Source organism: Dactylosporangium aurantiacum, assembly GCF_000716715.1.
Lineage (GTDB): Bacteria > Actinomycetota > Actinomycetes > Mycobacteriales > Micromonosporaceae > Dactylosporangium > Dactylosporangium aurantiacum.
The window spans coordinates 1-42,629 of sequence record NZ_JNYJ01000062.1 but is presented as its reverse complement, the minus strand read 5'-3'; the positions used below and the strand labels follow the sequence as shown (position 1 = coordinate 42,629).

Annotated in this window: 39 protein-coding genes; 20 read left to right on the top strand and 19 right to left on the bottom strand. The window is 74.9% G+C overall.

Annotated elements, in window-relative coordinates:
* Positions 1 to 145: 145 nt before the first annotated feature.
* From OP18_RS45095 to OP18_RS54020, 5 genes are read right to left on the bottom strand one after another with little or no spacing between them, the layout of a single operon-like run.
* Entirely contained in the window at positions 146 to 1,276 is a 1,131-nt protein-coding gene (locus OP18_RS45095) for an FAD-dependent oxidoreductase (protein WP_033365688.1), read from the bottom strand.
* Positions 1,273 to 2,124, bottom strand: a complete 852-nt coding sequence (locus tag OP18_RS45090; RefSeq protein ID WP_033365686.1) for an isocitrate lyase/PEP mutase family protein — start codon at positions 2,122 to 2,124, stop codon at positions 1,273 to 1,275. The genes OP18_RS45095 and OP18_RS45090 overlap by 4 nt, the downstream gene beginning before the upstream one ends.
* Positions 2,121 to 3,542, bottom strand: coding sequence for an aldehyde dehydrogenase family protein (locus OP18_RS45085; RefSeq protein ID WP_033365685.1), 1,422 nt, complete (start codon positions 3,540 to 3,542; stop codon positions 2,121 to 2,123). Before OP18_RS45085 ends, OP18_RS45090 begins: the two co-directional genes overlap by 4 nt.
* Before the next feature lies 1 nt (position 3,543).
* The gene (locus tag OP18_RS62205) at positions 3,544 to 4,821 is read right to left on the bottom strand and encodes an acyl-CoA dehydrogenase family protein (protein WP_033365682.1); all 1,278 of its coding nucleotides are present in this window, start codon (positions 4,819 to 4,821) and stop codon (positions 3,544 to 3,546) included.
* A 14-nt stretch (positions 4,822 to 4,835) separates the two neighbouring features.
* The gene (locus tag OP18_RS54020; RefSeq protein ID WP_162189914.1) at positions 4,836 to 6,092 is read right to left on the bottom strand and encodes a flavin reductase; all 1,257 of its coding nucleotides are present in this window, start codon (positions 6,090 to 6,092) and stop codon (positions 4,836 to 4,838) included.
* A 123-nt stretch (positions 6,093 to 6,215) separates the two neighbouring features.
* On the opposite strand from OP18_RS54020, the gene OP18_RS45070 reads away from it, so the two are divergent.
* Complete coding sequence (locus tag OP18_RS45070; RefSeq protein WP_033365680.1) at positions 6,216 to 7,031, top strand: IclR family transcriptional regulator; 816 nt, start codon at positions 6,216 to 6,218, stop codon at positions 7,029 to 7,031.
* A 101-nt stretch (positions 7,032 to 7,132) separates the two neighbouring features.
* Here OP18_RS45070 and OP18_RS45065 read toward each other — a convergent pair whose 3' ends face one another.
* A complete protein-coding gene (locus tag OP18_RS45065; RefSeq protein ID WP_033365678.1) occupies positions 7,133 to 7,825 on the bottom strand; it encodes a hypothetical protein in 693 nt (230 codons plus the stop codon).
* A 104-nt stretch (positions 7,826 to 7,929) separates the two neighbouring features.
* Between OP18_RS45065 and OP18_RS45060 the strand changes: the two genes are divergently transcribed.
* From OP18_RS45060 to OP18_RS45050, 3 genes are all read left to right on the top strand, one after another.
* Positions 7,930 to 8,778, top strand: a complete 849-nt coding sequence (locus tag OP18_RS45060; protein WP_033365676.1) for an HpcH/HpaI aldolase/citrate lyase family protein — start codon at positions 7,930 to 7,932, stop codon at positions 8,776 to 8,778.
* A 50-nt stretch (positions 8,779 to 8,828) separates the two neighbouring features.
* Positions 8,829 to 9,974: a hypothetical protein gene (locus tag OP18_RS45055; RefSeq protein ID WP_156090234.1), complete on the top strand. Its 1,146-nt coding sequence runs from the start codon at positions 8,829 to 8,831 to the stop codon at positions 9,972 to 9,974.
* A gap of 66 nt (positions 9,975 to 10,040) precedes the next feature.
* Complete coding sequence (locus tag OP18_RS45050; protein ID WP_033365673.1) at positions 10,041 to 10,745, top strand: class I SAM-dependent methyltransferase; 705 nt, start codon at positions 10,041 to 10,043, stop codon at positions 10,743 to 10,745.
* Between the two features lie 303 nt (positions 10,746 to 11,048).
* Here the strand turns inward: OP18_RS45050 and OP18_RS45045 are convergent, their stop codons facing one another.
* From OP18_RS45045 to OP18_RS45035, 3 genes are read right to left on the bottom strand one after another with little or no spacing between them, the layout of a single operon-like run.
* Complete coding sequence (locus OP18_RS45045) at positions 11,049 to 12,485, bottom strand: MmgE/PrpD family protein (protein WP_052388303.1); 1,437 nt, start codon at positions 12,483 to 12,485, stop codon at positions 11,049 to 11,051.
* Entirely contained in the window at positions 12,482 to 13,279 is a 798-nt protein-coding gene (locus OP18_RS45040; RefSeq protein WP_033365670.1) for a cyclase family protein, read from the bottom strand. The genes OP18_RS45045 and OP18_RS45040 overlap by 4 nt, the downstream gene beginning before the upstream one ends.
* Entirely contained in the window at positions 13,279 to 14,475 is a 1,197-nt protein-coding gene (locus OP18_RS45035; RefSeq protein WP_211273874.1) for a CaiB/BaiF CoA transferase family protein, read from the bottom strand. Before OP18_RS45035 ends, OP18_RS45040 begins: the two co-directional genes overlap by 1 nt.
* A gap of 77 nt (positions 14,476 to 14,552) precedes the next feature.
* Here OP18_RS45035 and OP18_RS45030 point away from each other — a divergent pair, with 77 nt between their 5' ends.
* Positions 14,553 to 15,977, top strand: a complete 1,425-nt coding sequence (locus OP18_RS45030; RefSeq protein ID WP_033365666.1) for a dihydroorotase — start codon at positions 14,553 to 14,555, stop codon at positions 15,975 to 15,977.
* 157 nt (positions 15,978 to 16,134) lie between these two features.
* Here OP18_RS45030 and OP18_RS45025 read toward each other — a convergent pair whose 3' ends face one another.
* Positions 16,135 to 17,064 (bottom strand): hydroxymethylglutaryl-CoA lyase, encoded by a 930-nt coding sequence (locus OP18_RS45025; protein ID WP_033365665.1) that lies wholly within the window; start codon positions 17,062 to 17,064, stop codon positions 16,135 to 16,137.
* A gap of 57 nt (positions 17,065 to 17,121) precedes the next feature.
* On the opposite strand from OP18_RS45025, the gene OP18_RS45020 reads away from it, so the two are divergent.
* The 3 genes from OP18_RS45020 (at position 17,122) to OP18_RS62200 (ending at position 21,701) form a co-directional block, all read left to right on the top strand.
* Entirely contained in the window at positions 17,122 to 18,315 is a 1,194-nt protein-coding gene (locus OP18_RS45020) for a CaiB/BaiF CoA transferase family protein (RefSeq protein WP_033365663.1), read from the top strand.
* Positions 18,315 to 18,938 (top strand): isochorismatase family protein, encoded by a 624-nt coding sequence (locus OP18_RS45015; protein ID WP_033365661.1) that lies wholly within the window; start codon positions 18,315 to 18,317, stop codon positions 18,936 to 18,938. Before OP18_RS45020 ends, OP18_RS45015 begins: the two co-directional genes overlap by 1 nt.
* Positions 18,939 to 19,001: 63 nt before the next feature.
* On the top strand, positions 19,002 to 21,701 hold the full coding sequence (locus OP18_RS62200) for an acyltransferase family protein (RefSeq protein WP_052388302.1): 2,700 nt from the start codon (positions 19,002 to 19,004) through the stop codon (positions 21,699 to 21,701).
* A 3-nt stretch (positions 21,702 to 21,704) separates the two neighbouring features.
* Here the strand turns inward: OP18_RS62200 and OP18_RS45005 are convergent, their stop codons facing one another.
* From OP18_RS45005 to OP18_RS44985, 5 genes are all read right to left on the bottom strand, one after another.
* A complete protein-coding gene (locus tag OP18_RS45005; RefSeq protein WP_033365659.1) occupies positions 21,705 to 22,925 on the bottom strand; it encodes an MFS transporter in 1,221 nt (406 codons plus the stop codon).
* Positions 22,922 to 23,668: a sulfite exporter TauE/SafE family protein gene (locus OP18_RS45000; RefSeq protein ID WP_033365658.1), complete on the bottom strand. Its 747-nt coding sequence runs from the start codon at positions 23,666 to 23,668 to the stop codon at positions 22,922 to 22,924. The genes OP18_RS45005 and OP18_RS45000 overlap by 4 nt, the downstream gene beginning before the upstream one ends.
* A gap of 63 nt (positions 23,669 to 23,731) precedes the next feature.
* A complete protein-coding gene (locus tag OP18_RS54010) occupies positions 23,732 to 24,589 on the bottom strand; it encodes an endonuclease/exonuclease/phosphatase family protein (RefSeq protein ID WP_081971666.1) in 858 nt (285 codons plus the stop codon).
* 47 nt (positions 24,590 to 24,636) lie between these two features.
* Positions 24,637 to 24,843 carry a helix-turn-helix domain-containing protein gene (locus OP18_RS44990; RefSeq protein WP_033365655.1) on the bottom strand — a complete coding sequence of 69 codons (207 nt, stop codon included), beginning with the start codon at positions 24,841 to 24,843 and terminating at the stop codon, positions 24,637 to 24,639.
* 290 nt (positions 24,844 to 25,133) lie between these two features.
* The gene (locus OP18_RS44985; protein WP_156090233.1) at positions 25,134 to 25,655 is read right to left on the bottom strand and encodes an RICIN domain-containing protein; all 522 of its coding nucleotides are present in this window, start codon (positions 25,653 to 25,655) and stop codon (positions 25,134 to 25,136) included.
* 215 nt (positions 25,656 to 25,870) lie between these two features.
* Between OP18_RS44985 and OP18_RS44980 the strand changes: the two genes are divergently transcribed.
* The 3 genes from OP18_RS44980 (at position 25,871) to OP18_RS44970 (ending at position 31,560) form a co-directional block, all read left to right on the top strand.
* Positions 25,871 to 28,954: an AfsR/SARP family transcriptional regulator gene (locus tag OP18_RS44980; protein ID WP_156090232.1), complete on the top strand. Its 3,084-nt coding sequence runs from the start codon at positions 25,871 to 25,873 to the stop codon at positions 28,952 to 28,954.
* Between the two features lie 180 nt (positions 28,955 to 29,134).
* The gene (locus OP18_RS44975; protein ID WP_033365653.1) at positions 29,135 to 29,770 is read left to right on the top strand and encodes an HNH endonuclease family protein; all 636 of its coding nucleotides are present in this window, start codon (positions 29,135 to 29,137) and stop codon (positions 29,768 to 29,770) included.
* Between the two features lie 71 nt (positions 29,771 to 29,841).
* Positions 29,842 to 31,560, top strand: a complete 1,719-nt coding sequence (locus tag OP18_RS44970; RefSeq protein ID WP_033365651.1) for a cation:proton antiporter — start codon at positions 29,842 to 29,844, stop codon at positions 31,558 to 31,560.
* A gap of 15 nt (positions 31,561 to 31,575) precedes the next feature.
* Here the strand turns inward: OP18_RS44970 and OP18_RS44965 are convergent, their stop codons facing one another.
* Entirely contained in the window at positions 31,576 to 31,968 is a 393-nt protein-coding gene (locus tag OP18_RS44965) for an ATP-binding protein (RefSeq protein ID WP_033365694.1), read from the bottom strand.
* Positions 31,969 to 32,137: 169 nt separating this feature from the next.
* The gene (locus tag OP18_RS44960; RefSeq protein WP_033365649.1) at positions 32,138 to 33,580 is read right to left on the bottom strand and encodes an amidohydrolase family protein; all 1,443 of its coding nucleotides are present in this window, start codon (positions 33,578 to 33,580) and stop codon (positions 32,138 to 32,140) included.
* Between the two features lie 167 nt (positions 33,581 to 33,747).
* Here OP18_RS44960 and OP18_RS61450 point away from each other — a divergent pair, with 167 nt between their 5' ends.
* Genes OP18_RS61450 through OP18_RS44930 form a run of 6 tightly spaced genes read left to right on the top strand, consistent with a single transcriptional unit; the run spans position 33,748 to position 38,740 of the window.
* The gene (locus OP18_RS61450) at positions 33,748 to 34,890 is read left to right on the top strand and encodes a CaiB/BaiF CoA transferase family protein (RefSeq protein WP_033365648.1); all 1,143 of its coding nucleotides are present in this window, start codon (positions 33,748 to 33,750) and stop codon (positions 34,888 to 34,890) included.
* A complete protein-coding gene (locus tag OP18_RS44950) occupies positions 34,875 to 35,666 on the top strand; it encodes a citryl-CoA lyase (protein ID WP_033365647.1) in 792 nt (263 codons plus the stop codon). Before OP18_RS61450 ends, OP18_RS44950 begins: the two co-directional genes overlap by 16 nt.
* A gap of 13 nt (positions 35,667 to 35,679) precedes the next feature.
* Entirely contained in the window at positions 35,680 to 36,543 is an 864-nt protein-coding gene (locus OP18_RS44945; RefSeq protein WP_033365644.1) for a DODA-type extradiol aromatic ring-opening family dioxygenase, read from the top strand.
* Positions 36,540 to 36,902, top strand: a complete 363-nt coding sequence (locus tag OP18_RS44940) for a hypothetical protein (RefSeq protein ID WP_033365642.1) — start codon at positions 36,540 to 36,542, stop codon at positions 36,900 to 36,902. The genes OP18_RS44945 and OP18_RS44940 overlap by 4 nt, the downstream gene beginning before the upstream one ends.
* Entirely contained in the window at positions 36,902 to 37,867 is a 966-nt protein-coding gene (locus tag OP18_RS44935; RefSeq protein WP_052388299.1) for a quinone oxidoreductase family protein, read from the top strand. The genes OP18_RS44940 and OP18_RS44935 overlap by 1 nt, the downstream gene beginning before the upstream one ends.
* Positions 37,868 to 37,924: 57 nt before the next feature.
* Positions 37,925 to 38,740, top strand: coding sequence for an IclR family transcriptional regulator domain-containing protein (locus tag OP18_RS44930; protein ID WP_033365640.1), 816 nt, complete (start codon positions 37,925 to 37,927; stop codon positions 38,738 to 38,740).
* 40 nt (positions 38,741 to 38,780) lie between these two features.
* Here OP18_RS44930 and OP18_RS44925 read toward each other — a convergent pair whose 3' ends face one another.
* Together OP18_RS44925 and OP18_RS61445 are read right to left on the bottom strand one after the other, a co-directional pair.
* Positions 38,781 to 39,062 (bottom strand): hypothetical protein, encoded by a 282-nt coding sequence (locus OP18_RS44925; RefSeq protein WP_156090231.1) that lies wholly within the window; start codon positions 39,060 to 39,062, stop codon positions 38,781 to 38,783.
* A 56-nt stretch (positions 39,063 to 39,118) separates the two neighbouring features.
* Positions 39,119 to 40,198, bottom strand: a complete 1,080-nt coding sequence (locus OP18_RS61445; RefSeq protein WP_081971663.1) for a glycoside hydrolase family 75 protein — start codon at positions 40,196 to 40,198, stop codon at positions 39,119 to 39,121.
* Between the two features lie 164 nt (positions 40,199 to 40,362).
* Here OP18_RS61445 and kdpF point away from each other — a divergent pair, with 164 nt between their 5' ends.
* The 3 genes from kdpF to OP18_RS44910 form a co-directional block, all read left to right on the top strand.
* On the top strand, positions 40,363 to 40,452 hold the full coding sequence (gene kdpF / locus OP18_RS61440) for a K(+)-transporting ATPase subunit F (protein WP_063745760.1): 90 nt from the start codon (positions 40,363 to 40,365) through the stop codon (positions 40,450 to 40,452).
* Positions 40,452 to 42,113 (top strand): potassium-transporting ATPase subunit KdpA, encoded by a 1,662-nt coding sequence (gene kdpA / locus OP18_RS44915; RefSeq protein WP_033365637.1) that lies wholly within the window; start codon positions 40,452 to 40,454, stop codon positions 42,111 to 42,113. Before kdpF ends, kdpA begins: the two co-directional genes overlap by 1 nt.
* A partial coding sequence (locus tag OP18_RS44910) for a P-type ATPase actuator domain-containing protein (RefSeq protein WP_033365635.1) occupies positions 42,110 to 42,629 on the top strand: 520 nt, incomplete at its 3' end. The genes kdpA and OP18_RS44910, both read left to right, overlap by 4 nt.

Here is a 42,629-nt window from a genome sequence, read left to right as displayed (position 1 = left end):
GCCGCGAGCCAGTACTGCGCCCATGGTTCGCGGCCCTCCGCTGCGCTCCGGCCCGCTCACGCCGTCACCTCCGCTGCGCTCCGGCGTCGCCGCGAGCCAGTCCTGCGCCCATGGTTCGCGGCTCCTCCGCTGCGCTCCGGCCCGCTCACGCCGCCACCTCGCGCAGCGAGGCGATCATCGAGGAGCGCAGCAGGTAGGCGCGGGCCGCGGCCGGGTCGGCGGCGAGGGCGCGCAGCTCGTCGGCGTACGCGGAGGCGCCGCCGGCGCGCAGCTTCTCCCAGTTGCCGTGGGTGGTCTTCTGCACGTAGTCGCGGGCGACGGTGCGCCTGGCCTCGGCGGTGGCGGTGATGAGGTCGTCGTCGCCGGTCGTGACCGCCTTGGCGAGCAGGACGGCGTCGTGGATGCCGGAGTTCATGCCCATCCCGCCGAGCGGGTTGTTGATGTGGGCCGCGTCCCCGGCGAGCAGCACCCGCCCCACCCGGAACGACGCGGCGACCCGCTGGTGCACCCGGTACAGGGTGGTGTGCGCGACCCGCCACGGCCGCCCGGGGTCCGCGACGCCCAGCAGCCGCTGCGGCAGCCGCGCCAGCTCGGCGTCGTCGGGGGTGTCGGCCGGGGTCGGCAGCAGCACCCGCCAGTGGTCCGGGGTGCGCAGCAGCACCAGCCACTCGACGGGGTCGAACAGGTAGTTGACCTCGGCGATGCCGGGCAGCAGCGCGGCCAGGTCCTCGTCGGTGGAGCCGACCAGGAACCGGTCCGGGTAGGTGATCCCGTCGAACGCGTCGCCGAACAGCGACCGGCGCACCGCGGAGTTCGCGCCGTCGGCGCCGATCAGCCAGTCGCCGCGGAAGTCCTCGCCGGCGTGCACGGTCACCCCGGACGGGTCCTGCGCCAGCCCGGTCACCGCCCGTCCGAAGTGGACGGTGCCGGGCGGTAGCAGCGGCAGCAGGACGCGGGTCAGCTTGCTCTGCTCGCACTGCAGCCGGAACGGGTACGGCGTGTCGCCGGCGAGCAGCGACATGTCCAGCTCGGCGATGACCGCCCCGCCGCGTTCGCGGTACTGGAAGCGCGGCGCGACCAGGCCCTGCCGCAGCAGCGCGGGCAGGACCCCGAGACCGGCGAGCATCTCCAGCGACGGCGGGTGGAACGTCGAGGCCCGCGACTGGGTGGCGAGGTCGTCGCCGGCCTCCAGCACGGTGACGTCGACGCCGAGGCGGTGCAGGGTGAGCGCGGCGGTGAGCCCGACCGGCCCGGCACCGGCGACGATGACCTTCACGCGGGCACCTCCGAGTAGCGGGCGTCCAGGGCGAGCGCCGCGGGCTGGTCGACGAGGCCGGTGAACGCGTCCCACGGCAGCCGGCCGACCGTGTCGGCGCTGCCGTCGGCGGCGATCGCCGCGTACGCGGCTCGCGCGGCGCAGAGGGCGGCGAGCAGCGGGGCGACCGGGTGCAGCACGAAGCGCACCCCCAGCTCGGCCAGGCGGGCGTCGTCAAGGAAGGCGTCGGATCCCGACGCTTCGGAGCGGTTCACGACGAGGGGGACGCCCGGCAGCGCCGCGTGCACGGCCGCCAGCTCGTCGGCGCCGGTGACGCCCTCGACGAAGACCGCGTCGGCGCCCGCGTCCAGGTAGACGCGGCAACGGACGATCGCGTCGTCGAGCCCGGTGACGGTGAACGCGTCGGTCCGCGCGACGAGCACCAGACCGGTGCCGGCCTCGGCGACCGCGCGTACCTTCGCCGCCGCCGCACCGGCGTCCAGCAGTTCCTTGCCGGCCAGGTGCCCGCAGCGTTTCGGGCTGACCTGGTCCTCCAGGTGCAGCCCGGCCACCCCCGCGGCCGCGTACCGGCGGGCCGTCCACACCGCGTGCAGCGGGTTGCCGTAGCCGGTGTCCGCGTCGGCCAGCACCGGCACCCCGCCCAGCGCGGGCATCAGGGTCGCGGCCCGGTCCGCGATGTGGGTGCCGTGGACGTAGCCGAGGTCCGGCAGCCCGAGGGCGAGCGCCGAGACGGCCGCCCCCGACAGGTGCACGGCGGGGAACCCGGCGCGCACGGCGAGGGCGGCGGTGAGCGGGTCGTACACGCCCGGCAGGTGGGTGACGCCGGGGCCGGCCAGCAGCCGCCTCACAGGGCGAAGCCGTTCTCGACGCCGGTGACCCGCGAGTTGGTGAAGAACCGCAGGGTCTCGGCGGTGCCCTCCTCGACGAGGCCGGAGACGCCCCACGCCGGGCGCGGGGTGAACAGATGCAGGCTCATCACCGAGGAGCCGTTGACCTTCACCTCACCGGCCCGGATGCGCCGGGCGACGGCGAGTGCGGCCGCCTCGTCGGTGCCGAACACGTAGCCCTCGAGGCCGTACGCGGTGTCGTTGGCGAGCGCCACCGCCTGCTCGACGGTGTCGTAGCCGTGCACCGTGGCGACCGGCCCGAAGATCTCGTGCCGGGCCGGCTCCTCGGCGGCGCCGGTGACGAGCGCAGGGGCGAAGAAGTTCCCGCCGGCGGGCACGTCGGTGTACGTGTGCGCCTTGCCGCCGAGGTCGAGCAGGCGGGCCGCGACGAGCGCGCGGTGCCCGCTGTGGATGAGCGGGCCGAGCTCGGTCGCCGGGTCGGCGGGGTCGCCGACGCGCAGGGCGGCGAGGCGCTCACCGATCGCGGCGAGCAGCCGGGGCAGCAGGCCGTGGGGTGCGATGAGCCGGCCGAGCGCCCGGCACCACTGGCCGTTGAGGGTGGTGAGCAGGTCGACGGCGGCGCGGGCGGCCGCGTCGACGTCGGCGTCGGGCAGCACGACCAGGGGGTTGTTGCCGCCGAGCTCGAGCTGGACGGGTTTCAGCCCGGAGGCGCACTGCCCGGCGACGGCCCGCCCGCCGGGGACGCCGCCGGTGAACGACACGGCCCGCACCCGCGGGTCGCCCACGAGCGCTGCGCCGACCTCCGGCCCGCCGTGCAGCAGCTGCAGTACGCCCGGCGGCAGCAGCCCGGCGATCGTCTCGGCCAGCAGCTGGGTGCCGGCGGGCGCGTACTCGCTGGGCTTGACGATGGTCGGGCAGCCGGCGGCGAGGGCGTTCGCCGCCTTGTGCGCGGCCATCGGCGCCGGGGCGTTCCACGGCACCAGGCACAGCGCGGGCCCCCACGGCAGCAGCTCCACGGTCACCGGGTTGCCGTCGTCGCGGGTGACGGTGCGGGTGAGCCACCCCTCGCGCAGCTGGGCGGCGGCGAGGCGGAACGAGCCGGTGACGATGAACCCGAGCGGGGTCGCCTGCCGGATCGGTACGCCGGTGCTCGCGCTCTCCACGGCGACGATCCGGCCGACGGTCGCCTCCAGGGCGTCGGCGCAGGCGTCGAGGAGGTCGGCGCGCTCGCCGGGTGGCACGGCGGCCCAGGACGCGGCGGCGCGGTCGGCGGCGGCGAGCGCGGCCTCGACCTCGGCGCGGGTGCTGCCCAGCCGCGGGCCGAGGACCGCGCCGGTCGCCGGGTCCTCCAGGGTGCCGGTGAGCGTCCGGGTGGCCGGCGCCCAGGCACCGTCGACGAGGGACCTGGCCGGTGGCATCTCAGCGCTCCTTCGCGACGTTGGCGAACAGCGCGTGCTCCGCGCCGGTGGTGACGATGTTGGCCGCCTCGAGCCGGCCGCGTTCCGCGGGGAACGTCATGACCAGCGACATCGCGATGTCGCGCACGGCGCGGGCGATGACGCCGGTGTTGGCGGTGCCGGACGTGCCGGTGCACTTCAGCGCGCCGACGGCGACGTCGAAGCAGGCCTCGGTGATGGAGCCCTTCGCCATCCGCCACTGGCGGAACACCTCGTCCTTGCCGCGCAGCGGCGGCTCGGACGTCTCCAGCTCCAGCTGGCGGCGGATCCACAGGTACGCGGTCTCCAGCCGCTCCGTCATGTCACCGAACAGCACCTGGTGCATGGGGCTGCTGGCGACGGGCCGGCCGGTGTCGGCGAACGTCTTTCCGGTGGTCGCGGCGAGCGCGGTGTCGTACGCCGACTGGGCGGCGCCGAGGTACACCGCGGAGATGGCGAGCTGGTTGCCGACGAACGAGCCGCGGCTGACCTGCAGCATCCGCACGAACGCGCCGGGCACGGTGAGCGCCTCGTCGTCGGCGATGAACACGTCCTTGAGGGTGATGCCCTGGTTGGCGGTGGCCCGCATGCCGAGGGCGTCCCAGGTGGGGCGCTCCCCGACCCCGGCGGCGTCGCGGGGCACGAAGAACGTGGCGAGCCCGGCGGCGGTCTCGGTGCCCTCCAGGCGGGCGGTGGTGAGGTAGTAGTCGGCGACGCCGGTGGCGCAGCCGAAGGACTTCTCGCCGTTGAGCAGCCACCCGCCGTCGACCTTGGTGGCGGTGGTGCTGATGGAGATGTTGGCGCCGGCGCTCTTCACCGACTCGCTGGCGAAGTTGGCCAGCCAGACGCCGTCGGCCATGCGGGTGAGGACCTTCTCGGCGAACGCCCGCACGGCCGGGATCTCGCCGGGCTCGAACAGCCCGGCCCTGATCGCCTCCAGGGGCAGCAGCCCGCGGGAGGCGCTGGTGTTGTGGAAGAAGAAGGCCAGGGCCGTCGAGCCGCAGGCGGTGCCCATGGCGAAGGTGGCGGCGGCGAGGTCGCGCAGGGTGCCGCCGAGGCCGCCGTACTCCTGCGGCACGACCAGGCCGAGCAGCCCCGCGTCGCGCAGGCGGGCCACGTGCTCGACCGGGAAGCGGCCCTCGGTGTCGGCGCCGGCCGCGGCGTCGCGCAGCGCGGGCAGCACGGATTCGACCCGTTCGGCCCGCCCGCGCTCGGCGTCGGACAGGCCGTCCAGCAGGCGGTCGGCGGTGAGCTGTGCCATGACAGCGGGTCCCTTCAGGAGATCGGTACGCGGTACGTGCGGCCGGGCAGCGCGCCGCCCAGGTGTCGTTCGAGGTCGGCGGCGGCCGCGACGAGGGCGGCGCGGGGGCTGTCGCAGGCCACGCCGAGGCGGTCGGCGAGGAACTGCACGTCCTCGCAGGCCAGGACGCCGTCGATGCCGCCCAGGGTGGTGTCGAAGTGCCGCACCCCGCTCTTCATCGCGGTCAGCGCGTTGACCAGGCCGAGGCCGTGCCGGTCGCGCAGGCGCACCCGCAGCGACACCGGCCGCGGGCTGGTCGAGGCGCGCACGGTCGCGTCCTGCAGCAGCGCCCGGACCTGGCGCGGGGAGGCGGCCTCGGCGCCCTCGTCGAGGCCGATCTCGTCGCAGCCGAGCGCGGCGAGCGCGTCGACGGCGGCCAGGACCTCGCCGGCGCGGGCGGGCGCGAACGCGTCCGGCAGCCAGCAGGCCGCGGTCATGTCGTAGCGGCGCGCCTCCTCCAGGATGTGCCTGGTGCCGGCGGCGCCGCCGCTGGTGTCGCCGGCGGGCAGCTCGAGCACGCCGGCGCCGCCCAGCGCGGCGTCGGCGACCTCGTCGGCGGTGGCGACCAGCGCGGTCGCGGTGCGGCGGTCGCCGGCGGAGGTCAGGCAGCCGTGCGGGTCGCGGACCCGGACACGGACCCCGGCGGCGCGCAGGGCGGTGGCGAGGGTGCCCGCGGCGCCGGCCGGCACGGCGTGGTGGCGCAGCGCGGACAGCAGGCCGCTGTCGGCGACGCCGACCGCGTCGGGCAGCACGTCGGCGAGCTGCCCCCAGGCCCGGGAGTGGAACAGCAGCGGCGCGACGACCCGCTCGGTGGCGGCGCCGAGCACCGCGCCGACGAAGATGGTGTGGTCACCGCCGGCGTACGCGTGCACGACCCGGCAGTCGAGCCAGCCGACGGCATCGGTCAGCACCGGCGCGCCGGTCACCCGGGTCTGCCAGGCGCCGCCGGCGAACCGGTCGGCGACGCGCTCCTGGCCGGCGAAGCGGCGCCCGATCACCGTCTGGTCCTTGGCCAGGACGCTGACGGCGAAGACGCCACTGGCCTCGATGAGCGCGTGGGTGGTGATGCGCCGGTTGAGGCAGACGAGGATCAGCGGCGGGTCGACGCTCACACTGGAGAACGAGCTGGCGGTCATGCCGTGCCAGCCGTCGCCCGCGACGGTGGTCACGACGCTGACGCCGCTCGGCCACTGCGCGAGCACCGAGCGGAACGTGTCAGGGTCGATCGTCACCGCACCCACCTCTGTTCCACTTAGCGAAACGCTGTCACGGTCACGGTAACGACGGCGGTGAAGCGATGTCAACGATGCGCGACGCCGTTTCCCCTAGGGAAATCCTGTGCTTAGACTTCTGGGGTGTCGACCACCACCACGACGGCGGCCTCCGCCGACAACGCCGACGGCTCCGCCAGCCGCTCCATCGCGGCGGTCGAGCGGGCCATGGACGTCCTGCTGCTCTTCGGCCGGGTCGGGCGCCCCGACCTCGGTGTCACCGAGATCGCCGCCGAGCTCGGCCTCACGAAGGCGGCGGTGCACCGCATCCTCACCGCGCTGCGCAACCGCGACCTGGTGACCGTCGATCCGACGACCCGCCGGTATGCGCTCGGCCACGCCGCGGTGGCGCTCGGCCGGGCCTACCTGGCCCGCACCGACCTGCGGGCGATCGCCGCGCCGGAGCTGCGGCGGCTGTCGGAGGAGACCGGCGAGACCGCCACCCTGTCCATCCGCCGCGGCGACATGCGCCTCTACGTCGACCAGGTGGTGCCGGAGCAGGAGCTGCGCCTGGAGGTCCAGCTCGGCACGCCCTACCCGCTGCACGCGGGCGCGTCGTCCAAGGCGTTCCTGGCCTTCCTCGGCGAGGACGAGATCGAGGTGTACCTGGCCAAGCACGCCCTCACCGCGCTGACGGAGAAGACGATCGTCGAGGACGCGGCGCTGCGCCTGGAGCTGGCCGCCATCCAGCGCCGCGGCTACGCCACGTCGATGGGGGAGCGCCAGGTCGGCGCCGCCTCGATCGCCGCGCCGGTCTTCGACCACGACGGGCACGTCATCGCGGTGCTGTCGGCGGCCGGGCCGCTGTCGCGCTTCAAGCCGCGCATGTCGGAGTGCGCCGACCGGCTGCTCGCCGCGGCCGCCCGGGTCTCCGGTCACCTCGGCTACCACCCGGGCTGACGGTCCCGGCCGTGCGCCCAGGACCGGTCCCAGCGGTGCGCCCAGGACCGGTCCCAGCGGTGTGTCCGGGGTCGGTCCCGGCGGTGCGCCCACGGCTGGTCTCAGCCGTGCATCCAGGGCTTGAGGACGCCGAACGCGGCGGCGGCCAGGACGGACAGCCAGATGCCCCACACGTAGGGCAGGCAGCCGTCCACCGCCCGCCGCAGGGCGCGCTCCACCTCCGGCGTCGAGCCGGTCGTCATCAGCGCGCCGTACGTCGCGGCGAAGCCGCGCAGGGTGCGCCGGATGCCCAGGCCGCACGCGATCGCCGTGGCGTAGAGGGCGACCTTCGCGCCCAGCCACTTCGGGTTGCTCGACACGCCGAACGGCTCGTCCGCCACGATCGTGTACGCCGCCAGGGCGTACAGGACGAGGATCAACGCGATGCGGATGGCCCAGTCGGCCCGCCGCACCAGCGGGTGCCGTCCCGGCGCGTGGTGGTCCTTGACCGTCAGGAACAGCCACCCGAGGGCGAACAGCCACACCGGCAGCACGGTCCACCAGTGGAACAGCTCGAAGCCGCCCAGCGCCGCGCCGTGCGCGTCCAGGGCCATCAGCGTGACCCCGCTGGGCAGGAACAGCACCAGGCAGATCTTCGGGCCCAGGTCCAGCCCGCCCATGATCTTCAGGGCCGTGTCGCGGGCGGCGGGCGGCAGGTCGGGTCGCAGGACGAACCGGCTGGAGTAGAAGACGCCGAGGTCGCCGCCCAGCCAGAACACGAACAGCACGAGGTGCAGCAGGATCCACCAGCCCATCGCGCAATGGAAACACTGATCCGCTGTGCGAAACAAGTCCTTGACTCCGGCGGGGTGGACTGCCTAGTGTCACATCCGCTCACCAGCGGGAAGGGCAGCATCGGATGAGGTCGTACCTCTACGTCCCCGGCGACGCGCCGCAGAAGCTGGACAAGGCCCTGCACCGCGGCGCCGACGCCCTCATCGTCGACCTCGAGGACGCCGTGCCCGCCGCCGGCAAGGACCGCGCCCGCGCGCTCGTCGCCGAGTGGCTCGGCGCGCTGCCCGCCACCGGCCGCCCCGCCGTCTGGGTGCGGGTCAACACCGGCCCGGCCGGCGAGGCCGACGCGCGCGCCGTCGCCGGCCCCAACCTCGCCGGGGTGTGCCTGGCGAAGGCCGACAGCCCGGCGCAGGTCGCCGCGCTCGGCGTGGCCCTCGCCGGCGCCGAGGAGGCGTGCGGCCTGCCGGTCGGCACCATCGCGGTCGTGCCGCTGCTGGAGTCCGCCGCCGCCGTCCTCGCCGCGCCCGCCATCGCCCGCGCGCCCCGCGTCGCCCGGCTGCAGATCGGCGAGGCCGACCTGCGCGCCGAGCTCGGCGTCACCCTCGGCCCCGACGAGCGCGAGCTGCTCTTCGTCCGCTCCCAGGTCGTCCTGGCCGCCGCCGCCGCGGGCATCGCCCCGCCGGTCGCGCCGGTCAGCACGGACTACCGCGACCTGGCCGCGCTGCGCGCCTCGACGGTGGCGTTGCGGCGGCTGGGGTTCCTCGGCCGGGCGTGCATCCACCCGGCGCAGGTCGAGGTCGTCAACGAGGTCTTCACCCCGACCCCGCAGGAGCTCGCCGCGGCCGCCGACCTGGTCCGCCGCTTCGACGACGCGGTCGGCTCCGGCGCCGGCGTGCTCGTCGACGTCGACGGCCGGATGGTCGACGCCGCGGTCGTCCGCGCCGCCCGCCGCCTGCTCACCCTGGCCCCATGAGCCCGTGACGGTGTGCTAGAAACATCCCTCGTACGGGGGAGGTACACACCATGCGTCGTCGATATGTGCTGCTCGCTGTGCTCGTGCTGGGGCTGGCCGGCTGCGGGTCCTCCGGCAGTGCGAAGGCCGGCGCGTCCGCGGCGCCGTCGAAGGCGCCGCCGCCGAAGGTGCCCGGCAAGCTGCTCGTCATGGCGGGCAACGGCCTCAAGCTGCTGACCCAGGAGGCCGACGGGCATCTGTCCAGCGCCTCGGCGGAGCTGTCCGCGGTCGACGAGTACGAGGTCGCCGCCGACCACAGGACGATCGCCTACCGCAAGGGCGGCGTGATCGGCGTCCGTGACCTCGCCGACGGCACCGACAAGCAGCTCGCGAAGGACTCCGCGACCAACAAGCTGTGCCTGCGCATCTCGCCGGACGCCAAGCGGATCTCGTACCGGCGCGTCGAGGACCTCGTCGTGGTCGACCTCGCCGGCAAGGTCACCGTCCTGGACAAGATCCGCAAGGAGAAGTACAGCATCGGCGGGGTCGGCAGCGCCACCACCGCCTCGTCGGAGCTGACCTGCGGCGAGTGGCTGGACGCCACGCACGTGACGTTCGACCGGCGCAAGTCGATGCCCCAGTCGATCACCGTCGACATCACCGCGACCTCGCCGGTCGTCGACGCCGACACCACGACGGTCGCGGTGCTCGGCGGCAGGTCCCCGAAGCTGCTCGACTCGCCCGGCATGTGGCACCCGACCGCCACCTGCGGCAACTGGGTCGCCGCCAACAACGGCACCAACAAGGACGCCCTGCACCTGCGCCAGCGCACCGGCGACGGCGACGTGGCCAAGACCGGCTTCTTCGCCGGCGCCGACGTCGCGCTGCCGGGCACCGCGGGCAGCACCCACGCCGTCGTGTTCGTGCCCGGCAGCTGCCGCCCGCTGCTGTACACCGTCGAGCCCCGCACGTTCCAGGCGATCGACCCGGCGACCCGGGCCGTCACCGCGACCCCCGCCGTCACCCTGCCCTCCGGCGGCTCGAAGGTCCGCGTGTACGACGACCCGGCCATCTGGCAGCCCGCCCCGAACCCGCAGGCCCTGGCGGTGGCCGTCGACAAGCAGATCGCGATCGTCGACGTGCAGGCCGGCACGGTCGGCCTGGTCCCCGCCGACGGCCTCGACGCCGCCTCCCTGGTGGTCGCCTGGCTGCCGTGACGGCCCTTTCGCAGCGGGCCGCCGGGACGGTCGTCGCGGCGGGCCGCCGGGTGGGAGACTGCGACGGTGGAGGCTGACGAGCGGCGCCGGCGGGTCCGCGCGGTCCGGGCCCGGCTCGGCCGCGGTGGGCCGACCCGCGCCCGCGGCCCGGACCCCGAGCGGGTCACCCTGCCCGCCCGCGACTGCGACCTGCTGCGCGACCTGCTCGTCGCCGAGGGCGCCCAAACCGTCGTGGAGATCGGCCTCGCCTACGGCAGCTCCGCCCTCGCCATCGCCGAGGCCCTGCTCACCACCGGCGCACCGCGCCCCCGGCACGTGGTGGTCGACCCGTTCCAGCGCTCGGCGTTCGCCGACGCCGGGCTGCGCCTGCTGCGCGACGCCGGCCTGGACGACGTCTCGGAGCTCATCGCCCTGCCGTCCTCCCTGGCGCTGCCCAGGCTCGTCGCCGACGGGGTGGTCGCCGACGCCGCTTTCGTCGACGGCAGCCACCGCTTCCACGAGGTCTTCGTCGACCTGTACTTCCTGCGCCAACTGGTCCGCCCGGGCGGCGTGATCGTGCTCGACGACGACTGGACCCCCGCCGTGCGGGCCGCGCTGCGCTACTACGAGCACAATCTGGGCTGGACCCCGCTGCCGGCCGCGTTCGCCACCGGAACCCACCGCCGCGTCGCCGACGACCCGGCCGCCGAGCCGGTCCCCCGGTGCCGGGCCGTCCGGCTGCCCGACCCGCCGTTCGAGCCCCCGTTCGAGTCCTTCCAGCCCTTCTGCTGAGCCCTTTCCGGCGTCGCGGGCACCCGTGCCGGCGTGGCACGTCGTGCGCCGCCGGCCCCGCGTCATGGCCCACAGGCACGCAGCCCGACCACGGACAGGCAGGGCCGGCGCCGGACGCTGGTCGCCGCCGCGGGGGTCCGCACGGCCCCGGCCGGCGGCACGAGGTTCAGCTCGGCGCTTGGACCACGGACGGGTCCCGCAGCGCCTCGACCCGGACGGGGCAGTCGACAGCAGCGCCTTCGCGACGGACCTCATTCGCGCCGCGGCGGCCCGGCCCAGCGGCGGCGGGTCCGTGGCGCGTGGTCAGGTTCGCAGCAGGGCGGCCACGGTCGGCAGGTCGGCCAGGGCGGTGGCGCGGGCGGCCAGGGCCTCGGCCGCCGGAGGTGACAGGACCCGGGCGGCGTTGGCCGTGAACTTGCGGGCCAGGTCGGCCGGGGACAGTGGTGCCTCGGCGCTGCCGCGGGACGCGTCGACGCGGTGCTCGTGCACGGTGCCGGCGGTGCCGACCCGCAGGACGGCGGCGAACGCGTGCGGGAAGATGGCCGTGGCCCGCTCGTCGGGGACGCACCGGACCTTCGCGGCCAGGGCGAGCCGGGCAGGGTCCAGGGGGCCGGTGAAGTCGTCCAGGCCGACGCCGAGGCCGCCGCCGCCGAGCAGGGCGGTGGCGACGGTGTACGGGCCGGAGAACTTCCCGTGGTAGGTGCTGCGCGGACGGACCTTCTCCGCGGCCGGCTCGGCGATGGTACGCAGCGTCGGGGCCGGCACGCCGAGCTCGATCCAGTCCACAGTGGACGGGTCCAGGCCGGCGGCGCGCAGCGCCAGGGCGCAGTCGATGCCGGGGTGGGTGAAGTGGTTGGACGGGTAGGGCTTGAACGCGGTGCGCAGCAGCTCCCACCGGTCACCGAGGTCGCCGAGCAGCGCGTTGTCGTCGCAGCGGCCGCCGGTGTACGCGCTGAAGAAGCCGAACCTGCCCTCCAGCACGGTCGGCGGGCCGGTGAGCCCGTCGGCGGCGAGGTAGGCGGCGCTCACACCGGCGTGCGCGGCCCAGCCGCAGTGCATCTTCTTGACGGTGCCGCCGGTGCGGTTGGCCTCGATGAGCCCGGCGCCCATGCTGGCCGCGACCCCCATCGCCGAGGCCACCCCGGGCGCGTCGAGGCCGAGCAGCAGCGCCGCCGCGGCCGCGGCGCCGATCGCGCCGCAGATCGAGGTGGCGTGCAGGCCGCGGTCGAAGAAGACGGAGTTGGCGATGGCCGGGTCGTAGGCGGCCATGCCGAGCCGGTCGGTGAGCTCCACGCCGGCGGCGACGGCGGCCAGCACGGCGGCGCCGGACGCGCCGGCCGCCTCGGCGGTGGCGAGGGCGGCGGGCACGACGGACGCGGACGGGTGCAGCACCGACGGCAGGTGCGTGTCGTCGAAGTCGAGCGAGTGGGCGAGGGTGCCGTTGACGAGCGCGGCCGCGGGGGCGGGGAGCCGGTCGCCGGAGCCGATGACGGTCGCCTCGGCCGTGCCGCCCCACCGGCGCACCGAGCGCAGCACGGCGGGGGCGGCGTCGGCGTCGGGGTCGCCGTACGCGGCGAGGGCCAGGCCGAGGATGTCCAGGACCCGGGCGGGCACGTCGGCGACGACCGCGGCCGGCAGCGGCCGCTCGCGGCAGGCGACGGCGAACTCGGCGAGCCGCCGCACCGCCGTGCCGCCGTCACGCCCCGCGGCGGTGCCGCCGTCGCGGCCCGGGGCCGTCACGCCGTGCCGCCGGCGGGCAGGATGGCCAGGGGCCGGACCGGGGCGCCGGTGGCGCCGACGATCGGCAGCGGGTTGAGCACCAGCAGGCACTCGGTGACGCCGGTGTCCAGCAGCGGGTGCAGCCGCATCGTCTCCACGATGTGCACGCCGCGCTCCACCAGCAGCAGCCGGTGCACGGGCAGCACCGCGTGCCCGCGGCCGGGCGGGATGCGCTCGAACGCGATCGTCTCGCCGCCGACGACCCGCGCGCCGCGGGCGGCGAGCCACGCGGCGGCGGCGACGCCCGGGCCGGGGGTGCCGTCGCGCTGGCCGACGAACGCGTCGGGCTCGTCCCAGCGGCGCGACCAGCCGGTGCCGATGAGGACGGCGTCGCCGGGGTGCACGGCGACGCCGCAGGCGTCGAGGTCCTCGGCGGTGATCTCGTACCCGGCGGGCAGGACGGGCACGCCGTGGACCCGGGCCACGTCGAGGACCGCGGCCCGGCCGACGAACACCTCGAAGGACTCGATGCCGTGCGAGGTGAAGCCGAGGTGGCTCTGCACGGAGGCGGCCGGCACCCCGCCGTGCAGCACGCCGTCCTGCGACACGTGCGCGAGGGCATCGACGTGGGTGCCGACGTGGCCGCCGGTGACGACGATCTCGTTCGCGGCCGAACCGCCGTCGGGGCGGACCAGGTCGCCGTGGCGGCGTTCGAGGGCCATCCGGAACGGGGGATGGTTCGGCGACTGGGGCATGCCGCGCCGCATCGGCTGCGCGAGGTCCAGGACCGTGGCACCGGCGAGGAAGTCGGGCATCACAGCACCCCGTCGGCGCGCAGCCCGGCGATGTCGTCGTCGGCGAGGCCGAGCCGGTCGCGGTAGATCTCGTCGTTGTGGGCGCCGAGCGCCGGGCCGGTCCAGCGGATGTCGCCGGGGGTGGCCGACAGCCGGTACAGCACGTTCTGCATGCGCACCGGCCCGAGGACCGGGTCGTCGACGGCCCGCAGGGTGCCCAGCGCCGCGTACTGCGGGTCGGCGAACACGCCGGCGATGTCGTTGATCGGCGCGACCGCGGCCTCGGCGGCCTCGAACGCGGCGATCACCTCGTCGGCGTCGCGGGCCGCGATCCAGTCCCCGACGTAGGCGTCGAGCAGTTCGGCGTGCTGGGCGCGGGTCGCGCCGGCGGCGAACCACGGCTCGTCGACGACCTCCGGATGCCCGACGAGCCGCAGCACCCGCTCCGCGACGGCCTGGGCGGAGGTCGACACGGCCAGCCATCGGCCGTCGCGGCTGCGGTACGTGTTGCGGGGCGCGTTGTTCACGCTCCGGTTGCCGGTGCGTGCCTGGATGACGCCGAGCTGGTCGTACACCATGGGCTGCATCCCGAGCAGGGTCAGGATGGGCTCGATGATGGCCACGTCGACCACCTGCCCGGTGCCCGTGGCGTGCCGGGCGAGCAGGGCGGTGGTCACGGCCTGCGCGGTGGCGATGGCGGCGATGCCGTCGGCCAGGCCGAACGGCGGCAGGGTCGGCGGGCCGCCGGGCTCGCCGGTGATGGCCGCGAAGCCGCTCATCGCCTCGGCGAGGGTGCCGAAGCCGGGCCGGGCCGCGTACGGGCCGAACTGGCCGAACGCGGTGACCCGCGCGACGACGAGCCGCGGGTTGACCTCGGCGAGGACGTCCGGGCCGAGCCCCCAGCGCTCCAGCGTGCCGGGCCGGAAGTTCTCGATCAGCACGTCGGCCCCGGCCAGCAGGCGCTTGAGCAGGTCCGCGCCGGCGGGGCGGGACAGGTTCAGGGTGGCGCAGCGCTTGTTGCGGCCGAGCAGCGTCCACCACAGCGGCACGCCGTCCTTGGCGGGGCCGTGGCCGCGGGCAGGATCACCCTTCACCGGATGCTCGATCTTGATGACGTCGGCGCCGAAGTCCCCGAGGATGGTGGCGGCGAGGGGGCCGGCGAACAGGGTGGACACGTCCACGACGGTGATCCCTGCCAGGGCGGGCTGCGGTTCCACCAGCAGAGCCTAGCGGCACTACCGCCAAAATGGAAACCCCGTTACATTGAGCGAAACGGCGAAGGAGTTGAGGTCAGTTGTCGCGGTACGACTTGCTGGTGAAGAACGGCACGCTGGTCCTGCCCTACGTGGGCTCGGTGCGGGCGGACCTCGCGACCCGGGCGGGGCGGATCGCGGCGATCGGGGAGGACATCCCGGCCGCCGACGCCGAGGAGGTCCTGGACGCCGCCGGCAAGCTGGTCTTCCCCGGCGGTGTCGACGCGCACTACCACCTGGGCATCTACCGGCCGCTGGCACTGGACGCGGCCGAGGAGACCCGCTCGTCCCTGGTCGGCGGCGCCACCAGCGTGCTGTCGTACTTCCGCACCGGCCAGCACTACCTGAACAGGACCGGGCCCTACGAGGAGATCCTGCCCGAGGTCGTCGCCGCGGTGTCCGGCCACTCCTGGACCGACTTCGGCTTCCACCTCGCGCCGATGGACACCCGCCAGGTCGGCGAGGTGCCCGCGCTGGTGGACCGGCACGGGATCAGCTCGTTCAAGTACTACATGTTCTACAAGGGCTTCAACCTGTCCGCCGACTCCCGCGACGCCAAGGCGTTCACGATGAGCGACGAGTACGACCTCGGCCACCTGTACCAGATCATGGAGGCCGTCGCCGCCGCCGGCCGCGACACGGACCGGCGGGTGTCGCTGTCGCTGCACTGCGAGCAGGCGGAGCTGATGCGGCTGTTCATCGAGCGGGTCCGGGCCGCCGGCGACCCGCAGACGCTCAAGGCGTACTCCGACGCCCGCCCGCCGCTCACCGAACGGGTCGCGATCGGCGAGGCGACCACCCTCGCCGCGGCGACCGCCTGCCCGGTCAACCTGCTGCACCTGTCCAGCGGCGAGGCGCTCGCCGCCGCGACCGAGGCCCGGCTGGCCCGCCCCGACCTGGACCTGCGCACCGAGGTCACCCTGCACCACCTCTGCCTCAACTACGACGAGCTGTCCGGCCTCGGCGGCAAGGTGAACCCGCCCATCCGCAGCGCCGCCGACAGCGAGGCCCTCTGGGCCGGCGTGCTGTCCGGCAAGGTCGACTGGGTCGCCTCCGACCACGCCTGCTGCCTGGAGGAGCACAAGGGCGACGCGCTGTGGCCGGCGCTGCCCGGCTTCGGCGGCACCGGCCTGCTGTACCCGATCCTGCTCAGCGAGGGCATGCACCGCCGCGGCCTCGCCCCGCACCGGGTCGCCGAGCTGGTCTCCGCCAACCCGGCCCGCGCGTACGGCCTGTGGCCCCGCAAGGGCTCCCTGCTCGTCGGCCACGACGCCGACCTCACCGTCGTCGACCCCGACCTCGAACAGGAGGTCAGCACCGACCTGCTGCTGTCCGGCCAGGACCACTGCCCCTTCGCCGGCCGCAAGGTCCGCGGCTGGCCGGTCGCCACCGTGCTGCGCGGCGAGGTCGCGTACCGCGCCGGCGCCGTCGTGGGCACCCCGCGCGGCACCTTCCTGCCCCGCTGACCTCGGATCCGCGGACCGCCCGGCCCGCGGTCGTAGGACCGCGGTGCCCGGGCTCCGGGCGTCGCGCGGTGGCGTGCGGGCATCGCCCGGTGTCCACGTCCGCCGGGACCGTGGGAGAACTCCCGCACGCCGTTGGCGATGTTCAGCCGAGCGCCGGTCACGGCGTGACGGAGACACCGCTTCCATTCGGCGGCGATGGTGGAAACGTGTCGGTGCGGCCGAGCAGTGCCGGCGCGGCGGTGCCGAGCCGCTCGCCGATCCAGGTGCCGGTGGCGGCGAGCGCGGGCAGGTCCAGGCCGGTCCGCACGCCCATGCGGTCCAGCAGGTACGTGAGGTCCTCGGTGGCGATGTTGCCGGTGGCCCGGGGCGCGAACGGGCAGCCGCCGATCCCGCCGGTGCTGGCGTCGAGCGCCGCCACGCCGGCCTCCAGGGCCGCGACGGCGTTGGCGTAGCCGGTGTTACGGGTGTTGTGGAAGTGCGCGCGCAGCGGCACGTCCGCGGCCACCTCACGGATCGCCGCCACGAGCGCACGCACCTGGGTCGGCACGCCGACGCCGATCGTGTCGGCGATCGCGATCTCCCGCGGGCCGCCCGGCAGCGCCGCGGCGGCGATCGCCTGCACCCGGTCGGCGGGGACCTCGCCGGTGAACGGGCAGCCGAACGCCGCCGCGATCGTCAGCGACGCGGGGATCCCGGCCGCCGCGGCGCCGCCGGCGATGTCGTGCCACGCGTCGAGGGCCTCCCGCACGCCGGTGCCCTGGTTGCGGCGGGAGAACTCGTCGGAGGCGACCACCACGACGTTGACCTCGTCGACCCCGGCGGCGAGGGCCCGGTCCAGGCCGCGCCGGTTGAGCACCAGGCCGATGTAGGTGACGCCGGCGCGGCGCGGTACCGCCGCCATCACCGCCTCCGCGTCGGCCATCTGCGGTACCCGGGCGGGGTGCACGAAGGCGGTCGCCTCCATCCGGCGGATGCCGGCGTCCAGGGCGCGCGTGATGTAGTCGACCTTCACCTCGGTCGGCAGCAGGATCCGCTCGTTCTGCAGCCCGTCCCGCGGGCCGACCTCGACGATCTCCACTCCGGTCACCGCTCACCTCCGGTTCCTCTAGCGAAACAACGTTTCCAAACCGTACACTGCGGAACCATGGTTGGTCCTCTGTCCGACATCCGTGTCCTGGAGACCGGGACGCTGCTCGCCGGCCCGTTCGCCGGGCAGCTGCTCGGCGACTTCGGCGCCGAGGTCATCAAGCTCGAAGATCCCGGCAAGGGCGACCCGATGCGCGAGTGGGGCCGGGAGAAGCCGCACGGCCAGTCGCTGTGGTGGCCGGTCGTGGCGCGCAACAAGAAGTCCGTCACCTGCAACCTGCGCACCCCCGCCGGGCAGGACCTGGTGCGGCGGCTCGTCGCGGAGTCCGACGTCCTCGTGGAGAACTTCCGGCCGGGCACCCTGGAGCGCTGGGGGCTCGGGTACCCGGAGCTGTCCGCGATCAACCCGCGGCTCGTGCTCGTGCGGGTCACCGGGTACGGGCAGACCGGCCCGTACGCCCCGCGCGCCGGGTTCGGCTCGATCGGCGAGGCGATGGGCGGCATCCGGCACGTCACCGGCGAGCCCGACCGCCCGTCCAGCCGCGTCGGGGTCTCCCTCGGCGACGCGCTCGCCGGCACCATGGCCGCCTACGGCGCCGTGATGGCGGTGCACGCCCGCGAGCGCACCGGCCGCGGCCAGGTCGTCGACTCCGCCATCTACGAGGCCGTCCTCACGTACATGGAGTCGCTGCTGCCGGAGTGGGTCGTCGCCGGCTACCAGCGCGAACGCACCGGCGCGATCCTGCCCAACGTCGCGCCGAGCAACGCCTACCCGACCGCCGACGGCGTCGACATCCTCATCGCCGGCAACCGCGACACCGTCTTCGCGCGACTGTGCGAGGTGATGGGCCGCCCGGCGCTGGCCGCCGACCCCCGCTACGCCACGCACGGTGCCCGCGGCGCCAACCAGCAGGAGCTCGACGAGCTCATCGCCGCCTGGACCGCGACCCTGCCCGCGGACGAGACGCTCGCGCTGCTGCACGCCGCCGGGGTACCGGCCGGCAAGATCTACCGCCCCGCCGACATGCTCGCCGACCCGCACTTCGCCGCCCGGAAGTCCATTGTGGACGTACCGCATCCGGACTTCGGGGCGCTGCCCATGCAGGCCCCCGCGCCCCGCCTGTCCGACACCCCCGGCGAGATCCGCTGGGCCGGGCCCACGCTCGGGCAGCACAACACCGACGTGTACGGCGGCCTGCTCGGCCTGACCGCCGACGACCTGGACAAGCTGCGCGTGGACGGCGTCGTCTGATGTCCGGTCTGGACGCCGACTACGCCGGTGCCGGGTTCGCCCGGCGGCTCGGCTGGGGCGAGCGCCCCGCCCTGCTGCTCGTGGACCCGGTGCTGGCGTACCTGTCGCCGGGCTCGCCGCTGTTCTGCGCGACGGCGGCCGCCGCCCTCACCGCGATGACGTCGCTGCTCGGCGCGGCCCGGGCCGGTGGCCGGCCGGTCGCGTTCACCGCCGTCGGCTTCGCCGACGAGACGTGCGCCGAGGCGCCGCTGTTCGCCACGAAGGTCCCCGGGCTGCGGGTCTTCGCCGACGGCTCGCCCCTCGCCGCGCTGCCGCCCGAGCTCGCCCCGGCGCCCGGGGACCTCGTCGTACGCAAGCACCACGCGAGCGCGTTCGCCGGCACCGCGCTCGCCGCCTGGCTGACCGCCCGGCGCGCCGACACCGTCGTCGTCGGCGGGTACTCGACCTCCGGCTGCGTGCGGGCCAGCGCCGTCGACGCGCTGCAGCACGGCTTCCGGCCGATGGTCGTGCGCGAGGCGTGCGCCGACCGGGCCCCCGGCCCGCACGAGGCGAACCTGTTCGACCTCGACGCCAAGTACGCCGACGTCGTCGACATGAGCGAGGCCCTGCGCCGCCTGGAGTGATACTCCATGTGAGGTTCCCACGGACCGCCCGTGCGGCCGTGCGCGGACCGCTAGACAACGGGTGTGGACCGTGACAGCCGCCTTCCCTCGCTCACCGGACTGCGCTGGGCGGCGGCGCTCATCGTGTTCGGCCAACACCTGCTGGAGCAGTACTACAACCCGCAGCTCGTCGCGGCGAAACCCGTCCGCTCGGCCCTCTGGGCGCTGCTGGCGCACGGCGGCGGCCTCGGCGTGTCGTTCTTCTTCGTCCTGTCGGGCTTCGTGCTCACCTGGTCGGCCCGGCCCGGCGAACGCACCGGCTCCTTCTACTGGCGCCGCTTCACCAAGGTGTACCCGGCCACGCTCGTCACCACCCTCGCCGCGGCGGCCCTCATCGGCGGCGCCGGGCCGCTGCAACTGGCCACTCACCTGACCCTCACGCAGAGCTGGCTGCCCCGGCCCGACGTGTACACCGCGCTCAACCTGGTCAGCTGGTCGCTGTCCTGCGAGGTGTTCTTCTACCTGTGCTTCCCGCTGCTCCTGGCCGGCATGCGCCGCCTCGGCCCGGCCGGGCTGTGGGCGATCGTGGTCATGATGGTCGAGTTCGTGGCGCTGCTCGCCGTGAACCTCGTGCCCACCCCGCACACCACCGCCGCCTGGGTCGGCTACGTCCTGCCCCCGGTCCGCATGGCCGAGTTCACCCTCGGCATCGCCGTCGCCCTGCTGGTGCGCCGCGGCGCGTGGCGCGGCCCCGGCCTGCGCTGGTCCCTGGCGCTGCTGCCGCCGGCATCCTTCGCGGGGCTGTTCACGCCGTACCCGGTCAACGAGCACGCCGTCACGCTCGTGCCGACCACGCTCATCATCGCCGCCGCCGCCCAGGCCGACCTGCGCGGCACCGGCACCCTGTGGTCCCGCCCGCTGGCCGTGTACCTGGGCAAGCTGTCCTTCGCCTTCTACCTGGTGCACTTCCTGGTCATCGCCGCCTTCGACCGGTACGGCCTGCTACCGCACCAGGCCGGCATCCTGCCGGCCCTCGTGGCGACGGTGTCGGTGTTCTGGTTCAGCGTGCTCGCCGCGATGGCCGTCTACCACGGCATCGAACTCCCGGCGCTGCGCCTGCTGCGCCGCGACCGGCCACCGCAGCCGGCCGTGCCGGCGGGCCGGCACCGGATGGCCCTGACCGCCGCCCCGGCGCTGCGGTTCGCCGGCCGGGTCCGGGTGCCCAGCGAGTCGTCGGTGTTCGACCTGCCGACGGTGCTGCTGCCCCACGTCGCCGGCTTCGCACCGGCCCACGCCGCCACGGTGCCCGCACAGACCCGCGGCGTCGTGCGTGACACCGGCTCGCGCGACGGCGCCGGGCCGCTGCACGGTGCGGAATTGCTCGACCGCGCCGGGCCGCTCGACGGCGCCGGACTGCTCGACGGCGCGGGATCGCTCGACGGGGCGGGATTGCTCGACGGTGCCGGGCCGCTGGACGGCGCCGGATTGCTTGAGGAGGCCAGATTGTTCGAAGACGCTGGATCGCCTGGCGGCGCCCGGTCGTTCGATGACGCCGGACCGCTGGATGGCGCCGGTTCTTTCGATGACGCCGGGTCGATCGGTGGCGCAGGGTCGATCGGTGGCGCCGGGTCGATCGGTGGCTTCGGTTCGCCACTGCCGGTGCCCGCCTTCTGCCATGCGGCCGCGGCGCTGGCCGATCCGCTGGCCGATCCGCTGGCCGATCCGCTGGCCGATCCGCTGGCCGATCCGCTGGCCGATCCGCTGGCCGAGCCGGCACCGGGTCCTTCCACGCCCGCGTACGAACCCGCCGGATCAGCCGATCCGGTGCCCATGCCGGTCGTCCCCGCGCCACGGCACGCCGCTGGCGCCGCGGCTCATGGCACGCCGGAGCCGGCGTACACACCCGACGAGCCGCTGCCCGTGGTGCCCGCGCCCCGTCACGCCGCGCCCGCCGCCGCGCACGCGGTTTCCGAGCCGGTGGCGGACGATGCGCCGATCCCCGTGGTGCCCGCGCCCCGTCACGCGGCGCCCGCGGCGGCGCACGCGGTTCCCGAGCCGGTGGCCCAGGTGGCCGACGAGGTCACGCACCTGGTCCCCGCGCCCCGGCACGTCCTGGCGCAGTCCGTGGCTGAGCCGGTGGTCCAGCCGGTCGACGAGGTCACGCACCTGGTCCCGGTACCTCGGCATGCCGCGGCGCATGTCGTGGCCGAGCCGGTGGCTCAGGTGGCCGAGGAGCCTGCGAACCTGGTCCCCGCGCCCCGGCATGCCGCGGCGCGCGTCGTGGCCGAGCTGGTGGTCCAGCCGGTCGACGAGGTCACGCACCTGGTCCCGGCACCTCGGCATGCCGCGGCGCGCGTCGTGGCCGAGCCGGTGGTCCAGCCGGTCGACGAGGTCACGCACCCGGTCCCCGCGCCCCGGCATGCCGCGGCGTACGCCGTGCCCGGGCCGGTCCCAACGGCCGCAGAGCCCGCATCCATCCTGCCCGCGCCCCGCCATGCCGCGGCGGCGCGCGCCACGCCCGGGTCGGTGGACGACGCACTTCCGGTGGCGGGCACCGCTGCCGGGCCGGTCGGCGCGCCGCCGGTGCCGGCCGGTTTCGTGCCGCGCCACGCCGCCCCGCGCCACGCCGCGCCGGCCGACCGGGACGCGCCGGCTGACCGGGACGCGGCACCGGCCGACGCGCTCGCCACGGGGAGGCCCGTCCATGACGCCGCGGCGCACCAGCCGGCGACCCCGCGGCACAAGCGCTGGTCGGCGCCCGGCAGCGCACCGTACGCGCCGTAGCGGCTACGGTTCCGGGACGGGGCCGGGCGGAGGGCGCAGCGCCCGCAGGCCGGCGAGCGTGCACGCGGCGGTGGCGCAGGCGGCGGCGACCGCCACCAGCAGGCCGCCGCCCGCGCCGCGGCTGTCGACCGCCAGGCCGGCGACCGTCGCCGCCAGGGCCGAGCCGGCGGCGCTGGCCGAGCCGAGCCAGGCGAACGCCTCCGTCAGCACGCCCCGGGTGACGACCGCGTCGGCGAGGACGGCGCCGAGGACCAGCACGACCGGCACGGCGAGGGCGGTCAGCAGGACGCCGGCCGTGACGGCGGGCAGGTGCGCGGCGGCCAGCAGCGGCAGGCTGCCCACGCCGAGCAGCGCCCCGGCGGCGGCGAGCTGCCGGCGCGGGTGCGGGCGCCAGGGGCGCAGGCCGTACAGCACGACGGCGAGCAGGCCGGTGCCGTTGGAGGCGGCGAACAGCACCGCGGCGAGCCCGGGACGGTCACGCTCGACGGCGAGCGCGGTCACGGCGATCGACATGGTGCCGAAGAAGCCGCCGATCGTGGCGTTGACGCCGATGAGGAGCAGGAACCCGGGGCGCAGCAGCGCGCGGCGGTGGTGCGGGCGGCGCGCGTCCCTGGGCACGACCGGCGGGGTGGTGCGCCGCTGCAGGGCGAGGACCCCGCCGCCGGCGACGACGAGGGCGGCCGCGGCGAGGGTACCGACGACCGGCCGGCCCGCCGCCGCGATGGTGCTCACCAGGGCGGGTCCGATGAGGTAGGCGACGCTGTTGCTGAGCGACTCGAGGGCGTAGGCGGCCGGCAGCGACGAGCGCCGCGGCCCGTCCAGCAGCGCCGACCAGCGGGCCTGGGCGACCGCGCTGAGCTGCGGCAGGGTGGCGCCGACCAGCGCGCCGGCGGCGGCCAGCAGCCAGCCCGGCGCGTGGCCGGCGGCGCTCAGCACGAGGGTGGCCACGGCGGCGGCGTGCGCGAGCACGGCGGGCGGCAGGACGCGGCGCTGGCCGTACCGGTCGATGAGCCGCCCTGCCTGCGGGCCGGCCAGGGCGTCGGCGACGGCGAACGCCCCGGTGACGAGCCCGGCGGTGGCGTAGGAGCCGGTCGCGTCGCGGACCAGCCAGACGATGCTGAGGCTGGTCATCGCGATGCCGACCCGGCCGGCGGCGGTCGGCGCGAAGAACGCCGCCGCGCCGGGCGTGCGCAGCAGCGTGCGGTAGGTGGTCGCGGTGGTCACCGGTACGCCTGCCAGCCGAGGTGCACGGCGAGGCCGAGGCCCAGGGCGGCGATGACGCCGCGCAGCGCGGCCGGCGGGCTGCGGCGGATGACGGCGGGGCCGAGCCGGCCGCCGATGAACAGGCCGGCGCCCAGCGGCAGCACGGCCAGCCAGTGCACCGGCCCGAACAGCGCGAACGCGCACGCGGCGACCGCGTTGGCGACGCCGAGCAGCACGTTCTTCGCGGCGCTGCCCTGGGCGAACGTGTCCGGGGTCATCGCCAGCAGCAGCGCGAGCAGGACGATCCCGGCCGCGGCGCCGAAGTAGCCGCCGTACACGCCGACGAGCGCGACCCCGCCGGCGAGGAGCCACCCGTGGTGGCGGTGCCGTTCGGCGTCGGCGGGGCGCCGCGGCAGCAGGATCGCCAGGGACGCGCCGGCGATCAGCCACGGCACCACGACCTCGAACGTCTCGGCCGGCGCGAGCAGCAGCAGCGCGCTGCCGGTGGCGCCGCCGGCGACCGCGGCGAGCGCCAGCCACCGCAGCCGCGCGCCCTGCCCGGCCAGCTCCGGCCGGGACCCGGCGACCGAGCCGGCGCTGCTGAACACCAGCGACACGCTGTTGGTGACGTTCGCGGTGACCGGCGGCAGGCCCAGCGCCAGCAGCACCGGGTAGCTGATCAGCGACGCCAGCCCGGCGACGCTGCCGACCAGCCCGGCGCCGACGCCGGCAAGGGGCAGCACCACGTACATCCACCACGCCACGTCGCCGAGTCTCCTTGCGGCCGCAGGGCACTCCGGCGGCAGGCCCGCCGGGGCACGGATACGTCACACCTGCCGCCAGGCGCCCGGCGGGTGGGCGGGCACGGCGAGGTCGGCGACGACCCCGAAGTGGTCGCTGGGCCACACCCCGCCCACCGGCGCGTCGAACGCGAGCGCGCAGCCGGCGACGTCGAGGGTCGGGCCGTGCACCCCGCAGCGCACCATGACGTAGTCGATGCGCCGGCCCAGCTCCAGCGCCATCTCCCCGGCCGGCACGAGCGGGTTCGCCGGGGTGAACGTGTGGCCCGGCTCGCCCGGGTGCGCGGCCGCCCACGCGTCGCGGTACGCGACGCTCGTGCCGTCCAGGGACTGCAGCCCGGTCCAGAACCGGACGCTCGCCGAGTCCGGCGGGTCGTCGAAGTCGCCGGCGAGCACGACGTGCAGGTCACGGCCGCCGAGCAGCGCCTCGACGAAGCGGGCGCAGCGCACCGCCTGCAGCTCGCGTTCGTGTGCGGCGCCGATCTCGTACGTGGGCTTGTGGTGCACGAACAGCAGCGGCCCGACCGGGGGTGGCGCGGCGACCTCGGCGGCGACGGCCGCCGCCCAGGGCAGCGTGACCCGGTCCGTGACGTGCAGGTCGACCTCGCGGACGGTGCCGAGCGGCCAGCGGCTGGCCAGGACCGCGCCGACGCCGTCCGCGGAGCGGCCGGAGTGCCGGGCGATGTGGTACCCGTCGCCGAGCAGGTCCGCCGCCTGGTCGTAGCCGTTGCCCCAGACGGTTTCCTGCAGGGCGACGAGGTCGGGGCGCAGCCGGGCGAGCCCGTCGCGCAGCAGCGGCCGGCGGCGCGGCCAGTCGGCGTGGTCCGGGGACAACAGGTTGACCGTCATGACGCGCAGGTGCCCGCGCCGTGCAGCATCGTCCATGCCCAGCCCATTGCTCCGGCGGCGCGGCCGGTAAACGTCCGGGAAGCTCAGGCCCAGCCGTTGCGGGCGGCGTGCCAGCCGAGCTGGATGCGGGTCCCCGCGCCGGCCCGGTGCGTCAGCGCGTGGATGCGGCGCTGGACGGTGCGCAGCGACGGGTCGAGCTGCCCGGCGATAGCCTGGCCGGTGAGGCCGGCGAGCAGCAGCGCGCCGATGCGCGTGCCGAGCGGCTCCAGGCCGGTGCCGCCCTCCCGCAACCGCGACCCCGTCCGTCCACAGTGGATACGCAGGCCCACAGCGTCTCGAACAGGCGATGAGCGCGTCGAGCCGGGGAGTTGCCGAGGCTCATGCTGACCACCCTGGCGTGCTGCGCGACCGCCCACTGCATGCCGGCGGTTCGCTCCCGGCGGCCCCGGCGAACCGCCCCGTCACATTGCTCCGCCTGCCGGTCCGGGGCGCCGGTGTCGCTCGACATGCTTCGGACGATTCCAGGACCGGCGGTGCCCGGCTCGTCCATCGGACGGGCCGGGCACCGGGGTGGTCGGCGTCAGCGCCACGCCTGGTGGGTGGTCACGCCGCCGGGGTTGCAGTCGTACTGGACGAGCTTGGCGAGGGCGAGGATGCTGCCGTCGCGGACCGTCAGGCACTTCCAGCTGTTGCGGTTGACGAAGTGGTAGTAGCCGGGGACCGACAGGATCTCGGCCTTGAACCACCACTGGTTGGTGTCGCCGTGGCAGGTGTACTGCTGGACGGCGGCATTGTTGGACTTGCTGCGGTCGCGGACGTCGAGGCACTTGCCGCTGTTGTAGTTGCGGATCAGGTAGAAGCCCTCGTCGCCGACGGGTTCGAGGTCGAACAGCTGCGCGGTGGAGCCGTTGCACGGCGACTGTTGCAGCTGCAGCTTGTTGCTGGTGCCCCAGTTCGGCACGTCCATGCACTGGCCGCTGTGCGCGACGTCCCAGGAGCTCCACACCGGGGGCTCGTCGGCGTGCGCGGCGGCGACCGGGACGACGGCCAGCCCGGCGCCGAGCAGCAGCGCGACCATGGCCCGGCGAACGAATGCGATCAACGTGAAAACCACCTTCGAGTGACAGCGCCGCCGATCTGGCGGTGCGCACCGAGGACCGTGCGGGCCGCCGCTGGAACGGCGCTGAAGCGGCGCTGAAACGCCGCGGTGCCGCCGCCCGACGGGGACAGCCAGCCAGACGGCGGCGCCGGTGAAAACAGTCGGAGGTCCGACGCAGCGGTCCCGCCCGGGCCCCGGGTCTGGATACCGTGCAGCGGGTGCGGGTGAGGATGCTCGGGCCGGTCGACGTGGCCGACGGCGACGCGGTCCGGCCGGTGTCGGGGCTGCGGCGCAAGGCGGTCCTCGCGGTCCTCGGGCTGTCCGCCGGCCGGGTCGTGAGCGTCGAGCACCTCATCGACGTCGTCTGGTCGGGCCGGCCGCCGGCGACCGCGGCGAACACCCTGCAGAGCCACGTGTCGCACCTGCGGGGCGTCCTGGGCCGGCGGGACGCGATCGTCGCGCGGCCGCCCGGGTACCTCCTGGACACCGCCGACACCGACGTCCAGCTCGCCGAACGGCTGATCCGCGACGCCCGCGGAGCCGGGGGCGGGCCCAAACGGGCCGCCGAGGCGCTGCGGGCCGCCCTCGCGCTGTGGCGGGGTCAGCCGCTCGCCGACGTGGTCGAGCTGCCCTGGCTGGAGCGGCAGGCGGAGCGGCTCAGCATGCTGCGGGCCGAGGCGGCGCACGCCCTCGTCGAGGCGCGGCTCGCGCTCGGCGAGCACGCCGACCTCGTCGCCGAGCTGGAGGAGCAGGTGCGGCGGGAGCCGTTCGACGAGCAGGCGCACGCGCAGCACATGCTCGCCCTGTACCGCAGCGGCCGGCAGGCGGACGCCCTCGAGGTGTACCGGCGGCTGCGGCAGCGGCTGGACGAGGAGCTCGGCATCGAGCCCGGCCCGGCCGTGCGGGACCTGCACGCCCGGATCCTGCGGCAGGAGCCGGCGTTGGCGCCACCGCCGGCGGCGGTCGAGGTGCGGGCGCCGGTGCCCCGGGAGCTGCCGCCGGCCGTGCACGCCTTCACCGGGCGGTCGGCGGAGCTGGCCGCGCTCGGTGACGTGCTGACCCCGCGGGACGCACCGGCCACGCTGCCCGTCGCCGTGCTGTGCGGCACCGGCGGGGTCGGCAAGACGACCCTGGCGCTGCGGTGGGCGCACCAGGCGGCGGCGCTGTTCCCCGACGGGCAGCTGCACGTCGACCTGCGCGGCGCGCACCCCGACGAGCCCCTCGCGCCCGAGGCGGCGCTCGGCGCGATGCTCGGCTCGCTCGGGGTCGGCCCCGCCGACCTGCCCGCGGATCTGCCCGGCCGGACCACCCGGTGGCGCAGCCTGACCGCCGGCCGGCGCATCCTCGTCGTGCTCGACAACGCGCTCAGCGCCGCCCAGGTGCGCCCGCTGCTGCCCGGCGCCGCCACCTGCGCCGTCCTGGTGACCAGCCGCGACGCCCTGGCCGGCCTGGTCGCCCGCGACGGCGCGCAGCGGGTCCGGCTGGGCGTGCTGCCGCCCGACGACGCGGTCACGCTGCTGCGCCGGCTCGCGGGGGAGCGGGCCGGCGCGGAGCCGGACGCCGCGGCCGCCCTCGCCGAGCAGTGCGCCCGGCTGCCGCTGGCCATCCGGATCGCCGCGGAGCTGGCCGCCGGGCGGCCCGGCACGTCCCTGGCCGAGCTGTCCGCCGAGCTCGCCGGCGAACGCGGCCGCCTGGACCTGCTCGACACCGGCGAGGACGACAGCGCGCTGCGGGCCGTGTTCTCCTGGTCGCAGCGGCACCTGCCGGCCGCCGCGGCCCGGCTGTTCTGCCTGCTCGGCCTGCACCCGGGCCGGGAGATCGGCGCCGGGGCGGCCGAGGCCCTGGCCGGCGCCGGGGGCGCCGTGCGGCTGATGGAGACCCTGGAGCGGGCGCACCTCGTCGACCGCGTCGCCGCCGGTCGCTGGACGATGCACGACCTGCTGCGCGACTACGCCCGGGAGCGCGCCGCCGCGTGCCTGGACCCGGCGGCGCGCGACGCGGCGCTCGCCGCCGTGTACACCCACTACCTGACGCGGACCGTCGCGGCGTCGAAGGCCGTGTTCGACCCCGGCCCCACCGACCCGGCGGCCGCCGCGCCGGCCCGGGCGTGGCTGGACGAGGAGCGGCCCAACCTCGTCGCCGCGGTCCTCGCCGCCACCGGCGCCACGGTGGGCCCCGCCGTCGCGCTCGGCCGGGCCGCGCAGCGGTTCCTGCGGGTCGGGTACCACGTCGCGGACAGCCTCGCCGTCAACCGGCACCTGCTCGACCTCGCCACCGCCCGGGACGACCTCGCCGCGCAGGCCACCGCGCTGTTCGAGCTCGGCACCGCCCGGGGCCGCGACGAGCGCTACCAGGAGTCGATCACCGACCTGCAGCGGGCGATGCGGCTGTACGAGCGGCTCGGCGACCCCGTCGGCGCGGCGAAGGCGCTCGGCTGCATCGGCTCCAACGAGTTCCAGCTCGGCCGGTACGACGCCGCGCTCAGCCACAAACGCGAGGCGCTGCGCGCGTTCCGGGCCGCCGGGCACCGCCTCGGCGAGGCCCGCGAGCTGAGCAACATCGGCCGCATCCACTGGCTGCGCGGCCGGCCCAGGCTCGCCCTGCGCTGTTACGAGCTGGCCGGCGGCATCTACGCCGACCTCGGCGACCGGGTCGGCCAGGGCCGCAACCTGCTCGACCTCGCCGAGGTGCACCAGCGGCACCGCCGGCACGAGCAGGCCCGCGACTGCCACGAGCGGGCCCGGCGGATCCTGCACGACGTCGGCGACGTCACCGCCGAGGCGGTCGCGATCGCCGGGCTCGGCCGCACCGACGCCGAGTGCGGCCTGGACCGCGCCGCGGTCGCCCAGCTGCGGCGGGCGCTGCGGATGTTCGAGGGGGTCGCCGACCGGCTCGGCGAGGCCGAGGCCCGCATCGCGCTCGGCGACGCGCACCTGCTCGCCGGCCGAGCCGCCGACGCGCTGCACGAGCACCGGCGGGCCCTGGCCATCGCCGCCGAGATCGGCGAGCGGCGCCTGGAAGCCGAGGCGCTCAACGGCGTCGGCCGGGCGCTGCGCGGCGACCGGCCGGCCGAGGCCGCCGCCGCGCACCGGCGGGCCCTGCTCGTCGCCCGCGAGCTCGGCGAGCCGGACCGCGCCGCGCAGGCCCTCGACGGGCTCGGCGCCGCGCACGCCGCGCTCGGCGACGCGGTCAGCGCCGCCCGGTGCCGGCGGGAGGCCCTGGACGGGTTCCGCGCCCTGGGCCTGCCCGCCGTCGAGCAGCGGCCGGCGCCCGCGTTCGCCGGCGCGGCCCGCGCGTCCTGAGCCCACCGCCGTCCGGGCCGTTTGGACGTGAACGGTCGGTGACGGGGGCCGCATACCTTGCGTCGTAGGACGTCCACGGGATGTTCACGCCGCCGCCGTCGCGCATGACACTGGTGATCGTCGATATTGTCGGCGCGGTGCCGGTACCGGTGCCGCATCGGACGTCTGATCGGAGCGGCAATGACCCGACCGTCTCGTTTGCTCGCCGCGCTGCTGGCCGGTGTGCTGGCCGCGCTCGTGCTCGGCGCCCCGTCGCCGGCGACCCCGCCCGGGATCCCCTCGAAGTCGACGGCGCAGAGCTGGCTCACCGCGCTCACCGTGGCCGCCGAGGGCTCGACCAGCGGGTACTCCCGCGACCTGTTCCCGCACTGGATCACCATCAGCGGCACCTGCAACACCCGCGAGACCGTCCTCAAGCGCGACGGCTCGTCGGTGGTCACCGACTCCTCGTGCGCGGCCACCTCGGGGCGCTGGTACTCCCCGTACGACGGCGCCACCTGGACCGCGGCCTCCGACGTCGACATCGACCACGTGGTGCCGCTGGCCGAGGCGTGGCGCTCCGGGGCCAGCTCGTGGACGACCGCGAAGCGGCAGAGCTTCGCCAACGACCTGACCCGCCCGCAGCTGATCGCCGTCACCGACAACGTCAACCAGGCCAAGGGCGACCAGGACCCGTCGACGTGGCAGCCGTCGCTGTCGTCGTACCGGTGCACGTACGCCAAGATGTGGATCGCCGTCAAGTACTACTGGGCGCTGAAGCTGCAGTCGGCGGAGAAGTCCGCGCTGCAGACGATGCTCAACACCTGCGCGTCCTGACCGTACGCCCCCGAACGACCCGGCCGCCGACCCGGGCGCAGGCCGTTCGGGGGCGTACGACACACTGTGGCATGCAACTCCAGCACGGTCTGCTCGCGATCGCCGCCGTCCTCACCATCGTCGCGGTCGCCAAGGTGGCGCCGCGGGTCGGCGTCGCCGTGCCCATCGCGCTGGTCGTCGTCGGCGTCGGGGCCAGCTATGTGCCGTTCGTGCCGAACCTGAACGTCGACCCGCACCTGATCCTCACCGTCGTGCTGCCGCCGATCCTGTACTCGGCGGCGGTCAACGTGCACGCCACCGACTTCCGCCGCAACGTGAAGGCGATCGGCGGCCTGTCGGTGCTGCTCGTGGTCATCTCGGCGCTGGCCGTCGGGTTCCTGCTGCACTGGCTCATCCCGGACCTCGGGCTGGCCGCGGCGATCGCGCTCGGCGCGGTGGTGAGCCCGCCGGACGCGGTCGCCGCGATCTCCATCGGCAAGCGGCTCGGGCTGCCGCCGCGGCTGGTGATCGTGCTGGAGGGCGAGGGGCTCATCAACGACGCCACCGCCCTGGTCATGCTGCGCTCGGCGATCGCCGCGACGGCCGGCGTGGTGTCGCTGTGGGACGTGGTCGGCGACTTCGCGTTCGCGGTCGTCGCTGGCCTGATCATCGGCCTGGCCGCCGGGCTGCTCACGGTGTGGGTCCGGGCGAAGCTCGACGAGCCGGTGCTGACCACGGCGATCTCGTTCGTGGCGCCGTTCCTGGCGTTCGTGCCGGCGGAGGAGATGCACGCCTCCGGCGTCCTCGCCGTCGTCGTGGCCGGGCTGGTCACGGGGCACCAGAGCGCGCGGCACTTCACCGCGCAGGACCGCATCAGCGAGCGCACCAACTGGCGCACCATCCAGCTGCTGCTGGACAACGGCGTGTTCCTGCTCATGGGGTACCAGATCGTCACGGTCGTCGGCGACGTGCACCACGGCGAGGACGACGTCGGCGGCACCCTGCTCATCGGGCTGGCGGTGACCGCCGCACTGGTGCTGCTGCGGGTGCTCTTCGTCGTGCCGCTCATCGCTCTGGTACGCCGTGACCAGCGCCGCGCCCTGGAGCGCCGGGACCGCCTGCAGGGCATCCTCGCCCGGCTGGCCGAGCGGCAGCACGAGTCACCGAAGTCGGCGGCACGGGCGAGCTGGCTGGCCTCCCTGGTGCGCCGGCGGCAGGCCGACGACGCGTACCTGACCACGGAGGGTCTCGGCTGGCGCGGCGGCGCGGCCCTGGCCTGGGCCGGGATGCGCGGCGTGGTCACGCTGGCCGCGGCCCAGTCGCTGCCGCAGAGCGTGCCGCACCGCGCCCAGCTGATCCTCATCGCGTTCACCGTGGCCATCGTCACGCTGCTCGGGCAGGGCGCGACGCTGCCGGTGCTGATCCGCCGGCTGCGCATCGCCGGCACCGACGCCGAGACCGACCGGCGCGAGCTGGCCCGGCTGATCGGCGAGATCACCGCCGAGGGCGAGGACCTGCTGGACAACCCGGACCTGCGGCAGACCAACGGGCTGCCGTTCGACCCGGAGGTCCTCGACGCCGCCCGCCGGGAGAACGCCGCGCTCGGCGAGGCCCTCACGCAGCCGCACGACCCCACCGAGTCGAGCAGCGGACACCAGCGGCGGGAGCTGCACCGGCTGCTGCTCGAGTCGGCGCAGGCCGCGCTGCTGGACGCGCGGGAGTCCGGCACGTACTCCTCGCGCGCGCTCGGCCACGTGCAGCACCTGCTCGACAACGAGGTCTCCAGCCTCGACCCCGTCGAGGTGCACTGAGGGCGGTCAGTGCGGTCAGGGCGGCGCGGGGTGCGGCTGCAGCAGCACCCACACCCGTTTGCCGCCCTGCCGGTCCTCCACGCCCCAGCGCTGCGACAGGGCCTCGATGATGTACAGGCCGCGACCGCCGTCCCCGTCGGGGTCCGGCCGGGGGCGCGGCACGACCGGCGACCCGTCGGCCACGCTGACCGTGACGTGCGCCGCCTGCGCGTGCAGCCGCAGCACCAGCCGGCCGCCGCCGTGCCGGACCGCGTTGCTGACCAGCTCGGTGACCACCAGGCACGCCGTGTCCAGCCACGGCTGGTCGGTGAAGCCCCAGGCGGGCAGCGTGGCGGCCAGCACCGCACGGGCGACTGCGGGCGCGGTGTCGGCGAGCGGCAGATCGACGTGGGTGGTCAACTCGTGCATCGCCGGATCCACTTCGTCACAGTCCGGCGTTCGCCGCTGACGGCTGCTCCTTACCCACACACCTCCGGACAGGAACTTTCCGGGCGGCAAAGACCTCGTCGCGCCGCAGCCGGCCGCCTTCCGCCGGCCGCTGCCGGACATCCCCGGCAGCGGCCGGCACATCGCACGGTCAGCCGGCCGGTGGCGGGGTGTGCTTCCATTGCGCGGAGCCCGCGTCCCATTCGGTGTAGGTGTACGGGTTGTCGAGCACCTTCGTGGCGGGGATGTCGGGGTTCATGCCCTTGCGCCACGCGTCCTCGCCCATCGTGGCGATCAGGTGCTCGACGGTGCGCTCGACGTCGGCGCGGGCCTTGCCGAGGTCGGCGCCGACGAGCCGGTGGTCGCGCTTGACGATGCGGCCGTTCACCAGCACGGTGTGCACGTCGCCGCGCTGCGCCTGGAAGGCGACGTGGCCGTACGGGTTGAGGATCGGGAACATCACCGGCGAGGCGTCGTTCTTCAGCAGCACCACGTCGGCCCTGCGGCCGGGCTGGAGGCTGCCGACGACGCCGTCCAGGCCGAGGGCCCGGCTGCCGCCGCGGGTCGCCCAGTCGACCACCTGCTCCGCGCGCAGGTGCACGTGGGTGACGGTCTCGGCGCGCTCGTGCGCCTGCAGGTGCTCGCGGGAGCGGTCGGCGCCGAGGGTGGCGCGCATCGCGGAGAACAGGTCGCCGCTCCACCAGACGCTGGTGTCCATCGACAGCGACACCGGGATGCCGTGGTCGCGCAGCTGCCAGGTGGGCGGGTAGCCCTGCCCGGCGCTCTGCTCGCTCTCCGTCGACACCGACACCGAGCCCCCGGTCGCGGCGATGCGGTGGTACGAGTCGTGCGTCAGCGTCGCGGCGTGCACGTAGATCGTCGACGGGGTCATGAACCCGTGCTCGTGCATGAGGCGGATGCCGTCGTCGTTGGTGGCGCCCCACACGCCGGCGTGCGTGGTGACGGGCACGCCCAGGTCGCGGGCGACCTCGAACGCGGCGCGCTCCGGGAACGCGGGGTCGCCGGTGACGTCGAAGGCCATCTGGAAGCCCAGCAGGTCACTGCCGGTGATGCGGCGGCGCACGAAGTCGCGGAACCCGGGGCTGGTCGCCCACTCCCACGGGCCCTGCTGGATGTTGCCGTACGCGAGGACGAACCGGCCCGGGACCGACTCGAGGGCGTCGACGGCGGCGTCGGCGTGCTGCGGGGTCTGCAGGCCGTGCGACCAGTCGACGGTGGTGGTGACGCCGGCGTCGAGCGCCTCCAGCGCGCCGAGCACGTTGCCGGCGTAGATGTCCTCGGGGCGGAAGTGCCGGCCGGACTCCAGGTAGTACCAGACGAAGTACTGGGTGAGGGTCCAGTCGGCGCCGTAGCCGCGCATGGCGGTCTGCCACAGGTGCCGGTGGGTGTCGATCATGCCGGGCATGACGATGCCGCCCGCGGCGTCGATCTCGACGGTGCCCGGCGGGGCGGTGAGGCCGACGCCGATCTCGGCGATGCGCTCGTCGACGATCAGCACGTCGGCGCCCGGCAGCACCGTGTGCGCGTCGTCCATCGTGAGTACCAGTCCGTTGCGCAACACCACTGGGTCCATCGCAACTCCCTCCGGACAAAGGTCCGTGTAGCGGTCGGCGAAAGTGTGTGCCGCATCACGGGACCTGTCAACCATCACCGTCGAGGTCGTCGAGGTTGACAGCCCACGGCCGCAAGGCGAAGACTGTTTCGGCGGACATGTGTCCGCTGGACGGACGGGGGTGGCGGATGGCGGCGACGGAACGCGGCGGAGGGCCGCTGAGCGGGCTGCTGGTCGCGGACTTCTCCCGGATCCTCGCCGGGCCGTACGCCACGATGCTCCTCGCGGACCTCGGCGCCGACGTCATCAAGGTCGAGGGCCCGGCCGGCGACGACACCCGCACCTGGATGCCGCCGACCCGCGACGGCGTCTCCACGTACTACCTGGGCATCAACCGCAACAAGCGCTCGGTCGCGCTCGACCTGCGCGACGCCGGGGACCTGGAGGCGGCACAGACCCTCGCCGCCCGGGCCGACGTCATGATCGAGAACTTCCGCCCCGGCGGCCTGCGCCGCTTCGGCCTCGACTACACCTCGGTCGCGGCCGCCAACCCAGCCGTCGTCTACGCCTCGATCAGCGGCTTCGGCGCCGGCGCCGGGGCGGACCTGCCCGGCTACGACCTGATGGTGCAGGCGATCTCCGGGCTGATGAGCCTCACCGGCGACCCGGACGGCCCGCCGTTCCGGGCCGGCATCTCGGTGTTCGACGTGATGGCCGGCATGCACGCGAGCATCGGCATCCTGGCCGCGCTGCACCACCGCACCGCGACCGGCGCCGGCCAGCACGTCGAGGTCAACCTGCTGTCCTCCGCCCTGTCCGGGCTGGTCAACCACAGCAGCGGCTATGTCGCCGGCGGGACCGTGCCGTTCCGCATGGGCAACGCGCATCCGAGCCTGTTCCCGTACGAGCCGCTGCCCACCGCCGACGGCGAGCTCATCGTCATCGCCGGCAACGACGGGCAGTTCCGCAAGCTGTGCGCGGTCCTGGGCTGCGAGGAGCTGCTCGACGACCCGCGCTTCCAGCGCAACCAGGACCGCACCGCGCACCGGGAGGCGCTGCGCCCGCTGCTGGTGGACCGGTTGCGGGCCAAGGGCAAGGACGAGTGGTTCGCCGAGCTGCTCGCCGCCGGCGTGCCGTGCGCGCCGATCAACACCATCGACGGCGGCGTCGCGATGGCCGAGTCGCTCGGCCTCGACCCCGTCGTGCGGGCCGGCACCGTGCCCGGCATCCGCAACCCGATCACGTTCTCGGCGACCCCGCCGCGGTACGAGCTGCCGCCGCCCGGGCTGGACGAGCACGGCGAGGAGATCCGGCAATGGCTGAAGAGCTGAGCTTCCCCACCTCCATCGGCACGTCCGACGCCGAGCGCATCACGCTGCTCGGCCAGGACCTCGCCGCCGACCTCATGGGCCGGGTCGGCTTCGGCGAGCTGGCCTACTGGCTCGTCGCCGGCCGCCGCCCGACGCCGGGGGAGACCAGGGTGTTCGAGGCGGTCCTCGTCGCCCTCGCCGACCACGGCTTCACGCCGACCGCGATCGCGGCCCGGCTCACCTACGCCAGCGCGCCCGAGGCGCTGCAGGGTGCCCTCGCCGCCGGGCTGCTCGGCGGCGGCTCCCGCTTCCTCGGGGTCACCGAGGACTGCGGCGTCTTCCTGCACGAGGTCCTCGCCGACCTGCCCGAGCTGCCCGCCGACGACGCCGGCTGGGACGCGGTCGCCGCCGGGGCGATCACCGCCCGCCGCGCCGCCGGCCGGTTGCTGCCCGGTCTCGGCCACCCCGTGCACAAGGTCCAGGACCCGCGCACCCCGGTGCTGCTGCGCATCGCCGGGGAGGAGGGCCTGCGCGGGCCGCACCTGCGGCTGTTCGAGGCGATCGGCCGGGCCCATCCGGCGATCCTGGGCCGTACGCTGCCGCTCAACGGTGCCGGGGTCTGCGGCGCCGCCCTGGCCGACCTGGGCCTGCCGGTGCAGCTGCTGCGCGGCTTCGCTCTGCTGGCCCGCGCCGCCGGCCTGCTGGGCCACCTCGCCGAGGAGCGCCGCACCGGCCTCGGCCTGGAGATCTACCGCACCGTGGACCGCAACGCCCGCTACGTCACCCCCACCGAGTGAAAGGACCCGCGTCATGGCCCAGGTCGTCGCGGTCATCGCCTCGACGCATCACCCGTTCTACTACAAGGCCAGCACCGCCACCGGAGAGGACCGCCCGCCGTTCGCCGACGAGTGGGTGCGCAAGGTCACCGCGTTCCGCGAGACGCTGACCCGGGCCGCTCCGGACGTGCTCGTCATGGTCGGCTCCGACCACTTCCACCAGCTGTGGCTGGACAACATGCCGCAGTTCCTGGTCGGCAAGGCGCCCTTCTACGACGCCAACTGGTACAACGAGGAGCGCGAGTTCGGGCTGCCGCGCATGACGCTGCGCGGCCAGGAGGACCTGTCGGCGCACGTGCTGCGCGAGGGCCTCGACGCCGGCTTCGACCTGGCCTTCAGCAACGAGCTGCGGATCGACCACAGCATCACCTGCCCGATCATCACGCTGCGGCCCGAGGCGGACCTGCCGATCGTGCCGATCTACACCAACATCTTCGCCCCGCCGCTGCCGCAGCCGAAACGCTTCGTGCAGCTGGGCCGCACCATCCGGCAGCTGGTCGAGTCGTGGCCGAGCGACCTGCGCGTCGCCGTCGTCGGCACCGGGCACCTGTCGCTGGAGCTGGGCGGGCCCCGCCAGTTCGGCCCGCACGGCCCCGACCCCGAGTTCGACCGCCGCGCCGTGCAGTGGATCGCCGACGGCGACCTCGACGGCTGCCTCGCCGAGGTGACGCTGGACAGCCTGCACGCGCCGGGCAACGCCACCCACGGGTTCATGGACTTCATGCTCATGATGGGCGTCGCCGGGGACGGCAGGAAGGCCGACTACGTCGACACCTACGACCTGTTCCACACGATGGAGGCCTACTTCACCTGGTACCCGCAGGGAGCGCCGGCATGAGCAAGTACCTGCTGGACAAATTCTTGTACACCGTGGACCGCGACCCGGAGCTGGTCGAACGCTACCGCGAAGACCCGGCCGGCACCGTGCGGTGGTGGGAGGAGCACGTCGCCAACGCGCTGCTCAACTGCCACAGCGGCGAGACGGGCACCTGGCAGCGCTTCACCGACGAGGAGCGGGCCGCCCTCGCCGGGCACGACCACGTCGCGCTGTTCGCCCTCGGCGCGCACCCGTTCCTCGCGCTGACGCTGTTCATCGCGATGTTCGAGCGCGACCACGACGAGCCGCTCGCGTACCAGAAGCAGTACGGTGCCCGGCTCGCCCACTTCGACCTGCCGTACCCGGACATCGCGACCTGATGCGCGCCGCCACGATCATCGCGTGCGGGCAGCCGCCGGTCGTCGTGGAGCGACCGGCGCCGCCGCCCGGGGACGGCGCCGTCACCGTCACCGTGACGGTGACCGCCGCGCCCATCACCCCGCTGGACGTGCTGTGCGCGTCCGGCACGTCGTACTTCGGCGCGCCGGCCGTGCCGTACGTCCCCGGCGTGCAGGGCGTCGGCACGCTGCCCGACGGCACCGCCGTGTGGTTCCCCACCGACGCCGGGATGCGCCCCGGCGACGGCAGCATGGCCGAGCGGGTCACCGTGCCCGCGTCGACCGTGGTCCGGCTGCCGGCCGGCGCCGACCACCGGCTCGTCGCGGCCCTCGGGCTGTCGGCGGTCGCCGCCTGGCAGGCCCTGACCTGGCGCGGCGAGCTGCGGCCGGGGGAGCAGGTGCTCGTCCTCGGCGGCGGCGGGGTCGTCGGTCAGGCGGCGATCCAGCTGGCCCGCATCGCCGGCGCCCGCCGGGTCGTCGCCGCCTGCCGGTCCGGGGCGGCCCGGGACCGCGCCGCCGCGCTCGGCGCCGACGCCGTCGTCGCGCTGCACGACACCGACGACGTCCCGGCGCTCGCCCGGCGGCTGCAGGAGGCCACCGACGGACCGGTCGACCTGGTGCTCGACCCGCTGTTCGGGGTCCCGGCCGCGGCCGCGCTGCGCACGCTGCGCCGCGGCGGCCGCCTGGTCAACCTGGGCAGCGCCGCCGGGGAGGTCGCGCCGCTGGACTCCGCGACGCTGCGCAGCGGCTCGCTGCGGGTGCTCGGCTACACCAACACCGAGCTGAGCGCCGAGGAGAAGGCCGCCACGATGCGGTACCTGGCCGGCCACGCGATCGCCGGCCGGCTCGTCGTCGACCACGAGCCGGTGCCGTTGGACGGCGTCGGCGCCGCCTGGGCGGCCCAGGCGGCCGGGACGGCGGCCCGGCGCCTGGTGGTAGTCCCATAACCGTTCGCCGCGCGGGCTAGGCTCGCTGGGCGGACAACCACGACAGTTGAGGCGGCGATGGCACAGCGCGGAGAAGGACCGGACTTCATCGAGGCCCTGGCCCGCGGGCTGGACGTGATCCGGGCGTTCCATGCCGACCGCCCGCGCATGACCCTCGCCGAGGTCGCCGCGGCCACCGGCCTGGCCCGCCCCACCGCGCGGAGGATCCTGCTCACCCTGGAGGAGCTCGGTTACGTGCGCACCGCGGCCGGCGGGCACGAGCTGACCCCGCGGGTGCTGGAGCTGGGCATGGCCTATGTCGGTGCGCTGTCGCTGTGGGACATGGCCCGCCCGCACATGGAGCAGCTCGTCGCCGCGACCGGCGAGTCGTCGTCGATCACCCAGCTGGACGGCTCGGACGTGGTCTACCTGGCGCGGGTGGCGGTGCCGAAGATCATCGCGCTGCGGGTGCAGATCGGCACCCGGTTCCCCGCCGCCGTCACCTCCCAGGGCAAGGTCCTGCTCGCCGCGCTGCCGCCGGACGAGCTCGACGCGGTCCTCGCCACGCCCAGCCGCTCGGGCATCGAGCCGTGGGTGCGGCACAGCCGGGCCACGATCGACGCGATGCTGCGGGAGGTCAACGCGCGCGGCTGGGCGCTCGCCGACAACGAGCTGGCGCCCGGCATCCGGTCCGTCGCGGTGCCGATCCGCGACGGCCGCGGCGAGGTCCGTGCCGCGATGAACGTCACCGTCAACTCGGCGGAGACCAGCACGAAGACGCTGCTGGACCGGCACCTGCCGCACCTGCAGCGGGCCGCGGGCGCGATCAGCTCCGACTGGGCGCTGTGGCAGTCCCGCCCCCAGGCCGACGCCCCGGCCGCCGCCCGCCGCTGACCCAGGGTCCGGGTCCCCGGGCCCGGCCGTCGCGCCGGCGTCAGCGCACGACGGCGACCCGGCGCAGGCAGGCGACGAAGCCCTGGTCCATGCTGACCAGCTCCCAGCCGCGGGTCTCCAGCAGCTCGACCGCCGACAGCACCTCGTCGAACATCGTGTTCTCCCCGGCGGCCCGGTTGAACGCCGCCCCCACCATCGTCGAGACCGACATCGCCGGGCCGAGCACGATGTAGCGGAACGGGTAGCCGTCGAGGTTGACCCGGCCGCTCAGGATGTCGTTGGCGCGGAACACCCGTGAGGGGCGTGGCGGCGGTGGATGCACGGCAGCATCATCACACGGCCGGCCGCGCGGTGCCGGCCGGCCGTGCGGGCCCGCGGTCAGTACGTCCAGGACTGGTTCGCGGCGCCGGTGCAGGTCCAGATCTGCAGCCGGGTGCCGTTGGCCGAGCTGGGGCCGGTCGCGTCGAGGCACTTGCCGGAGCCGGCGTTGACCAGGGTCGTGCCGGTGCGGGTCCAGCGCTGCGCGGCGGAGCCGTTGCAGTCGTAGAGCTGCACCTTGGTGCCGTTGGCGGTGCCGGCGCCGGTCACGTCCATGCACTTGCCGAGCGCCCGCAGGGTGCCGTCCGTGGCGCGGGTCCAGGACTGCGCGGCGGTGCCGTTGCAGTCGTACAGCTGGATCGCCGTGCCGTTGGCGGTGCTGGCGGCGGCCACGTCGACGCACTTGCCGCCGTAGCCGTAGATCGGCCCGGTGGTGCCGGCCGGCGGGGTGGTGGGCGGTGTCGTGGTGCCGCCGACCCAGGCGCTGGCCGCGGCCGCGCCGACCGCGTCGATGGTCGAGTTGTTCTCCACCGGGCTCGGCACGCTGCTGGGGAAGACGATGAACGTGACCGGGCCGGCGGTGCCGCCGCTGGCCGGGTTCGGGTCGATGCCGAGCGCGACGGCCAGGGCGTAGGAGCCCTCGCCGATGATGTTGCTCGGGCCCTCGTCGGCGAAGACCGCGTAGGCCACCCGGCCGTTGTAGACCACGGCCGCGACGCTGCCCGCGCGGATGCCGTTCGCCGAGTACGAGAACCGGCTGCTGGGCAGCGGGATCACGTAGTAGCGGGTCACGTCGGAGGTGAAGTAGGCGCCGGTCGACGTGGTGAACGACGTCTGCGCCTGGTACCACGGGTCCGTCGAGGCGTTGCAGCGGGAGGTGCTGATGCCGTCGCAGTCGATGTCCATGTCGGCGGTCCAGAAGTACGCGGAGCCGCTCTTGCAGATCGCGACGGTCTCGGCGCCGCCGTCGTCGGTGGCGTACCGGCCGTTGGAGACCTGACCGCAGGTCTGGGTCTTGGCGAGCAGCTGGCTCGCGGTGGGTCCGGCGGCGAGCGCCGCGGACGAGGTGGTCAACGCGTAGGCGGCGGTCGCGACCAGGGAGAGGGCGACCGACGCGAGCGCCAGGACAGGTCTGCGCATGAGGGCTCCAGACGTCGTCGGGCGGTGGGGGTACCGGATAGGAAACCTGACTAACAGATATCTGTCAATACGGCACGCCCCGGGTGATCGTGCGGATGAACGCCGGCGCTGACGATCGCGGTGTTCGCGGTCCTCGGCCTGGCGGTGCGGGCGGTGGAGCGGCTGTGAACGCCGAGAACCTCGTCGGTCTCGTCCTCGCCGTCGCGTTGACCGGCTTCCTGGTCGCGGCCCTGCTCTTCCCGGAGCGGTTCTGATGAGCCCGGCGGTCGCCGGGGTGCTGTTCGTCGCCTCGCTGGTCGCGGCCCTGGCACTGGTGCACCGGCCGTTCGGCGACCACCTGTACCGCACGGTCACCTCGGCCCGGCACGCCAGGGTGGAGCGGTGGCTGTACCGCGCGGTCGGGGTGAATCCGGACGGTGAGCAGTCCTGGGGTGTCTACGCGCGCAGCGTCCTGGCGTTCTCCGCGGTCTCGGTGCTGTTCCTGTACGCCTTCCAGCGTGTCCAGCAGCATCTGTGGCTGTCGCTCGGCTTCGAGCCGGTCGCACCCGACCAGGCGTGGAACACGGCCGTCAGCTTCGTGACGAACACCAACTGGCAGTCCTATTCGGGCGAGTCCACGATGGGCCACCTGGTGCAGATGGCCGGTCTGGCGGTGCAGAACTTCGCTTCCGCCGCAGTCGGCATCGCCGTCGCAGTGGCGCTGGTACGAGGGTTCGCCCGCTCCAGAACCGACCAGCTGGGCAATTTCTGGGTGGACCTGGTGCGCATCTGCGTGCGGGTCCTGCTGCCGGTCGCGGTGCTCGCCGCGCTGCTGCTCATCGCCGGTGGTGTCGTGCAGAACCTCAGCGCCGGCACCGACGTCACCACGCTGACCGGCGCCGGCCAGACGATCACCGGCGGCCCGGTCGCCGGTCAGGAGGCGATCAAGGAGCTGGGCACCAACGGTGGTGGGTTCTCCAACGCCAACAGCGCCCACCCGTTCGAGAACCCGACCGGCTGGACCAACTGGATCGAGGTGTTCCTGATCCTGCTCATCCCGTTCAGCCTGCCCCGCATGTTCGGCCGGATGGTCGGCGACAAACGGCAGGGCCTCGCCATCACCGCGGTCATGGCGATCCTCGCCATCGGCAGCGTGGCGGCGATCAACGCGCTGCAGCTCGCGCACGGCGGGACCGTGCCCACCGCGGCCGGCGCGGCGACCGAGGGCACCGAGACCCGCTTCGGGGTGTCCCAGTCGGCGACCTTCGCCGCGGTCACCACGCTCACGTCGACGGGTGCGGTGAACTCGTTCCACGACTCGTACACGTCGCTCGGCGGCATGGTGACGATGCTCGACATGATGCTCGGCGAGGTCGCGCCGGGCGGGGTCGGGTCCGGCCTGTACGGCATGCTCATCCTCGCCGTCGTGACGGTGTTCGTGGCCGGCTTGATGGTCGGGCGGACCCCCGAGTACCTGGGCAAGAAGATCGGCGCCCGCGAGATCAAGTTCGCGTCGCTGTACCTGCTCGTCACCCCGGCCCTGGTCCTCGTCGGCACCGCGGTCGCGATGGGCTCGGCGACCGCCCGCGCGTCGATGGCCAACCCGGGCGCGCACGGCCTGTCCGAGGTGCTGTACGCGTTCACGTCGGCGGCGAACAACAACGGCTCCGCGTTCGCCGGGCTCGGCGCGAACACCACGTTCTTCAACACGGCCCTAGGGCTGTGCATGGTGCTCGGCCGGTTCCTGCCGATCGTCCTCGTCCTCGGCCTGGCCGGGTCCCTCGCCCGGCAGACCCCGGTAGCGGCCACGTCCGGCACGTTACGCACGTACCAACCCCTGTTCATCGGCATGGTCGTCGCGGTCACGCTCATCGTGGTCGCCCTCACCTACCTACCGGCCCTTGCCCTCGGCCCCCTCGCGGAGGGCGTCCGATGAGCGCGGCGCACGGCACGGCCGCCGCACCGCCCCGCCGCGTCGCCGGCGGCCTGCTCGACGTGCGGCAGCTGCGGGCCGCGGTCCCCGACGCCCTGCGCAAGCTCAACCCGGCCACGCTGTGGCGCAACCCCGTCATGTTCATCGTGGAGACCGGCTCGGTCTTCACCACCGTCCTCGCCGTACTGCACCCGAGCGTCTTCGGCTGGGCGATCACCGCCTGGCTGTGGCTCACCGTGCTGTTCGCCAACCTCGCCGAGGCGGTCGCGGAGGGCCGCGGCAAGGCCCAGGCCGCGACGCTGCGCCGGGCCCGGACCGACACGACGGCCCGGCGCCTGACCGGACCCGACCGGGTCGAGGAGCAGGTGCCGGCGGCCGGGTTGCGCCCCGGTGACCTCGTGGTGGTCGAGGCGGGTCAGGTCATCCCCGGCGACGGTGACGTCATCGAGGGCATCGCCTCGGTCGACGAGTCCGCGATCACCGGCGAGTCCGCACCCGTGATCCGCGAGTCCGGCGGCG

Excerpts from the sequence above, each read along its gene's own strand:
- OP18_RS45060 (WP_033365676.1), top strand. The coding sequence starts at position 7,930 with ATGAGGTCGTACCTCTACGTCCCCGGCGACGCGCCGCAGAAGCTGGAC.
- OP18_RS45055 (WP_156090234.1), top strand. The coding sequence starts at position 8,829 with ATGCGTCGTCGATATGTGCTGCTCGCTGTGCTCGTGCTGGGGCTGGCC.
- OP18_RS44945 (WP_033365644.1), top strand. The coding sequence starts at position 35,680 with ATGGCCCAGGTCGTCGCGGTCATCGCCTCGACGCATCACCCGTTCTAC.
- OP18_RS62205 (WP_033365682.1), bottom strand. The coding sequence starts at position 4,821 with ATGGCACAGCTCACCGCCGACCGCCTGCTGGACGGCCTGTCCGACGCC.
- OP18_RS44950 (WP_033365647.1), top strand. The coding sequence starts at position 34,875 with ATGGCTGAAGAGCTGAGCTTCCCCACCTCCATCGGCACGTCCGACGCC.
- OP18_RS45015 (WP_033365661.1), top strand. The coding sequence starts at position 18,315 with ATGTCCGGTCTGGACGCCGACTACGCCGGTGCCGGGTTCGCCCGGCGG.
- OP18_RS44960 (WP_033365649.1), bottom strand. The coding sequence starts at position 33,580 with ATGGACCCAGTGGTGTTGCGCAACGGACTGGTACTCACGATGGACGAC.
- OP18_RS44970 (WP_033365651.1), top strand. The coding sequence starts at position 29,842 with ATGCAACTCCAGCACGGTCTGCTCGCGATCGCCGCCGTCCTCACCATC.
- OP18_RS45085 (WP_033365685.1), bottom strand. The coding sequence starts at position 3,542 with ATGCCACCGGCCAGGTCCCTCGTCGACGGTGCCTGGGCGCCGGCCACC.
- OP18_RS44975 (WP_033365653.1), top strand. The coding sequence starts at position 29,135 with ATGACCCGACCGTCTCGTTTGCTCGCCGCGCTGCTGGCCGGTGTGCTG.
- OP18_RS44965 (WP_033365694.1), bottom strand. The coding sequence starts at position 31,968 with ATGCACGAGTTGACCACCCACGTCGATCTGCCGCTCGCCGACACCGCG.
- OP18_RS61445 (WP_081971663.1), bottom strand. The coding sequence starts at position 40,198 with ATGCGCAGACCTGTCCTGGCGCTCGCGTCGGTCGCCCTCTCCCTGGTC.
- OP18_RS44930 (WP_033365640.1), top strand. The coding sequence starts at position 37,925 with ATGGCACAGCGCGGAGAAGGACCGGACTTCATCGAGGCCCTGGCCCGC.
- OP18_RS44935 (WP_052388299.1), top strand. The coding sequence starts at position 36,902 with ATGCGCGCCGCCACGATCATCGCGTGCGGGCAGCCGCCGGTCGTCGTG.
- OP18_RS45020 (WP_033365663.1), top strand. The coding sequence starts at position 17,122 with ATGGTTGGTCCTCTGTCCGACATCCGTGTCCTGGAGACCGGGACGCTG.
- kdpA (WP_033365637.1), top strand. The coding sequence starts at position 40,452 with ATGAGCCCGGCGGTCGCCGGGGTGCTGTTCGTCGCCTCGCTGGTCGCG.
- OP18_RS61450 (WP_033365648.1), top strand. The coding sequence starts at position 33,748 with ATGGCGGCGACGGAACGCGGCGGAGGGCCGCTGAGCGGGCTGCTGGTC.
- OP18_RS44940 (WP_033365642.1), top strand. The coding sequence starts at position 36,540 with ATGAGCAAGTACCTGCTGGACAAATTCTTGTACACCGTGGACCGCGAC.
- OP18_RS45065 (WP_033365678.1), bottom strand. The coding sequence starts at position 7,825 with ATGGGCTGGTGGATCCTGCTGCACCTCGTGCTGTTCGTGTTCTGGCTG.
- OP18_RS45040 (WP_033365670.1), bottom strand. The coding sequence starts at position 13,279 with ATGCCCGACTTCCTCGCCGGTGCCACGGTCCTGGACCTCGCGCAGCCG.
- OP18_RS54010 (WP_081971666.1), bottom strand. The coding sequence starts at position 24,589 with ATGGACGATGCTGCACGGCGCGGGCACCTGCGCGTCATGACGGTCAAC.